The sequence below is a fragment of the Saccharothrix sp. CB00851 genome, from assembly GCF_001905065.1.
GTDB lineage: Bacteria > Actinomycetota > Actinomycetes > Mycobacteriales > Pseudonocardiaceae > Actinosynnema.
Genome location: NZ_LWLC01000016.1, coordinates 55491 through 112360 on the forward strand (window position 1 = coordinate 55491; position 56870 = coordinate 112360).

At 70.6% G+C, this 56870-nt stretch carries 52 protein-coding genes and 1 riboswitch (2 of these 53 cut by a window edge); of the genes, 26 read left to right on the forward strand and 26 right to left on the reverse strand.

The window, feature by feature from the left end:
* The 7 genes in view from hutH to hutI are tightly spaced (at most 51 nt apart) and all read left to right on the forward strand, a layout consistent with a single transcriptional unit that may run on beyond the window.
* Positions 1-1122, forward strand: partial view of a histidine ammonia-lyase gene (hutH, locus tag A6A25_RS17610; RefSeq protein ID WP_073891411.1) — the 3' portion only. 384 nt of this gene lie to the left of the window's left edge; only the last 1122 of its 1506 coding nucleotides appear in the window; its start codon lies off the left edge, out of view; the stop codon is at positions 1120-1122.
* Positions 1122-2765, forward strand: coding sequence for a urocanate hydratase (hutU, locus tag A6A25_RS17615; RefSeq protein ID WP_073891413.1), 1644 nt, complete (start codon positions 1122-1124; stop codon positions 2763-2765). The genes hutH and hutU overlap by 1 nt, the downstream gene beginning before the upstream one ends.
* Complete coding sequence (locus A6A25_RS17620) at positions 2758-3936, forward strand: allantoate amidohydrolase (RefSeq protein ID WP_073891415.1); 1179 nt, start codon at positions 2758-2760, stop codon at positions 3934-3936. Before hutU ends, A6A25_RS17620 begins: the two co-directional genes overlap by 8 nt.
* Positions 3933-5201, forward strand: a complete 1269-nt coding sequence (locus A6A25_RS17625) for a formimidoylglutamate deiminase (RefSeq protein WP_073891417.1) — start codon at positions 3933-3935, stop codon at positions 5199-5201. Before A6A25_RS17620 ends, A6A25_RS17625 begins: the two co-directional genes overlap by 4 nt.
* 51 nt (positions 5202-5252) lie before the next feature.
* Complete coding sequence (locus tag A6A25_RS17630; protein WP_073891420.1) at positions 5253-6086, forward strand: helix-turn-helix domain-containing protein; 834 nt, start codon at positions 5253-5255, stop codon at positions 6084-6086.
* Positions 6083-6283, forward strand: coding sequence for a DUF397 domain-containing protein (locus A6A25_RS17635; protein ID WP_073891546.1), 201 nt, complete (start codon positions 6083-6085; stop codon positions 6281-6283). Before A6A25_RS17630 ends, A6A25_RS17635 begins: the two co-directional genes overlap by 4 nt.
* Positions 6280-7422: an imidazolonepropionase gene (gene hutI / locus A6A25_RS17640; RefSeq protein ID WP_073891422.1), complete on the forward strand. Its 1143-nt coding sequence runs from the start codon at positions 6280-6282 to the stop codon at positions 7420-7422. The genes A6A25_RS17635 and hutI overlap by 4 nt, the downstream gene beginning before the upstream one ends.
* A gap of 135 nt (positions 7423-7557) precedes the next feature.
* Here hutI and A6A25_RS17645 read toward each other — a convergent pair whose 3' ends face one another.
* On the reverse strand, positions 7558-8436 hold the full coding sequence (locus A6A25_RS17645) for a dihydrodipicolinate synthase family protein (protein WP_073891548.1): 879 nt from the start codon (positions 8434-8436) through the stop codon (positions 7558-7560).
* Positions 8437-8507: 71 nt separating this feature from the next.
* Here A6A25_RS17645 and A6A25_RS17650 point away from each other — a divergent pair, with 71 nt between their 5' ends.
* Positions 8508-9398 (forward strand): LysR family transcriptional regulator, encoded by an 891-nt coding sequence (locus A6A25_RS17650; RefSeq protein WP_073891424.1) that lies wholly within the window; start codon positions 8508-8510, stop codon positions 9396-9398.
* A 16-nt stretch (positions 9399-9414) separates the two neighbouring features.
* Here the strand turns inward: A6A25_RS17650 and A6A25_RS17655 are convergent, their stop codons facing one another.
* Together A6A25_RS17655 and A6A25_RS17660 are read right to left on the reverse strand one after the other, a co-directional pair.
* Positions 9415-9858: a hypothetical protein gene (locus A6A25_RS17655; RefSeq protein ID WP_073891426.1), complete on the reverse strand. Its 444-nt coding sequence runs from the start codon at positions 9856-9858 to the stop codon at positions 9415-9417.
* On the reverse strand, positions 9855-11204 hold the full coding sequence (locus A6A25_RS17660) for an O-antigen ligase family protein (protein ID WP_143193230.1): 1350 nt from the start codon (positions 11202-11204) through the stop codon (positions 9855-9857). Before A6A25_RS17660 ends, A6A25_RS17655 begins: the two co-directional genes overlap by 4 nt.
* 139 nt (positions 11205-11343) lie before the next feature.
* Here A6A25_RS17660 and A6A25_RS17665 point away from each other — a divergent pair, with 139 nt between their 5' ends.
* Entirely contained in the window at positions 11344-12336 is a 993-nt protein-coding gene (locus A6A25_RS17665) for an aldo/keto reductase (protein ID WP_073891550.1), read from the forward strand.
* Between the two features lie 96 nt (positions 12337-12432).
* On the forward strand, positions 12433-12897 hold the full coding sequence (locus A6A25_RS17670) for an excisionase family DNA-binding protein (protein WP_073891430.1): 465 nt from the start codon (positions 12433-12435) through the stop codon (positions 12895-12897).
* A 74-nt stretch (positions 12898-12971) separates the two neighbouring features.
* On the opposite strand, the gene A6A25_RS17675 is transcribed toward A6A25_RS17670, so the two are convergent.
* Both A6A25_RS17675 and A6A25_RS17680 read right to left on the reverse strand, forming a co-directional pair.
* Entirely contained in the window at positions 12972-13151 is a 180-nt protein-coding gene (locus tag A6A25_RS17675; protein ID WP_073891432.1) for a DUF6104 family protein, read from the reverse strand.
* Positions 13152-13228: 77 nt separating this feature from the next.
* Positions 13229-16942, reverse strand: a complete 3714-nt coding sequence (locus tag A6A25_RS17680) for a multifunctional oxoglutarate decarboxylase/oxoglutarate dehydrogenase thiamine pyrophosphate-binding subunit/dihydrolipoyllysine-residue succinyltransferase subunit (RefSeq protein ID WP_073891434.1) — start codon at positions 16940-16942, stop codon at positions 13229-13231.
* Positions 16943-17307: 365 nt separating this feature from the next.
* Between A6A25_RS17680 and A6A25_RS17685 the strand changes: the two genes are divergently transcribed.
* Together A6A25_RS17685 and A6A25_RS17690 are read left to right on the forward strand one after the other, a co-directional pair.
* Entirely contained in the window at positions 17308-17670 is a 363-nt protein-coding gene (locus A6A25_RS17685) for an ArsR/SmtB family transcription factor (RefSeq protein ID WP_198932751.1), read from the forward strand.
* Positions 17667-18152, forward strand: a complete 486-nt coding sequence (locus A6A25_RS17690) for an SRPBCC family protein (protein WP_073891437.1) — start codon at positions 17667-17669, stop codon at positions 18150-18152. Before A6A25_RS17685 ends, A6A25_RS17690 begins: the two co-directional genes overlap by 4 nt.
* A gap of 93 nt (positions 18153-18245) precedes the next feature.
* Here A6A25_RS17690 and A6A25_RS17695 read toward each other — a convergent pair whose 3' ends face one another.
* From A6A25_RS17695 to ald, 6 genes are all read right to left on the reverse strand, one after another.
* Complete coding sequence (locus tag A6A25_RS17695) at positions 18246-22004, reverse strand: ABC transporter ATP-binding protein (RefSeq protein WP_073891439.1); 3759 nt, start codon at positions 22002-22004, stop codon at positions 18246-18248.
* 94 nt (positions 22005-22098) lie between these two features.
* Positions 22099-22971: an ABC transporter permease subunit gene (locus A6A25_RS17700; RefSeq protein WP_073891442.1), complete on the reverse strand. Its 873-nt coding sequence runs from the start codon at positions 22969-22971 to the stop codon at positions 22099-22101.
* Entirely contained in the window at positions 22971-24182 is a 1212-nt protein-coding gene (locus tag A6A25_RS17705; RefSeq protein WP_073891444.1) for an ABC transporter ATP-binding protein, read from the reverse strand. Before A6A25_RS17705 ends, A6A25_RS17700 begins: the two co-directional genes overlap by 1 nt.
* Positions 24183-24230: 48 nt before the next feature.
* Positions 24231-24605: a hypothetical protein gene (locus A6A25_RS17710; RefSeq protein ID WP_073891554.1), complete on the reverse strand. Its 375-nt coding sequence runs from the start codon at positions 24603-24605 to the stop codon at positions 24231-24233.
* A gap of 5 nt (positions 24606-24610) precedes the next feature.
* A complete protein-coding gene (locus tag A6A25_RS17715) occupies positions 24611-24793 on the reverse strand; it encodes a hypothetical protein (RefSeq protein ID WP_053719587.1) in 183 nt (60 codons plus the stop codon).
* A 342-nt stretch (positions 24794-25135) separates the two neighbouring features.
* Positions 25136-26242, reverse strand: a complete 1107-nt coding sequence (gene ald / locus A6A25_RS17720) for an alanine dehydrogenase (protein ID WP_073891448.1) — start codon at positions 26240-26242, stop codon at positions 25136-25138.
* Positions 26243-26437: 195 nt separating this feature from the next.
* Positions 26438-26532: riboswitch (glycine riboswitch) on the forward strand.
* 118 nt (positions 26533-26650) lie between these two features.
* On the opposite strand from ald, the gene gcvH reads away from it, so the two are divergent.
* The 5 genes from gcvH (at position 26651) to A6A25_RS44760 (ending at position 30650) form a co-directional block, all read left to right on the forward strand.
* Complete coding sequence (gcvH, locus tag A6A25_RS17725; protein ID WP_073891450.1) at positions 26651-27031, forward strand: glycine cleavage system protein GcvH; 381 nt, start codon at positions 26651-26653, stop codon at positions 27029-27031.
* Positions 27032-27035: 4 nt separating this feature from the next.
* Complete coding sequence (locus A6A25_RS17730; protein WP_073891452.1) at positions 27036-28400, forward strand: L-serine ammonia-lyase; 1365 nt, start codon at positions 27036-27038, stop codon at positions 28398-28400.
* A 198-nt stretch (positions 28401-28598) separates the two neighbouring features.
* A complete protein-coding gene (locus A6A25_RS17735; RefSeq protein WP_143193231.1) occupies positions 28599-29750 on the forward strand; it encodes a hypothetical protein in 1152 nt (383 codons plus the stop codon).
* A 51-nt stretch (positions 29751-29801) separates the two neighbouring features.
* A complete protein-coding gene (locus tag A6A25_RS44755) occupies positions 29802-30089 on the forward strand; it encodes a hypothetical protein (RefSeq protein ID WP_198932752.1) in 288 nt (95 codons plus the stop codon).
* Between the two features lie 12 nt (positions 30090-30101).
* Positions 30102-30650 carry a hypothetical protein gene (locus A6A25_RS44760; RefSeq protein WP_198932753.1) on the forward strand — a complete coding sequence of 183 codons (549 nt, stop codon included), beginning with the start codon at positions 30102-30104 and terminating at the stop codon, positions 30648-30650.
* 49 nt (positions 30651-30699) lie between these two features.
* On the opposite strand, the gene A6A25_RS17745 is transcribed toward A6A25_RS44760, so the two are convergent.
* The 5 genes from A6A25_RS17745 to A6A25_RS17765 all read right to left on the reverse strand — a co-directional run bounded on the left by A6A25_RS17745 (position 30700) and on the right by A6A25_RS17765 (position 34661).
* A complete protein-coding gene (locus tag A6A25_RS17745) occupies positions 30700-31185 on the reverse strand; it encodes a glutathione peroxidase (RefSeq protein WP_073891454.1) in 486 nt (161 codons plus the stop codon).
* Complete coding sequence (locus tag A6A25_RS17750; protein ID WP_073891456.1) at positions 31182-31496, reverse strand: winged helix-turn-helix domain-containing protein; 315 nt, start codon at positions 31494-31496, stop codon at positions 31182-31184. The genes A6A25_RS17745 and A6A25_RS17750 overlap by 4 nt, the downstream gene beginning before the upstream one ends.
* Positions 31489-32199 (reverse strand): hypothetical protein, encoded by a 711-nt coding sequence (locus A6A25_RS17755; protein WP_073891458.1) that lies wholly within the window; start codon positions 32197-32199, stop codon positions 31489-31491. Before A6A25_RS17755 ends, A6A25_RS17750 begins: the two co-directional genes overlap by 8 nt.
* A 44-nt stretch (positions 32200-32243) precedes the next feature.
* On the reverse strand, positions 32244-34157 hold the full coding sequence (locus A6A25_RS17760; protein ID WP_073891460.1) for an ABC1 kinase family protein: 1914 nt from the start codon (positions 34155-34157) through the stop codon (positions 32244-32246).
* A gap of 150 nt (positions 34158-34307) precedes the next feature.
* Positions 34308-34661, reverse strand: a complete 354-nt coding sequence (locus A6A25_RS17765) for an SSI family serine proteinase inhibitor (protein WP_158073755.1) — start codon at positions 34659-34661, stop codon at positions 34308-34310.
* A gap of 174 nt (positions 34662-34835) precedes the next feature.
* Between A6A25_RS17765 and A6A25_RS17770 the strand changes: the two genes are divergently transcribed.
* Both A6A25_RS17770 and A6A25_RS45550 read left to right on the forward strand, forming a co-directional pair.
* Entirely contained in the window at positions 34836-35993 is a 1158-nt protein-coding gene (locus A6A25_RS17770; protein WP_241828768.1) for an MFS transporter, read from the forward strand.
* Positions 35972-36112, forward strand: coding sequence for a hypothetical protein (locus tag A6A25_RS45550; RefSeq protein ID WP_241828769.1), 141 nt, complete (start codon positions 35972-35974; stop codon positions 36110-36112). The genes A6A25_RS17770 and A6A25_RS45550 overlap by 22 nt, the downstream gene beginning before the upstream one ends.
* A 193-nt stretch (positions 36113-36305) precedes the next feature.
* On the opposite strand, the gene rdmE is transcribed toward A6A25_RS45550, so the two are convergent.
* From rdmE to A6A25_RS17800, 6 genes are all read right to left on the reverse strand, one after another.
* Positions 36306-37832: an aklavinone 12-hydroxylase RdmE gene (gene rdmE / locus A6A25_RS17775; protein ID WP_073891464.1), complete on the reverse strand. Its 1527-nt coding sequence runs from the start codon at positions 37830-37832 to the stop codon at positions 36306-36308.
* Positions 37833-37873: 41 nt separating this feature from the next.
* Positions 37874-38890 (reverse strand): Gfo/Idh/MocA family oxidoreductase, encoded by a 1017-nt coding sequence (locus A6A25_RS17780; RefSeq protein ID WP_073891466.1) that lies wholly within the window; start codon positions 38888-38890, stop codon positions 37874-37876.
* Between the two features lie 233 nt (positions 38891-39123).
* The gene (locus A6A25_RS17785; protein WP_073891468.1) at positions 39124-40683 is read right to left on the reverse strand and encodes a cellulose binding domain-containing protein; all 1560 of its coding nucleotides are present in this window, start codon (positions 40681-40683) and stop codon (positions 39124-39126) included.
* Between the two features lie 130 nt (positions 40684-40813).
* Positions 40814-41314, reverse strand: a complete 501-nt coding sequence (locus A6A25_RS17790) for a hypothetical protein (protein ID WP_073891469.1) — start codon at positions 41312-41314, stop codon at positions 40814-40816.
* 346 nt (positions 41315-41660) lie between these two features.
* Positions 41661-43814, reverse strand: coding sequence for a phospholipase A2 (locus tag A6A25_RS17795; RefSeq protein WP_073891471.1), 2154 nt, complete (start codon positions 43812-43814; stop codon positions 41661-41663).
* A gap of 59 nt (positions 43815-43873) precedes the next feature.
* Entirely contained in the window at positions 43874-44458 is a 585-nt protein-coding gene (locus tag A6A25_RS17800) for an SACE_7040 family transcriptional regulator (protein WP_073891473.1), read from the reverse strand.
* A gap of 182 nt (positions 44459-44640) precedes the next feature.
* On the opposite strand from A6A25_RS17800, the gene A6A25_RS17805 reads away from it, so the two are divergent.
* The 4 genes from A6A25_RS17805 to A6A25_RS17820 all read left to right on the forward strand — a co-directional run bounded on the left by A6A25_RS17805 (position 44641) and on the right by A6A25_RS17820 (position 50239).
* Positions 44641-45429: an SGNH/GDSL hydrolase family protein gene (locus tag A6A25_RS17805; protein WP_073891474.1), complete on the forward strand. Its 789-nt coding sequence runs from the start codon at positions 44641-44643 to the stop codon at positions 45427-45429.
* Positions 45430-45545: 116 nt separating this feature from the next.
* A complete protein-coding gene (locus A6A25_RS17810) occupies positions 45546-47150 on the forward strand; it encodes a carboxyl transferase domain-containing protein (protein WP_073891476.1) in 1605 nt (534 codons plus the stop codon).
* Positions 47151-47155: 5 nt separating this feature from the next.
* On the forward strand, positions 47156-49075 hold the full coding sequence (locus tag A6A25_RS17815; protein WP_073891558.1) for an acetyl-CoA carboxylase biotin carboxylase subunit: 1920 nt from the start codon (positions 47156-47158) through the stop codon (positions 49073-49075).
* 3 nt (positions 49076-49078) lie between these two features.
* Entirely contained in the window at positions 49079-50239 is a 1161-nt protein-coding gene (locus A6A25_RS17820) for an acyl-CoA dehydrogenase family protein (RefSeq protein WP_073891478.1), read from the forward strand.
* A 173-nt stretch (positions 50240-50412) separates the two neighbouring features.
* On the opposite strand, the gene A6A25_RS17825 is transcribed toward A6A25_RS17820, so the two are convergent.
* Positions 50413-51168: a crotonase/enoyl-CoA hydratase family protein gene (locus tag A6A25_RS17825; RefSeq protein WP_073891480.1), complete on the reverse strand. Its 756-nt coding sequence runs from the start codon at positions 51166-51168 to the stop codon at positions 50413-50415.
* Positions 51165-52757: an acyl-CoA dehydrogenase family protein gene (locus tag A6A25_RS17830; RefSeq protein ID WP_073891482.1), complete on the reverse strand. Its 1593-nt coding sequence runs from the start codon at positions 52755-52757 to the stop codon at positions 51165-51167. Before A6A25_RS17830 ends, A6A25_RS17825 begins: the two co-directional genes overlap by 4 nt.
* Before the next feature lie 89 nt (positions 52758-52846).
* On the opposite strand from A6A25_RS17830, the gene A6A25_RS17835 reads away from it, so the two are divergent.
* The gene (locus A6A25_RS17835; protein WP_073891560.1) at positions 52847-54211 is read left to right on the forward strand and encodes an FAD-binding oxidoreductase; all 1365 of its coding nucleotides are present in this window, start codon (positions 52847-52849) and stop codon (positions 54209-54211) included.
* Positions 54212-54225: 14 nt separating this feature from the next.
* On the forward strand, positions 54226-55461 hold the full coding sequence (locus tag A6A25_RS17840; protein WP_073891484.1) for a class I SAM-dependent methyltransferase: 1236 nt from the start codon (positions 54226-54228) through the stop codon (positions 55459-55461).
* 66 nt (positions 55462-55527) lie between these two features.
* On the opposite strand, the gene A6A25_RS46345 is transcribed toward A6A25_RS17840, so the two are convergent.
* The gene (locus A6A25_RS46345) at positions 55528-55656 is read right to left on the reverse strand and encodes a hypothetical protein (RefSeq protein WP_274534323.1); all 129 of its coding nucleotides are present in this window, start codon (positions 55654-55656) and stop codon (positions 55528-55530) included.
* Positions 55657-55669: 13 nt separating this feature from the next.
* On the opposite strand from A6A25_RS46345, the gene A6A25_RS17845 reads away from it, so the two are divergent.
* On the forward strand, positions 55670-56068 hold the full coding sequence (locus A6A25_RS17845; protein ID WP_073891486.1) for a hypothetical protein: 399 nt from the start codon (positions 55670-55672) through the stop codon (positions 56066-56068).
* 22 nt (positions 56069-56090) lie between these two features.
* On the opposite strand, the gene A6A25_RS17850 is transcribed toward A6A25_RS17845, so the two are convergent.
* Positions 56091-56870, reverse strand: the 3' end of a protein-coding gene (locus A6A25_RS17850) for a putative bifunctional diguanylate cyclase/phosphodiesterase (protein ID WP_143193232.1). 1326 nt of this gene lie beyond the right edge of the window; 780 of the gene's 2106 nt are visible here — the last part of the coding sequence; its start codon lies off the right edge, out of view; its stop codon occupies positions 56091-56093.

The window sequence follows — 56870 nt, forward strand, 5'->3', positions numbered from 1 at the left end:
AACGCCGGCATCACGCCGGTCGTGCACGAGTTCGGCTCGCTGGGCTGCTCCGGCGACCTCGCGCCGCTGTCCGCCGCCGCCCTGGCCCTCACCGGCGAGGGTGACGTCCGTGACGCCGAGGACAACCTGGTCCCGGCCGCCGAAGCCCTCGCCGCCGCGGGCATCGAGCCCGTCCGGCTGGCCGAGAAGGAGGGCCTGGCGCTGATCAACGGCACGGACGGCATGCTCGGCATGTTGATCCTGGCGATCAAGGACCTGACCTACCTGCTCGACGTGGCCGACCTGACCGCCGCGATGAGCGTGGAAGCCCTCCTCGGCACGGACCGCGTGTTCGCCGCCGACCTCCAGGCCCTGCGCCCGCACCCGGGCCAGGGGCGTTCCGCGCGGCGCATGGCGGAGATCCTGCGCGACTCCGAGATCATGGACAGCCACCGCGGCCCGGACTGCACGCGCGTCCAGGACGCCTACTCGCTGCGCTGCTCACCGCAGGTGCACGGCGCGGCCCGGGACACCGTCGCCTACGCCGAGACCGTCGCCGACCGCGAGCTGGTGTCGTCCATCGACAACCCGGTGGTGCTGGCCGACGGCCGGGTCGAGTCCAACGGCAACTTTCACGGCGCCCCGATCGCCTACGTGCTGGACTTCCTCGCCATCCCGACCGCGGACGTGGCGAGCATCGCCGAACGCCGCACGGACCGGATGCTCGACGTGAACCGGTCGCACGGCCTGCCGCCGTTCCTGGCGCACGACCCGGGCGTCGACTCCGGCCACATGATCGCCCAGTACACCCAGGCGGCGATCGTCAGCGAGCTCAAGCGCCTGGCCGTGCCCGCGTCGGTCGACTCGATCCCGAGCAGCGCGATGCAGGAGGACCACGTCTCCATGGGCTGGTCGGCCGCGCGCAAGCTGCGCCAGGCCGTGGACGGGCTGCGGCGCGTGCTCGCGATCGAGTTCCTGACCGCCGCACGCGCTTTGGACCTGCGCAAACCGCTCAACCCCGCCCCCGCGACCGCGGCGGCCGTCGCGAAGCTGCGCGAGCACGTCCCCGGCCCCGGCCCGGACCGCCACCTCGCGCCCGAGATCGCCGCCGCCGAAGACCTGATCCGGAAGGGAGCACTCTGATGGTGCGCGCCGCCCGAGGAACCGAACTGACCGCCCGCAGCTGGCCGACCGAGGCCGCCCTGCGGATGTTCCACAACAACCTCGACCCGGACGTGGCCGAACGCCCCGAAGACCTCGTCGTCTACGGCGGCACGGGCAAGGCCGCGCGCGACTGGCCCAGTTTCCACGCCATCAGCCGCGAGCTGGCGCAGTTGAAGGATGACGAGACGCTGCTCGTGCAGTCCGGCCGCCCGGTCGGCGTCATGCGCACGCACGAGTGGGCGCCGCGCGTGCTCATCGCGAACTCCAACCTGGTGCCGGACTGGGCGAACTGGCCCGAGTTCCGCCGGCTGGAGGCCGAGGGCCTGACCATGTACGGCCAGATGACGGCCGGTTCGTGGATCTACATCGGCACCCAGGGCATCCTGCAGGGCACGTACGAGACGTTCGCCGCCGTGGCCGACAAGCGGTTCAACGGCACCCTGCGCGGCACGCTCACCGTCACCGCGGGTCTGGGCGGGATGGGCGGCGCGCAACCGCTTGCGGTCACCATGAACGAGGGCGTGGCGCTCTGCGTCGAGGTCGACCCGCAGCGCGCCCGCCGCCGCGTGGAGACCCGCTACCTGGACGAGATCGCGGACGACCTCGACGACGCCATCGCCCGCGTGCTGGCCGCGAAGTCCGAGGGCCGGGCGCTGTCGGTGGGCCTGATCGGCAACGCCGCCGAGGTGCTGCCCGAGCTGCTGCGCCGCGACGTGCCGGTGGACATCGTCACCGACCAGACCTCCGCGCACGACCCGCTGGCGTACTGCCCGAAGGGCGTCGCGGTCGAGGACTGGCCGGACTACGCCGCCGCGAAGCCAGACGAGTTCACCGACCGGGCCCGCGAGTCGATGGCCGACCACGTCGAGGCCATGGTGGGCTTCCTGGACCGTGGCGCCGAGGTGTTCGACTACGGCAACTCGATCCGCGGCGAGGCCAAGCTCGGCGGCTTCGAGCGGGCCTTCGACTTCCCCGGTTTCGTCCCCGCCTACATCCGGCCGCTGTTCTGCGAGGGCAAGGGCCCGTTCCGCTGGGCCGCCCTGTCCGGCGACCCCGAGGACATCGCCAAGACCGACCGGGCGATCCTGGAGCTGTTCCCGGAGAACCAGCAGCTCGCGCGCTGGATCAAGATGGCCGGTGAACGGGTCGAGTTCCAGGGCCTGCCCGCCCGGATCTGCTGGCTCGGCTACGGCGAACGCCACCTCGCCGGCCTGAAGTTCAACGAGATGGTGGCCTCGGGCGAGCTGTCCGCGCCGATCGTCATCGGCCGTGACCACCTCGACTGCGGCTCGGTCGCGTCGCCGTACCGGGAGACCGAGGCGATGGCCGACGGCTCCGACGCGATCGCCGACTGGCCGTTGCTGAACGCCCTGGTCAACACCGCTTCGGGCGCCACGTGGGTGTCCCTGCACCACGGCGGTGGCGTCGGCATCGGCCGGTCCATCCACGCCGGTCAGGTGACGGTCGCGGACGGCACGCCGCTCGCCGCGCAGAAGATCGAACGGGTGCTGACCAACGACCCCGCCATGGGCGTGATCCGGCACGTCGACGCCGGGTACCAGCGGGCGGTCGACGTGGCGGCCTCGAAGGACGTCCACATCCCGATGAGCACCGATGACTGACCTCGCGGACATCGCCGACGTCGGCCGTGACGCCCGGCGTGGTGGGTACTCGCGGCACGGGTTCGACGAGGTCGAGCGGGAGTTGCGCGCGTGGTTCGTGGAGGAGGCCGAGCGGCGGGGGCTGGACGTGCGGCCCGACCGGAACGGCAACCTCTGGGCGTGGTGGGGCAAACCGGGACCCGATGCGGTGATCACCGGCAGCCACCTCGATTCGGTGCCGGGTGGTGGGGCGTTCGACGGGCCGTTGGGGGTCGTGTCGGCGTTGCAGGCCGTCGACCTGCTGCGTTCTCGCGGGTTCACGCCCTCGAAGCCGTTGGCGATCGTGGTGTTCGTGGAGGAGGAGGGCGGAAGGTTCGGTGTCGCCTGCCTCGGGTCGCGGCTGATGACCGGTGCGATCACGGCCGAGGCCGCGTGCCGGCTGACCGACGCGGACGGCATCACGTTCGGCGAGGCCGCCCACGCGGCCGGGTTCGACCCGTTGCGGATGGGACGGGACGACCGCGCGCTGTCGTCCATCGGGGCTTTCGTGGAGCTGCACGTCGAGCAGGGGCGTGGACTGGACGTGCCGGTGGGGCTGGCCAGTTCGATCCTGGCGCACGGGCGGTGGCGGTACACGTTCACGGGCGAGGGCAACCACGCCGGTGCGACGCTGATCGAGGACCGGCGCGACCCGATGGTGCCCGCCGCCGCGCTCGTGCTGGCCGCTCGCCGTGCGGCCACGTCCGGTGCGCGGGCCACGGTGGGGCGGATCGTGCCGAACCCCGGCGGTACCAACGTGATCGCGTCGTCGGTGGACGTGTGGCTGGACGCGCGGGCCGACGACGAGCCGCGCACCCGTGAGGTGGTCTCGGAGATCACTTCGGCGGCGCGTGAGGCGGCGGCGTCGGAGGGCTGCGAGGTGCGCGTGGCCGAGGAGAGCTGGGGCGGGACGGTGCACTTCGACCCAGGTCTGATGTCCCGCGTCCGGGAGGCCCTCGGCGACGACACGCCGGCGCTGCCGACCGGTGCCGGGCACGACGCCGGGATCTTGGCCTCGCACGTGCCGACCGCCATGCTGTTCGTGCGCAACCCGACCGGGATCAGCCACGCGCCGGAGGAGTTCGCCGAGGTGGACGACTGCGCGGCGGGCGTGGTGGCGTTGGCGACGACGTTGGAGCACTTGACGCGATGAAGAGCTTCTGGTGCGAGCGGGCGTGGTTGCCGGACGGGATCGCGTCGCGGGTGCTGGTGCGGGTGGAGCACGGGGTCATCTCGGCCGTGTCTACTGTGGACACGATTCCGCTCGGCGTGGAACGGCTCTACGGCTTGGTGTTCCCCGGGTTCGCCAACGCGCACTCGCACGCGTTCCACCGGGCGTTGCGCGGGCGCACGCACGACGATGGCGGCACGTTCTGGACGTGGCGCGACCGGATGTACGACGTGGCGGAGCGGTTGACGCCTGACTCGTACCTGCGCCTGGCGCGGGCCGTGTACGCGGAGATGGCCGTGGCCGGGGTGACGGCCGTGGGGGAGTTCCACTACCTGCACCACGGTGGGAACGAGATGGCGGAGGCGTTGCGACAGGCCGCGCTCGATGCCGGGATCAGGCTCACCCTGTTGGACGCTTGCTATCTGGCGGGTGGGATCGGGCAGCCCGTGCGCGGAGTGCAGGAGCGGTTCTCCGACGGGACGGGGGACCGGTGGCTGGACAGGGTCGCTGAGCTGCGCGGTGACGCCAACACCAAGATCGGCGCGGCCATCCACTCGGTCCGCGCTGTGCCACGTGAAACATTGTCGCTGGTAGCGGGCGCATTCCCCGATCGGCCGCTGCACGTACACCTGTCGGAGCAACCGGCCGAGAACGAAGCGTGCTTGGCCGCCTACGGCCTCACGCCGACCGAGTTGTTGGCCGAAGCGGGCGCCCTGACACCCCGCACCACGGCCGTCCACGGCACCCATTTGTCTACAAAGGACATCGGCCTGCTGGGCTCGACCCGCACCGGCGTGTGCTTCTGCCCGACGACGGAGGCGGACCTGGCGGACGGCATCGGCCCGGCGCGGGAGCTGGCGGAGGCCGGTTCGCCGCTGTCGTTGGGCAGCGACCAACACGCCGTGATCGATCCACTGTTGGAGGCAAGGGCTCTGGAGCACAACGAACGCCTGCGCACCGGCGAACGCGGCCGTTTCACCCCGCCGGAACTCGTCGCCGCCCTGACGAACCACGCCTCCATCGGCTGGCCCGAAGCCGGCCGGATCGAGGTCGGTGCCCCGGCCGACCTCGTCGCCGTTCGAGTGAATTCAATCCGAACCGCCGGCACTTCTCCCGACCAACTGATCCTCGCCGCAACCGCCTCTGACGTCGCTGTCGTAGTAGTAGGGGGGAAGGTCGTAGCCCGCGATGGGGTGCACGAACAGCTGGGAGACGTCGCCCGGCTCCTGCTGGAGTCGATCCCCTGATCGGGTGTTGGGAATCCCGAATTTGTCAGTCCATCTCGCCATCATGACCGCATGTCAGCACGCCCACCCTTTCGCCGCAGGAGACTGGCCCGCCGTATCCGCCGCATGCGAGAAGCGGCGGGCATGACGATCGAGGACGCCGCTGCCGCCCTCGACAAGCACCGCAACAGCCTCTACCGGTTGGAGGCGGGCGAGACGAGGCTCGACGTCCACCTCGCCCGCTCGATGATGGACGTCTACGACCACTACGACCCGGACCTCATCGACCAGGTGCGGGAGGCTTTGCGGCCGGGGTGGTGGACGACTTTCGGCTTGCGGGACATGGGATACGTCGATGTCGAAACCGAGGCATCGACGGTGTGGGAACTGGCGCTCGTCCTGGTCCCCGGTCTCCTGCAAACCGAGTCGTATGCGCGCGCCATCCTGGAGGCGAATTCACTCAAGCGGACCAAGCCCGAACTGGCCGCTCAGGTCAAGGTCCGCATGATCCGCCAACAGCGCCTGACCTCGGAGGAGAATCCGCTCCGGCTGGTCGCCCTCCTCGATGAGACCGCCTTGTGGCAGCGGATCGGTGGTGCGGAGGTCATGCGCGACCAGTTGGACCACCTGGTGATGGTCGCCGAGTTGGAGACGGTGACCCTCCGCGTACTGCCGAGGGACCTCGGAGGTCACGCCGGCCAAGAGGGTGCCTTCACCCTGCTCGACTTCTCCGATGCCGAAGACCCGTCTCTGCTCTACATCTCGCACGTGGCAGGCTCGCTCCACATCGAAGATCCGGACCAGGTCCGGCGGGCTAGAATGCGGTTCGACCACCTGCTCGGGCAGGCGCTCGGTCCGGAGGATTCGATCGCCGTGATCGAGCGGGTACTTGCCGAGTGGGAATGAGGGGCGATCCTGTGTCCACTGTAGACCGGGCGGGTCTGGTGTGGCGGAAGAGCAGCCGCAGCGGCGGCGGGAACAACGACAACTGTGTCGAGGTCGCCTTCTTTGCTCCTGAGGTGGTGGTTCGGGACTCAAAGAATCCCAGGGCGGGCGTGGTGGCGTTCTCGGCTTCTGCGTGGCAGAGGTTCTTGCGGCGGTGAGCACCCTCATCACCGGCATCGGGGAGTTGACGACCAACGACCCGGAGCTCGGCCGCCTCACCGACGCCGCCCTCGTCTTCACCGATCGGGTGGAGTGGGTCGGGTCCGCAGCGTCCGCACCGGCGGCCGACACGCGGGTCGACGTGGAGGGGCGGGCGGTCCTCCCCGGTTGGGTGGACAGCCACACGCACTTGGTGTTCGCCGGTGACCGGACCGCCGAGTTCGAAGCCCGCATGGCCGGCCAGGCGTACGCGGCCGGTGGGATCGCGGTGACGGTGGAGGCGACTCGGGCGGCGTCCGATCAGGCCCTGGTCGACAACGTGCGACGGTTGGTCCGCGAGGCCGTCTTGCAGGGGACGACCACGATCGAGACCAAGACCGGCTACGGGCTGAACGTCGCGGACGAAGTGCGGTCGGCGCGGATCGCAGCCCAAGAGGTCGATGAAGTCACCTTCCTGGGTGCACATCTCATCCCACCGGGTGCTGACGCTGACGACTACGTGTCACTGGTGATCGGCGAGATGCTCGACGCCGTCGCGCCGCACGTGCGGTGGGCGGACGTGTTCTGCGAGCGGGGTGCGTTCGACGCCGACCAGTCGCGCGCCGTGCTGGAAGCCGCTGCCGCGAAGGGCCTCGGCCTGCGGGTGCACGGGAACCAGCTCGGCGAAGGCCCCGGCGTCCGACTGGCGGTGGAGCTGGGTGCGGCCAGCGTCGACCACTGCACGTACCTGTCTGACGCCGACATCGACGCGTTGGCGAACTCGTCCACCGTCGCCACCCTGCTCCCGGCCTGCGACCTGTCGACCCGCCAAGCGCTGCCGCCCGCACGCGAGCTCCTCGACGCCGGCGCGACCGTCGCCCTCGCCAGCAACTGCAACCCGGGCAGCTCGTACACCACCTCGATGGCGTACTGCATCACCACGGCGGTCCTCCAGATGCACATGACCATCGAGGAAGCCGTCACCGCCGCCACCCTGAACGGCGCCAAGGCGCTGCGAACTGACAAAGTCGGTCATCTGTCACCCGGCGCCCGCCCCGACATCCACGTACTCGACGCACCCTCCACCACCCACCTCGCCTACCGACCAGGCGTCCCGCTCACGTACGCGGTGTGGCGGGCGGGGGTTCGCCAGCGCTGACGGCGGCGGACCTGAGGCGGACGTCGCGTCCCGGCCGGGCGTTCCGTTCATGTGTGCGGCGTGGCGAGCAGGTGTTCGGTGGCGGTGGGGGCGGTCCGGGTGAGCGGCCGGCGGTGAGGGGCGGAGGCGTTTCGTTCACGCACGCGGAGCGGCGAGCAGGAGTTCGGCGGCGGTGAGGGCTGCGGATGTGCTGTCCGGGTGGGCGGGCAGTAGGGGGAGGCGGACGTCCGGGGTCGGGATGCGGCCCTGTGCGTGCAGCACGGCCTTGATCACGGTCGGGTTGGGCTCGGCGAACAGCGCCGCTGACAACCGGCCGATTCGGCCGCCCAGAGCGCGCGCTACGGTCACGTCACCGGCATGCCAGGCGTCGATCAACCGGACGAACTCGGCGGTGGCGATGTGCGCTGAAGCCAGGATGCCGCCGTGCGCGCCGAGTGCCAGCAGCGGTGAGATGAACGCGTCGTCGCCGCCGAGGATCGCCAGGTCGGGCAGGTCGGCGAACAGGTCCACCGTGTCGGCGTTGATCCCACCCGCCGCGTACTTCAGGCCCACGATCCCGGGCACGTCCGCGAGTCGCCGCAACGCCGCCGCGGACAGGTACTGGCCCGTGCGGTACGGGATATCGTAGACAATCAGCGGGACCGGGCTCTCCGTCGCCAACCGGGTCAGGTAGGCCACCGCGCCGTCCTCGCCCGGGCGGACGAACGGCGGTACTACGGTCAAGGCTGCGGTTACTTCTGCGTGGTTGCGCAGGTTCTGCAGGTTTGCAGATGTATTTGCACCGACCACCAACGGGGCGTGCCGCGCACGGCAAACCCGGGCCGCCACGTCGAGCACCGCCTGTTGTTCGGCCGGGGTGAGGGACGAGGGCTCCGCGGTCGTGCCCAGCGCGACCAGGCCGCGTGCGCCGTCGTCCAGCGCCTGATTGGCGAGGGCGTCCAGGGCGTCGAAGGCCACAGCCCCCGACCGGTCGAACGGGGTGATCAGCGGTACGTACAGGCCGGTGAGGGTCATGCGCACCACGGTGCCCGGCCGAACCGTGAAGGACCAGCTCACGTTCCTCAACACAACCGTAAGCTGAACTGATGCTCGACGTCCGCCGCCTCCGGCTCCTGCGTGACCTGGCCCACCTGGGCACGATCGCCGCCGTCGCCCAAGCACACGCCTACACACCGTCGGCCGTGTCACAGCAACTCGCCGCCCTGCAACGCGAAGCGGGCGTCCCGCTGCTGGAGCACACCGGCCGCAGCGTCCGCCTCACCCCCGCCGCCACCGCGCTCGTCGGACACACCGAGACGATCCTCGCCGCACTGGAAGCCGCGTCCGCCACCCTCGCCGCCGCACGCACCGGCCTCTCCGGCACGGTGCGCATCGGCGCGTTCCCCAGCGCCGTCCCGACCCTGCTCCCGGCCGCCCTCGTCGCACTGGGCCGCGACCACCCGGCGCTGGACCTCCTGGTCACCGAGCTGGACCCGGTCGACATGCCGGACGCGCTGCGCGACGGCCGCCTCGACGTGGCGCTCTGGCACGACTACGACATCGCGCCGGTCGCACCCGACCCCGGCGTGGACTCCGTGCCGTTGCTGGACGAGAAGGTGTTCCTGGCCGTGCCCGCCGACGGTCCTCACACGACGATCGCGGGCACGCGTGACGCGGCGTGGATCGTCGGCACACCCGGCACGCTCTGCCACACCGTGGCGATGAGGGTCTGCCAGGCGGCCGGTTTCACCGCTCGGGTGCGCCACCACGCCGACGACTTCACCGCCGTGCTCGCGCTCGTCGCCGCGGGTCAGGGCGTCGCACTGGTGCCGGAACTCGGTGCGACGCACCCGCCGGAGGACGTCCGCCTGGTCCCGCTCGACGTCCGCCGCCGCACGTGCATCACCTACCGCCGTGGCGCGGCCGACCACCCCGTGATCGCCGCGTGCGTCACCGCGCTGGAGTCCGGGCGGAAGGGGTGGGGCGCACCCGGGTGAGCCCCACCCCGTCACGTCACGGGTTGACGACCTCGATCTCGCGGTCGTCGCGCACCTGTCCCGGGCCGCTGCTGATGACGGCGGTGGCGAAGGCCGTGCCCGTCCGGAACGCGTGCTGGTTCGCGTGCACCGTGAGGTCGAGCGTCTGGAGCCCGCCGGTGCAGGTGAACTGCGTGTACCCGCTGCCGGAGGCGATGCCCGGACCGACCCGCTGGGTGATCTGGACGTTGACGTAGTTGGACCAGCCGGCCGGGCAGGCGACCAGGACCTCGACGTCGAGGGCCGCACCGCGGGCGAGCCGCTCAGCCGGTGACTGCACGCGGACGCCCGACTGGGACGGGGACTGGGCGCTCACGTCGGCGCTGGACGGCAGCACGGACGCGAAGATCGCGCCCGCGACCACGGCCAGCACCGCGGCGGCCTTGGCCGGGCGCACGTTCCGGATCGATGGGATCTTCATGTGTTCTCCTCTGCGGTGGGGACTGACTCCGCGACCGTGGCGGCGGCGGGTTCGGGTGTCGACGCGAGGCCGACGAGCAGCCCGGCGGTCACCACGATCACGGGCAGGTGCCACAGGAAGTCGAACCCGCTGTGCACGAGCAGCACGACCAGTGCGGCGGCGGCACCTGCCCACACCGATCCGGCGCGGCCACGCCACACCGTCACCGCGACGGACACCAGCACCACCAGCGTCAGGCCGAGGCCTATCGCGCCGAGTTCGACCAGGACCTGCAAGTACTCGTTGTGCACGTACCGCATCACGCGTGACCCGAGGTCGGGCTGGGTGAACGTGAACCAGCCGTTGCCGGGTCCGACACCGGTCCACGGGTGCGCGGCGACGATGTCCAGCGCCGCACCCGTCGCGCCAGCGCGGTCCGGTGAACTGGTCGAGATCCGACCTTCGAGCAGCTTGCCGAGGTCGAGGACCAGGAGCGGGGCGAGCACGGTGACGGCGAACGCGACCAGCCGGAACACCGGCTTCACCCGGTTCAGCACGAGCGTGACCGCGAGGCCGACCACGAGCCCGGCGACCGCGAGCACCGGCTGCGCCGGCTCGGCGGTCGGGAACGACGGCGCCAGCGCGGCCGAGGCGATCAGCGCGCCGACCACGGGCGGACCGGCGTTCCGCAGGGTGCGGCGGACGCCGTTGAACACGGCCAACGCCACCAGGCCCACGGCCAGCGCCAGCAGACCGGCCCGGCTCAGCGTCGCGCCCAGCCCGACCAGCAGCGCGTACACCGCACCGGCGTGCGGCAGCGAATCCCGGTTCAGGGCCAGGGCCAGCACGGCGAGCGCGGCGAGCAGCGCGGCGGCGGCGTTCGGGTAGGTGAGGGTGGAGGCGGCCCGGGTCAGACCGTCGGCGACCACCGACCACGACGGGATCCGCCACACGACGGCCACCCAGCCGGTCAGCGCGACCAGGACACCGACGCCGACCAGCACCGACGCGCACAGTTCGCGTTGCCGGACGTCGGCGCGTGCGGCCACGAACGCCGTTGCGGCCAGGCAGCCGACGGCCGCGACCGTGGGCAGCGACTTGGCGACCGTGCCGTCCAGGACGGCGCGCAGGACCGCCCACGCGGCGAGCCCGGCGCACGCCACCGGCAGGAACCCGAAGCCCACCGGTCGCCGCAGGGCCGATACCAGCGCCGCGGCCACGAGCACGCCGGCCAGGAGGCGTCCGGGCAGGTAGTAGCCGCCCTGGGCGACGACGGCGGCGGCGATCGCGGCGAGCAGGAGCAGCACGGCGTGCGGAAGTGCGACCCCGTCCCGTGGCACGACGCGGTCCAGCGAAGTTCCCCCCATGCAGGCCTCCCCAAGCCTCCCCCCGCCGAGCAGGGGTGCGCGGAGCCTAACCGTGGAAGTCACCGTGACGGGCGGAATTCGTGATGTTGCCGATCAGGTACGGGTGGTCGTGACGATCCGGTTGGGGCAGGCTGGCCGCATGGAGTACACCCAGTTGGGCCGTTCCGGCCTGTCCGTGTCCCGCCTCTGCCTCGGCACGATGAACTTCGGCCCGGAGACGTCGGAAGCCGACAGCCACGCGATCATGGACCGCGCCCACGAGCACGGCGTCAACTTCTTCGACACCGCCGACGTCTACGGGTGGCAGCGGGGCGAGGGCATCACCGAGAACATCATCGGCCGGTGGTTCGCCCAGGGCGGTGGGCGGCGGGAGAAGACCGTGCTCGCCACCAAGCTGTACGGCGACATGGGCGACTGGCCGAATGAGAAGCGGCTGTCCGCCCTGCACATCCGGCGGGCGGCGGACGCGTCGCTGCGGCGGTTGCAGACCGACTACATCGACCTCTACCAGATGCACCACGTGGACCGGGCCACGCCGTGGGACGAGATCTGGGAAGCCTTCACCGTGCTGCGGCAGCAGGGGAAGGTGATCTACTTCGGGTCGTCCAACTTCGCCGGGTGGCACCTCGCGCAGGCGCAGGAGGCGGCCCGCCAACGCCACTTCCTCGGGCTGGTCAGCGAGCAGTCGATCTACAACCTGGTGAACCGGTTCGTGGAGCTGGAGGTGCTGCCCGCGGCGCGGCACTACGGCATCGGCGTGATCCCGTGGTCACCGCTGGGCGGTGGGTTGCTGGGCGGTGTGCTGCGCAAGCAACGCGAGGGCGGCGGGTCGCGCGGCACGAACGAGCGCAGCCTGGCGGCGCTGGAACGGCACCGTGAGGCGATCGAGGCCTACGAGAAGCTGTCGGCCGACCTGGGCGAGGACCCGGCCAACCTCGGCCTGGCCTGGCTGCTGCACCAGGAGGGCGTCACGGCCCCGATCATCGGCCCCCGCACCGCCGAGCAGCTGGACGGTTCACTGCGGGCCACCGAGATCAAGCTGGACACCGACACCCTGGCCAAACTGGACGACCTCTTCCCAGCCCCCGGCCCGAACGGCGCCAAACCCGCACCCGAGGCGTACGCCTGGTAGCGGGTTCGGCGGAAGTCGCTGTTGCGCTTGCTTCGCTTGCTTCGCTTGCTTCGCTTGCTTCGAATGTTGCGGATACTTCGGATAGAGGTGATGCGCATGGCGACGAAAGCCGCAGGGGCGAAGGTGGCGCCCGGCGTGGTCGACGCCGATGTCGCGGCGCGTGCACTGCGCCGGGTGAAGGACTACTTGGCGTCCGCCGGGGCGCGGGCCGACGAGCTGGAGATCCTCGTCGAAGGAGGACCCGGCGAGGCGCTGGTCCTGCCCAGGCAGGCGGTCGAGCTGTTCGCGCACATCCTGGCCGCGATGGCGAACGGCCAAGGCGTCCAGATCATGCCGGTCAACGCCGAGCTGACCACTCAGCAGGCCGCAGAGCTGTTGAACGTCTCACGCCCGTACCTGATCGGTCTCCTCGACCGCGGCGAGATCGAACACCGGCTCGTGGGCAGGCACCGGCGCGTTCGTTTCGACGCGCTGATGGACTACATGCGCCGCGACGACCTCGCCCGCAAGCAGGTGGTGGACGAGCTGACGCGGCTGGACCAGGAGTTGGGAACGGACTGAATGGCCTTCGTCGTGAGCCGTGGACGCCGGACCGGGTCGAGAACCAGGCCCGGTCCGAGCCCCGCGCGTCAGCGTCAGTCCTCGAAGTCCTCGTCGTCACGTGCCAGGTAGGTGGCCAGGCGTTCGACGGCGGTCTCGAAGTCCGGGTTGAGGTCCACGAACGCCCGGAGCTTGTCGGCCAGCCAGGCGAACGTCACCTCCTCCTCACCCCGCCGGCTCTCCAGCTCCTCGATGCCACGATCGGTGAAGTACACGGGTCTTTCCTCCAACGAAACGGCCGAGCCGCCGAAACCCCGGGAGGTCTCGACGGCTCGGCGCGAACCAACGGGTGTTACTCGAACGCCTTCGCGATCAGCTCGCGCTGCTCGACCTCGTGCACCTTGGACGAACCCGCCGACGGCGCGGCCATCGGGCGGCGCGACACGCGCTTGACCGAGAACCGCTCGGGCAGCAGCTCGGGCAGCGCCAGCCCGAAGAACGGCCACGCACCCTGGTTCGCGGGCTCCTCCTGGACCCAGCGGACCTCGGTGGCGTTCGGGTAGCGGTCCAGGGCGGCGGTCAGCTTGCGCGCCGGCACGGGGTATAGCTGCTCGATGCGGACGAGCGCGACGTCCTTGACGCCCCGCTTCTCCTGCTCGGCCAGCAGCTCGTAGTAGATCTTGCCGCTGCACAGCAGGACCTTGCGCACCGCGCTCGGGTCGACGCCGCTCGGGTCGTCGATCACCGACTGGAACTTGTCCTCCACGAACGCCTCGACCGGGCTGACCGCGGCCTTCAGGCGGAGCATGGACTTCGGCGTGAACACCACCAGCGGCCGGTTCACGCCGTCCAGCGCGTGCCGCCGCAGCAGGTGGAAGTAGTTCGCCGGCGTGGACGGCACCGCGATCGTCATCGAGCCCTCCGCGCACAGCTGGAGGAACCGCTCGATCCGGCCGGACGTGTGGTCCGGGCCCTGGCCCTCGTGGCCGTGCGGCAGCAGCAGCACGACGTCGGACACCTGGCCCCACTTCGCCTCACCGGACGAGATGAACTCGTCGATGATCGGCTGCGCGCCGTTGACGAAGTCGCCGAACTGCGCCTCCCACAGCACCAGCGCGTCGGGGTTGGCCACCGAGTAGCCGTACTCGAAGCCCAGCGCCGCGAACTCCGACAGCACCGAGTCGTACACCATGAACTTGCCCTGGTTCTCGGCCAGGTTCTGCAGCGGGGTGTACTCCTCGGACTTCTTGCGGTCCACCAGCGTGGCGTGCCGCTGCACGAACGTGCCGCGCCGCGAGTCCTGGCCGGCCAGGCGGACCGTGCGGCCCTCCAGCACCAGCGACCCGAACGCCAGCAGCTCGGCGAACGCCCAGTCGATGCCGCCCTCGCGGGCCATCTTGGCGCGCCGCTCCAGCACCGGCTTGACCCGCGGGTGCGGGGTGAAGCCCTCGGGCAGGTTCACGTGCGCGTCGGCGATCTGCTCGATCACCGACCGGTCGATGCCGGTGGGCAGCTTGGCCGGGACCTGCTGCTCCTGCTCGATCGACGGCGAGGTCTTGATCGGGTGCTTCTCCAGCTCCCTGACCTCGTTGAACACGTGCTCCAGCTGCGAGGAGAAGTCCTGCAGCGCCTTCTCGGCCTCTTCGACGGAGATGTCGCCGCGACCGATCAGGGACTCGGTGTAGGTCTTGCGCACCGAGCGCTTGGTGTCGATGACGTCGTACATCGCCGGCTGCGTCATCGAGGGGTCGTCGCCCTCGTTGTGGCCGCGGCGGCGGTAGCAGACCATGTCGATCACGACGTCCTTGTTGAACGCCTGCCGGTAGTCTACCGCGAGCTTGGCGACCCAGTAGCACGCCTCCGGGTCGTCGCCGTTGACGTGGAACACCGGCGCGCCGATCATCTTCGCCACGTCGGTCGAGTACTTCGACGAGCGCGAGTGCTCGGGCGCGGTGGTGAAGCCGACCTGGTTGTTCACGACCACGTGGACCGTGCCGCCGGTGCGGTAGCCGCGCACGAGCGCCAGGTTCAGCGTCTCGGCGACCACGCCCTGGCCCGCGAACGCCGCGTCACCGTGCAGCGCGACCGGCAGCACGGTGAAGCCCTCGCCGCCCTTGTCCAGCATGTCCTGCTTGGCCCGGACGATGCCCTCCAGCACCGGGTCCACGGCCTCCAGGTGCGACGGGTTCGCGGTCAGCGACACCTTGGTCTCGCCGTCGCCGAACATCCGGAAGTACTTGCCCTCGGCACCCAGGTGGTACTTCACGTCACCGGAGCCGTGCGCCTGACCGGGGTCGAGGTTGCCCTCGAACTCGCGGAAGATCTGCGAGATCGGCTTGCCGACGATGTTCGCCAGCACGTTCAGCCGGCCGCGGTGCGGCATGCCGATGACGACCTCGTCGATCTCGTGCTCGGCGGCCTTGTCCAGCACGGCGTCCAGCAGCGGGATGACCGTCTCGCCGCCTTCGAGCGAGAACCGCTTCTGGCCGACGTACTTGGTCTGCAGGAACGTCTCGAACGCCTCGGCGGCGTTGAGCTTGGACAGGATGTACTTCTGCACGGTGGCCGGCGGCTTCTCGTGCGGCACCTCGACGCGCTCCTGGATCCAGAGGCGCTCCTCCGGGTCGAGGATGTGCATGTACTCGACGCCGACGGTGCGGCAGTACGAGTTGCGCAGCACGCCCAGGATGTCGCGCAGCTTCATCCGCTCCTGGCCCGCGAACCCGCCGACCGGGAACTCCCGGTCCAGGTCCCACAGGGTCAGGCCGTGCGACAGGACGTCGAGGTCCTGGTGGCTGCGCTGCCGGTAGTTCAGCGGGTCCGTGTCGGCCATCAGGTGGCCGCGGGTGCGGAACGCGTCGATCAGCTCGATCACCCGGGCGGTCTTGTCGACCGCGCCCTCGGGGATGTCGGCGACCCAGCGGATCGGCTCGTACGGCAGCCGCAGCGACGTGAAGACGTCGTCGTAGAAGCCGTCCTCGCCCAGCAGCAGCTGGTGGATCCGCTTGAGGAACTCGCCCGACTCCGCGCCCTGGATGACGCGGTGGTCGTAGGTCGAGGTCAGCGTGATGATCTTGCTGACGCCCATGTCGGTCAGGGCCTGCTCGCTGGTGCCCTGGAAGTGCGCCGGGTACTCCATGGCGCCGACGCCGACGATCGTGCCCTGGCCCGCCTGCAGGCGCGGCACCGAGTGGTTGGTGCCGATCGTGCCCGGGTTGGTCAGCGAGATGGTGGTGCCGGAGAAGTCCTCGGTGGTCAGCGAGCCCGTCCGGGCCTTGCGGATCAGGTCCTCGTAGGCCTGCCAGAACTGCGTGAACGTCATGTTCTCGCAGCCCTTGATCGAGGCGACGACCAGCGAGCGGGAGCCGTCCTTGCCGGGCAGGTCGATCGCCAGGCCGAAGTTCACGTGCTCCGGCGTGACCACGAACGGCTTGCCGTCGACCTCGGCGAAGTGCCGGTTCATGTTCGGGAACGACTTGAGCGCGCGGACCACCGCGTACCCGATGAGGTGGGTGAAGGAGACCTTCCCACCGCGGGTGCGCTTGAGGTGGTTGTTGATCACGATGCGGTTGTCGGCCAGCAGCTTGGCGGGCACGGCGCGCACGCTCGTCGCGGTCGGAACGGTGAGCGAGAGCTCCATGTTCTTCGCGATGGCGGCGGCGGCGCCGCGCAGCTGCTTCTGCTCCTCGCCCTGGGCGGGCTTCACCGGCGCCGCCTTGGCGGCCTGGGCGGGCGCGGGCTTGGCTGCGGGCTTCTGTGCCGGTGCCGGCTGGCTCTTGGGCTGCTGCGTCGGCGCCGGCGTCGTCGGCGCGGCCTGCGTGGCCTGCGCGGACGAGGGTGTGGCGGTCGGCGCGGACTGGGCCGGAGCGGTCTTGGTGGCGGTCGTGGTGCCGTTCTCCGCGGCCGTCGCTGCCCCGTTGCCCGACCGCTGCGTCGACTTGTAGTCGGCGAAGAAGTCGTGCCAGGCCGGGTCTACCGACGACGGGTCGGCGAGGAACTGCTCGTACATCTCTTCGACCAGCCACTCATTGGGGCCGAACTGAGAAGCAGGACTGCTGCTGGACACGGCTGGCGCTCGCCTCTATCCATCTCGCTCTTGGTAATGACTCACTCATGGTCAGGCTAGTCCCCCGTCTGGTGCAGTTCACACACAGGAGGGGCAGCGCACCGAGTGTTCTCTCACAGAATCGGTCAGGGGATCGGGTCGTGTTATGGGTGCTTGAGCATCACTTGAGGTTAAGCCCGTCACACGTCCGGTGGTGCTTCGACTCGGAGTAGTTGTGCGCACGGTGGTGGTCGGCGGGCTGTGAGGTGTTCAGCAGGCTGAACTGTGCCGCGTGGTGGGTACCTGACCTGCGTGTTCAACTTTCTGGTTGACATCGCGGGTCGGGCTTCGTAAGGTTGTGTTCAACCGAGAGGTTGAGTAAGGAGATGGCGGTGGACGACCAGTTGTCGCGGGTCTTCTCGGCCCTGGCCGACCCGATCCGGCGCGACATGGTGGCGCGGCTCGCGGTGGGCGACGCGACGGTGAACGAGTTGGCCGAGCCGTACTCCGTGACCGTGCAGGCCGTGTCGAAGCACCTCAAGGTGTTGGAGGACGCCGGGCTCGTCAGCCGCAGCAAGCAGGCGCAGCGGCGGCCCGTCCACCTCGAGGCGGAGGTGTTCGACCTGATGACGAAGTGGATCGAGCGCTACCGGCAGGAGGCGGAGCAGCGCTACCAGCGGCTGGACGCCGTGCTCGCCGAGATGACCGAGCAGCCCGAACAGACCCGAGTCGAAGGAGAAGCATCATGACCACGACCACGCACCCCGAGACCAAGATCAGCGCCGACCCGGCGGTGCCGACCATCCACATCACCCGCGAGTTCAACGCCCCGGTGGACGCCGTGTACCGCGCGCACGTCGACCCGGACCTGGTGGTGAAGTGGCAGGGCCCGCGCTACCTGACCATGCGCGTGGAGCGGTGGGACGCCTCGACCGGCGGCGCCTACCGGTACGTGCACACCCACGGCGACGAGGCGTACCGGTTCTACGGCTCGTTCCACGAGGTCAGGCCGAACGAGCGGATCGTCCAGACCTTCACCTACGAGGGCTTCCCGGACAGCGTGTCGCTGGAGACCATGACGTTCGAGGACCTCGGCGACGGGCGGACGCGCCTGCACGCCACCAGCGCGTTCCAGACGACCGAAGCCCGCGACATGATGCTGGCCAGCGGCATGGAGACCGGTGTCGTCGAGGGCTACGAGCAGCTCGACGAACTGCTCGCCGAGTCCTGAGCACCACCTCCCACGCCCCGCAGACCTCCACCGGCTGCGGGGCTGCCCCCTGTCCGTGACCCACCGCTCTCGCGCGGCGGTGATCCGGGCCGGTCAGTGGGTGGGCGTCAGCTCCGTCGGGTCCGCTTCGACGTCCGTGCCGTGTGACCAGAGCCGGGCGTAGTGGCCGTTCAACGCCAGCAGCTCGGCGTGCGTGCCCTGTTCCACGATCCGCCCCTCGGACAGCACCACGATCCGGTCCGCCCGCGCCGCCGTGGCCAGCCGGTGGGCCACCACGAACGTGGTCCGCGCGCCGGCCAGGTGGTCGCTCGCCGCCAGCACCGCCGCCTCCGTCGCCGGGTCCAGCGCCGCGGTGGCCTCGTCCAGCAGCAGGATCGTCGGCTGGACCAGCTCGGCACGGGCCAGCGCGACGAGTTGCCGCTGGCCGGCGGACAGTCCCTGGCCGCGCTCGCCGACCTGCTGGTGGAACGCGTTGGGCAGCGACGCCACCACGGGCAGGGCACCGACCGCGCGGACCGCCGCCTCGATCTCGGCACGGGTGGCGTCCGGCTTGCCGTAGGCGACGTTCTCCGCGATGTCACCGCCGAAGAGGTGCGCTTCCTGCGGCACGATCCCCAGCCGTTGGCGCAGCGCCGACAGGTCGTAGTCGCGCAGGTCGACGCCGTCGACCAGGACCGCGCCGCCGGTGGCGTCGTAGAACCGCGCCACGAGCTTGACCAGCGTGGACTTGCCCGCGCCGGTCGCACCGACCAGGGCGACGGTCTCGCCGGGCGAGACGTGCAGGGAGACGCCCTCGACGGCCGGCCGCGTGGTGCCCTGGTAGGTGAAGGTCACGTCGCGCAGCTCCACCTCGCCGCGCAGCTCGGTCACCGGTACCGGGTCCTCGGCCGGCGGCACGGTGGTGGGCGTGCGCAGCAGGTCGCCGATGCGCCGCAGACCGACCCTGGCCTGCTGGTAGCCGTCGAACACGCCGGACAGCTGGTACAGCGGCGAGAAGAACAACCCCAGGTACAGGACGAACGCCAGCAGCACGCCGGGTGACAGCGAGCCGTCCGCCACCCGGTACGCGCCGACCACCAGGATCCCGGCCTGGGCCACGCCCGAGAGCAGGGACAGGAACGGGAAATAGGTGGCGATGTACCGCTGCGCCCGGATCCGGGACCGGCGGTAGGCGTCACTGCGCTCGGCGAACGCCTCGGCCGACCGCGCCTCCCGCGTGTACGCCTGCGACACGCGCAGGCCGGAGACGTTCTCCTGGAGGTCGGCGTTGACCGCGCTGACGCGTTCCCGCGCCTCCGCGTACGCCGCCGACGACAGGCGCTGGAAGATCACCGTCGCGATCAGCAGGATCGGCAGGACGCTCAACGCCACCAGGGCCAGCCCGGGGTCGGTGACGACCAGCGCCACCGCGATGCCGACCACCGTCAGCACGCTGATCACGAACGTGGTCAGGCCCGTCTGCAGGAAGCTGGACAGGGCGTCCACGTCGGTGGTCATCCGGGTCATGATCCGGCCGGCCATCTCGCGCTCGAAGTAGTCCAACCCCAGTCGTTGCAGGTGGGCGTAGCTGCGCACGCGCAGCAGGTAGAGCAGGCGCTCGCCGACCCGGGACGTCACCACCGTGCCCACCGCCGCGGACACCCAGCCCAGCAGCACCAGGGTGAAGCTGATCGCCACCGCGGCCCAGAGCCAGCCGGCCTGACCGCCCACCACGCCGCGGTCGATGCCCAGCCGCACCAGGTTCGGCGAGGTCACGGCCAGTGCCGTGTCGACCAGCAGCAGGCAGGCCACGCCCACCATCGCCCAGCGGACCGGGCGGAGCAGGGTGCGCAGGCGGAAGCCTGGGTCGGGCGCCCGCGGGTCCTCGCCGTGCAGGACCGGCACGTCCCGCGCGGGCGGCAGGGCGTGCACGCGGGCCATCAGCTCCGGGCTCGGCGGTGTGCCGCCCACCAGCGCGGACGTGCTCCCGCCGCCGCGGGACGGCTTGGTCGCGCCCACCGCCCGGTTCGCCGCGCGCACGGCCAGGTCGTCGGCGTCCTCGGGCTCGGGCCACAGGTCGGGGGTCGTGCCGTCCGGGCCCGGTTCCAGCCGCGCGTCGGCACGGGGGTCGACCTGTTCGATCGCCTCGCCGGGGCCCGCGAGCAGCTCGCGGTAGAGGCGGCAGCGCCCTTGCAGCTCGGCGTGGGTGCCGATGTCGACCACCCGGCCCGCGTCCAGCACGGCGATGCGGTCGGCCAGCGCCAGCGACGACCGCCGGTGCGCGATCAGCAGGGTGGTGCGCTCGGCGGTCACGGCGGCCAGCGTGCGGTGGATCGCGGCCTCGGTCGCGTTGTCCACGGCCGACGTCGCGTCGTCCAGGACCAGGACGCGCGGGTCGGAGAGCAGGGCGCGGGCGAGGGCCACGCGCTGGCGCTGACCGCCGGACAGCGTCAGGCCGCGCTCGCCCACGACGGTGTCGTAGCCGTTGGGCAGCGCCTCGATGAACTCGTGCGCCTCGGCCGCCCGTGCCGCGGCCCGGACCTGCTCGTCGGAGGCGTCCGGCAGGCCGTAGGCGATGTTCGCGCGGACCGTGTCGGAGAAGAGGAAAGCCTCCTCGAACACGGTGCCGACGGTCTGCCGCAGGGACGACAGGCGCAGGTCGCGGACGTCCACGCCGCCGACCGCCACCGCGCCCTCGTGCACGTCGTAGAACCGGGGCAGCAGGAGCGACACGGTCGACTTGCCCGAGCCCGCCGTGCCGACGATCGCCAGCGTCTCGCCCGGCTCGACGCGCAGCGACACCCCGGACAGCACCGGCTCGCTGCGGGTGTACCCGAACGTCACGTCCCGCAGCTCCACCGCGACCGGACCGGCGGGCACGTCCCGCTCGCCGTCCACGACCGTCGGCTGCGAGTCGATCAGCTCGTACACCCGCTCCACGCCCGCGCGCGCCAGCTGGGCGGTCACCATCAGGTTCGCCAGCAGGCGGGTCGGGCCGACCAGGGTGGCCACGTAGGTCGCGAACGCCAGGAACGTGCCCAGCGTCACCTCGCCGCGCAGCGCGAGCCAGCCGCCCAGCGCCAGCACCGCCACCTGGCCCAGGTACGGCAGCGAGTTCAACGTCGCCGACGGGCGGGCGGTCAGCCGGGCCGCGCGCATCCGTTCGGCGAACAACAGCGCGGCCCGCGACTCCAGCCGGGACACCTCGCGCGCCTCCTGGCCGAAGCCCTTGACCACGCGCACGCCGGTCACGGTCTCCTCGACCTGCTGAGCCACGTCCGCCGCGCGCTGCTGCGCCGACCACGTGGCCGGGAACAGCGTCAGCCTGCTGCGGGCCGCGACCACGCCGACGGCGGGCACGATCACCAGCGCGATCACGGTCAGCAGCGGCGAGAGCCAGAACATCGCCACGATCGCCGCCACCGCGAACACGACCGTGCCGAACGCCAGCGGCGTCATCGACAGCAGGCTGTTGACCAGCTGCAGGTCGGTGATCGAGCGGGACACGACCTGGCCGGTGCGCAGCGCGTCCTGCTTCGGGCCGTCCAGCCGCTGCACCGCGCCGAACACGGCTTGGCGCAGGTCGTGCTGCACGTCGACGGCCAGCCGCCCGCCGAGGAACCGGCGCACGAACGCGGTGCCGAAGGTCAGCAGCTCCAGGCCGGCCAGGACGATCGCCAGCCAAGCCAGGCGGTCCGTGCGGCCGACCATCGCGTCGTCCACCGCGACCTTGATCAGCAACGGGCCGACGGCCTGCAACCCGACGCCCACGACGGCGGCGAGCACCGACAGCACCACGAGCGCGCGGTGCCGCCAGCACGCCCTGGCGAGCCTGCGGATCCAGCCGTCGGAAACAGTCACGAGGTCCAACATAGGTCCGACCACCGACAGCGCAGGCCGGGTCGGTGTGACGAAGGCCGCCCCGAACCTTCGGGGCGGCCTCCGTCAGGCGTTCAAGATCACGCGATCAGGTGATGTCCTTGCGCTGCGTGGTGGCCCAGCCGCCGAGGAAGAACAACGCCGTCCAGACCAGGAAGATCAACCCGCTCAGCCACCAGTCGAACGCGCCCAGCGCGCCCGCGATGGCCCGCAGCACCTCGACCATCTCGTCCGGCACGACGCCCGCGTTCGCCAGGAACAGCGACGACGCCACCGAGCCGGTCAGCCCGTTCACCGCGCCGTTGGGCAGGAAGCCGATGATCTCCGGCAGGCCCTGCGACGACAGCACCAGGTGCAGGCCGTTCTCCACGATCAGCATGTAGAGCAGCAGCACCACGGTGGTGCCGACGACGCTGGTCATCAGCGCGCCGACACCGACGCCGAACATGGTCATCAGGATCGACGACAGGATGCCGACGCCGGCCATCGCGAGCCACCCGCCCGCGTCCGGCAGCGAGCCGGAGTTCGAGGTCAGCGCGATGCCGATGCTCACCGACGCCACGATCGCGACGCCGAAGATCGCGCCCCACAGGACGTAGACGACCATCTTCGCGCCCAGCGCGGAGACCCGGTTCGGGGCGGTCAGGAACGTGGTGGTGATCGTCTTGCGGTTGATCTCGTTCGCGATCGCCAGGCCGCCGAAGATCATCGGGAAGATCGTGGCCACGTTGATGCTGCGGGCGATGCCGAACACCGACATCTGCCACTGCGACGGGTCCACGTTGAGCAGCGTGGCCAGCTCCTCGGCGTCGCTGCTGCCCATGAAGTCGGAGACGGTCTTGAAGATCGCGCCGGTGCCCAGCGCCCAGCCGAACGCGAGCAGCACGGTCGGGATCATCAGGCCCCACCACAGGCCCGTGGTGGTGGTCTTGCGGAACTCGGCCTTGATCAGGTTGCCCATCACGCACCGCCCCCGAGGCCGCCCTGGCCGTGTTGCTGACCGTATGGATTGTCCTGCTGCTGCGGCGGACCGTAGGGGTTGTCCTGCGGCGGCTGCGGTGCTCCCGGGTAACCCTGCGGCTGCTGGTAGCCCTGCGCTGGTTGTTGGTACTGCTCGTAGCCCGATGGCGGCTGCTGGTAGCCGGACGGGGGAGTCTGGTACTGCTGCGGCGACTGCTGGTAGCCCGGCGGCGCCTGGAACTGCTGGTAGCCGGGCTGCGGCTGCTGGTACCCGACCGGTGCCGCGTACTGGCTCTGTCCCGGCGCCGCGTACTGGCCGTTGGTGAGCTGGAAGAACAGCCGCTCCAGGTCGACCTTCTCCTCCTGCAGGCCGTAGATCGACACGCCCGCCTTCAGCGCGGTGTCGGCGACCTCCTTGGCCGCCACGCCGCTGACCGCGATGCGGCCGTCCGGCACCTGCTCGATCCCGGTGATCCCGTCCTCGCGCAGCGCCGCGACCAGCGCGCCGACGTCCGACGGCTGCACCAGCACGCGGGCCTGCTGCTGGTCGCGCAGCTGGTCGAGCGACCCGTAGTACATGGTCTGGCCGCGGCTGATGATGACCACCTGGTCGACCGTCTGCTCCACCTCGGCGAGCAGGTGGCTGGAGATCAGCACGGTCCGCCCGCTGCGCGCGTAGGACTGCAGGAACGTCCGCAGCCACGCGATGCCCTCCGGGTCCAGCCCGTTGGCCGGCTCGTCGAGCACCAGGATCTGCGGGTCGCCCAGCAGCGCGGTGGCCAGGGCCAGCCGCTGCTTCATGCCCAGCGAGAACCCGCCCGCCTTGCGGTCGCCCGCCGCCCCGAGCCCGACGAGCTGGAGCACCTGGTCGGCCCGCGAGTCCGGCACGCCGATCGCCGCGGCGTAGACCCGCAGGTGGTTGCGTGCCGTGCGCTTGGGGTGGAAGCCCTGCGCCTCCAGCACCGCGCCGACCACCCGCGCGGGGTTGCCGAGCTGGCTGAACGGCCTGCCGTTGATCAGTCCGATGCCCGCCGTGGGGGTCACCAGGCCGAGCAGCATGCGCAGCGTCGTCGTCTTGCCGGCCCCGTTGGGGCCGAGGAAGCCGGTCACCGAACCGGGTTCCACTGTGAAGCTGAGGTTCTGCACCGCTGCGACCGGACCGAACTGCTTGGTCAAGTTCTGCACCACGATGCGGCCTGTGCCGTCGTGCACGCGTCCCTCCCGAGTACTCCTACCGGGCGTCATCCTGCCTTAGGAGGGTCACTCGGGGAGGGCGTGCCGTGGTTTCGACGCGACCCTCGGTATCTCGGTGGTCGTCTCGACGTCCTTCGAATGGCGCAGCGTCCGCAGCGGACGGCGGCGTTGCCGGTGCGGCAGGCCGTCGCCGATGAGGTGCTGGTGCGCCATCGTCCACACCTGGCACGGCCACTTCTTGTGCCGCAGGATGCCGGGGCACGCGCCGCAGCGGCCGTCCGGATCGGGCTGGTGCACGGTCAGCAGCAGCCGCCACCCGTCGGCCAGGCGGTGGATCTCGGACCGGGCGAGCGGCACGAGGGCCTCCGCCTCGCCGGTCTCCGCGGCTTCGTCCAGCAACGCCAGGCGGCGCAGCACGGCGGCGCGCAGTGCCTCGTCCACGCCGCTCACATCCTGTCGGCGACTTGGTCGAGCAGGCGGTGCAACCTGCGCGTCTGCGTGACGGACATCACAGCGGACTCGCCCGGCGGCGCGACCAGCAGAACTCGGTCGTTCTCGACGAGAACGGTCATCGACCGGTCCCGCCCGAAGGGGTCGTGGCAGTCGATCCAGCCCTCAGGTTCAGCCATCTGCACTCCGATCGGAGGTGGCGCGGCAGAACGCCGCGCGAGCGGACGACCCCGCTGCGTAGCTGCGGAGTTCCCGTCCTGTGCATCGGTCGCGAGGCCGTCGTGACTTACCCGTTATCACCCAGGTTCATTCGATTGCTTGAACGTGTACACAGCGTGTTGCCACCGCAGGGGTGACACTTCGGCCGGATCGGTGGGGCCGCTGGGCACGGAGCCCTGTTCCCGGCTAAGATTGGTCACGCGGCCCGCTCCCAGTGACCCCCAGGCTGGTTGAGCGGGCCGTCTTACGTAGGCAAGGGCCCCGCTCACGTGCTGTGAGCGGGGCCCTTCGCGGTTCGCGCCTCAGAGGTCGATCGGCGTGTGGGTCATCCCGTGCGCCTGCGCGACCGGCAGGTTGGTCAGCAGGCCCTCGTGCGCGTTCAGGCCGGGCGCCAGGGACGCGTCCGCGCGCAGCGCCGCTTCCCAGCCCTGGTCGGCCAAGGCGACGGCGTAGGGCAGCGTCACGTTGGTCAGCGCGTAGGTCGACGTGCGCGGCACGGCGCCGGGCATGTTCGCCACGCAGTAGAAGACCGTGTCGTGCACCTGGTAGGTCGGCTCGGCGTGCGTGGTCGGCCGCGAGTCGGCGAAGCAGCCGCCCTGGTCGATCGCGATGTCCACCAGCACCGCGCCGGGCTTCATGTCGGCCACCAGCTCGTTGCTCACCAGCTTCGGCGCCTTCGCGCCGGGCACCAGCACCGCGCCGATGACCAGGTCGGCCTCGCGCACGGCCTGCTCCACGGCGTACCGGTTGGACGTCACGGTGCGCAGGCGGCCCTGGTAGAGCGCGTCGATGTGGCGCAGCCGGTCCACGTTGGTGTCCAGGACCTGCACGTCCGCGCCCATGCCGACGGCGATCGCGGCCGCGTTCAGGCCCGCCACGCCGCCGCCGATCACGACGACCCGCGCCGGGTGCACGCCGGGCACGCCGCCGGGCAGCACGCCGCGACCGCCGGACGGCTTCATCAGCGAGAACGCGCCCACCTGCGGCGCCAGCCTGCCCGCCACCTCGGACATCGGCGCCAGCAGCGGCAGCGCGCCGTTCGCGGTCTGCACGGTCTCGTAGGCGATGGCGGTGGTGCCGGAGTCCAGCAGCGCCCGCGTCAGCGGCCGGTCGGCGGCCAGGTGCAGGTAGGTGAACAGGACCTGGCCCTTGCGCAGCCGCGGGTACTCCTCGGCGATCGGCTCCTTGACCTTGAGCACCAGGTCGCCCTCGGCCCACACGTCGTCCGCGGTGGCGAGCACCTTCGCGCCGGCGGCCAGGTACTCCTCGTCGGTGATGGCCGAACCGAGGCCCGCGCCGGTCTCGACGACCACGTCGTGACCGCGCTGCGTCAGCTCGTGCGCGCCCGCCGGGGTCAGCGCGACGCGGTACTCGTGGTTCTTGATCTCGCGGGGAACTGCGATCCGCACGGTGGGCTCCTTCGGCCGTTGTTACACCAAAGGTCCGTTAACGGGTTTTCGGTGTCATCGTGCCGGTAGCACCAACGCGATGGTGTGGCGTTGTGCTTGTCGAACAAGCCTTCGGCCGCGTTGACACCCGTCGGCACGGGCACCTAGCGTTCGGGCCAACCAACTGAACATCGGCCGCGGCGCGTCATGAGCGCCGGAACCCGCGCGGGAGAGACCTCGGTGAACAGGCCGGGGCGCCGAAGGAGCAAGTACCCCGCACACTCTCAGGCAGCGAGAACCGCTCGGGTGAGGCGACTCTGGAAAGCGTGCTCACGCGCGCACCCACGGTGCAAGCCGTCGTTGACGGCGAAGCTCTCAGGTCCCAGGACAGAGTGGGGCTGGAGGACCTTGCCGTGAGGGAGCGCTGTCGTGACTTTTCCGGACAACCTGCTGTACACGCCCGAGCACGAGTGGGTGGACTGGGCGCCGGGTACCCAGGAGCCCGTGGCGATCGGCATCACGTCGTACGCGGCGGAGTCGCTGGGTGACATCGTGTTCGTGGAGCTGCCCGAGGTCGGCGCCGCGGTGACGTCCGGTGAGGTGTGCGGCGAGCTGGAGTCGACCAAGTCGGTCAGCGATCTGTACGCGCCGGTCAGCGGCGAGGTCGTGGAGGTCAACACCGAGGTCGTGGACGACCCGTCGTTGATCAACAACGACCCGTACGGCGGTGGTTGGCTGTTCAAGGTGGCGGTGACCGACGCGACGGGGTTGCTGACCGCGGCGAAGTACGCGGAACTGACCGGGGACTGACGCCATGGCGATCAGCGTGTTCGACCTGTTCTCGGTGGGGATCGGGCCGTCGAGCTCGCACACCGTGGGCCCGATGCGCGCGGCGATGATGTTCTCCGACCGGCTGCGGCCCGCGCTGGACTCGGTCGACCGGGTGCACGTCGAGCTGTTCGGGTCCCTCGGCGCGACCGGGCACGGGCACGGCAGCCCGAAAGCGGTCCTGCTCGGGCTGGAGGGCCACCGGCCGGAGGAGGTCGACCCGGAGGACGCCGAACGGCGGCTGGCGGAGATCCGTGCCACCGGGCGGCTGCGGCTGGCCGGCGTGCGGGACATCGTGTTCACCGAGGCCACCGACCTGGTGATGCACCGGCGGAAGTCGTTGCCGTTGCACCCCAACGGCATGAGCTTCACCGCCCACTCGGGTGACGACGTGGTCGACTCGGCGGTGTACTACTCGGTCGGCGGCGGGTTCGTGGTGGACGAGACGGCCACCGGCACGGACCGCATCAAGGCCGACGAGACGTCGGTCGCGCACCCGTTCCGCACGGGTGACGAGCTGCTGGCGCGGTGCCGGGAGACCGGGCTGTCGATCAGCGAGGTCATGCTGGCCAACGAGCTGTCGTGGCGGGACGAGGCGGCGGTGCGGTCGGGGCTGCTGCACATCTGGGACGTGATGCAGGCGTGCGTCGAGCGCGGCTGCACGATCGACGGCGTGCTGCCCGGTGGGCTGAAGGTACGTCGTCGCGCGGCCGAGATGCGCCGCCGGATGGAGGCCGAGCACTACGCCACCGACCCGCTGAGGGTGATGGACTGGGTGACGCTGTTCGCGCTCGCGGTGAACGAGGAGAACGCCGCGGGCGGTCGCGTGGTGACCGCGCCGACCAACGGTGCGGCCGGCATCGTGCCCGCCGTGCTGCACTACTACACCCGCTTCGTGCCGGGCGCGTCCGACGACGGCGTGGTGCGGTTCCTGCTGACGGCGGGCGCGGTCGGCGTGCTGTTCAAGGAGAACGCGTCGATCTCGGGCGCCGAGGTCGGGTGCCAGGGCGAGGTCGGCTCGGCCTGCTCGATGGCGGCCGGGGGGCTGGCCGAGGTGCTGGGCGGCACGCCGGAGCAGGTCGAGAACGCGGCCGAGATCGCCATGGAGCACAACCTGGGGCTGACGTGCGACCCGATCGGCGGGCTGGTGCAGATCCCGTGCATCGAGCGCAACGCCCTGGCGTCGATCAAGGCCATCACCGCGGCGCGGATGGCGTTGCGCGGCGACGGCTCGCACTTCGTGTCCCTGGACAAGGTCATCAAGACCATGCGTGAGACGGGCAAGGACATGAAGGTCAAGTACAAGGAGACGGCACGCGGCGGCCTCGCCGTCAACGTCATCGAGTGCTGACCCCGGCGGCGGCTTCATCTCGGTGGTGAACTCTGGTAGCCCTTCGGCGTGGTGAACGATGCCGGCCGAAGGGCTGCCAGAGGGTTCGATGGATGGCGACTTGCCTCTTCCTCTCAGTTGCCTCGGTGAGGCAAGTCGCCGTACGAGGCAAGTTTGTCTAGGCTTCGCCCTACGTGTCGCAGGGTGAGGAGCGCGGCGGTGAGCGAACTCGAACCACGATCGGAAGGCCTGCTGGAGCAGGCGCTCGGTTCGTTGCGCGAAGTCCTGGGTGCCGGCTGGACGGTCGCGAGGCTCCCCCTGCCCGACGACGCCCGTGACGGCGATGCCATGGTCGATGCGCGGATCCGTGTGAACCCACCCTACGAGCGTGGCACCCCGGCTGAATTGCTCGTGATCGTGCAGTCCGAACTCACACCTCTCGAGGTCGAGACGCGAATCCGGCAGATCGACAACATCTTGCGCCTGGTCCATGCCAAGTCGATTCTCTTGTTGGTGGCGGCGCCTTGGCTGAGTCCTCGCACTCGGCAGAAGTTGCGTGAGCAGGACATCGCCTATCTGGACCTGACGGGGAACGCCTCCATCTCGATCGCCTACCCCTCGATTCGAATCCAGACGCAAGGTGCGTCGAAGGATCCGAATCCTCCGGCGGGGAACGCGGGTTCGAGGAACATCACGCTGGCCGGACCCCGGGCTGGTCGCGTCGTGCGCTTCCTGGCCGATTTCACTCCTCCCTACCAGCCGAAGGAAATCGCGGTCGCCACCGACGTGAGCCTGCCTTGGGTATCCCGCTTGCTCGGCAGGCTGGAAGATCAGCTCCTGATACGCCGCAAGGGACGCACGATCATCGGAGTCGACTGGCCCGAGTTGCTGCGCGCACGTGCGCAGACCTACGACCTCCTTCGTGCCAACTCATACGTCGGTGCTGTTTCGCTCAACGGTCCCCGCGCGGTCCTGGCCGGGTTGCGGGAAGTGGGAGCTTCCTACCGTGGGTCCTCCCGCGTTGCTGTCACCGGCTCGTACGCCGTAGATCAGGTCGCACCGACAACCGTGGGCGGCCAATTGATGCTCTACGTCGACAATGGGTCGGATGTATCGGACGACTGGCTTGAGGAACTCGGATTGCTCCGGGTCGATGAAGGCGCGGACGTCCTGCTGCTGAGCGCCCACGACCAGGTCGTGTTCGAGCGCACCAGAACCGACGACGGTCTGACCTACGTTGCTTTGACGCAACTGGTGCTCGATGGACTGGCCGGGCCGGGCCGGTTGCCCGCCGGAGCCGAACGGGTATTGGCGCACATGATGGACCGCGAACCCGAATGGCGGCGCACGTGGTCGCCCAATCGTGGCTGACTGATCGTGGTTAAGCTCATCGGCCCGTCGGCCGACTGAAAGCGAGGCCAGGTGTCCAAAATTCCCGAAGGTGTCGATGTCGCGGATTTGACAATCGTCGCGCGCGACGTCCTGCTCGACGGACTGGAGGCGCTGCGAGATCACCTGCCATCGATTACCGTCGTCGGCGCCCAGGCGGTGTACCTGCGCACCCAGGATGCTCGAATCGCGGTCGCCGCTCACACCTCGGACGGCGATCTGGCGATCGACCCGCGGACCCTGGACAGCGAACCGCTGATCCCTGAGCGGCTGAGGGCCGCAGGTCTCACGCTGTTGCACGAGAACCAGCCAGGGCTCTGAAGGCGTCGGGAGATGGTGGGCGGTGTCGAGGTCCCGGTCGAGCTGGATCTCCTGGTCGGCGAGAAGATGGCTGGCCGTGGTCGTCGCAGTGCTGATATCGCGCCGCACGCCCGGATGACCGCGCGGAGGGTCGAGGGATTGGAACCCAGCGTCGTGGACCGATCGCCCATGACGATCTCGGCGTTGAAAGGTGCTCCGCGTTCGGTACGCGTCAACGTCGCGGGGCCGGCCGCTCTCCTGGTGGCCAAGGCGCACAAGATCCATGATCGCCTGGTGGCCGCCGGTCAGGACAGGTTGACCGACAAGGACGCTGGTGACGTGTACCGACTCATGGTGGGTGGGAAGCGCTCGGAGGTCGTCGCGTCGTTCGGTTCCCTGCTGGCCGACCCCCTCGTCGGAGAAGTCACGTCCATCGGGCTCGAGTACTTGCGGGAGCAGTTCGGTCGCGCTGAGGCGCCCGGTGTCGGGATGGCTGTGGATGCTCTCGCGGGTGACATTCCCGCTGATCGCATCCGGGGTGTCGCTCCCGCCTACATCCGTGCGCTGGACCGGCTCGCGTGATGCCGGTCGGCGCGGGAGGTGGCTTGGTGGCTGCCTCCCGCGCCTCGGACTAGGGCAGCACCGACTCGATCGCCTTCACCACGGCCTCGTCCTCCGGCTCGGTGGCCGGGCGGAAGCGGGCGACGACCTCGCCGGACGGGGCGACCAGGAACTTCTCGAAGTTCCACTGGACGTCACCCGCCGCGCCGTCGGCGTCCGCGAACGCGGTCAGCTCGGCGTACAGCGGGTGGCGGGACGGGCCGTTCACCTCGATCTTCTCGAACAGCGGGAACGTCACGCCGTACGTGGTGGAGCAGAAGGTCGCGATCTCCTCCGCCGTGCCCGGCTCCTGGCCGGCGAACTGGTTGCACGGGAACCCGACCACCGAGAACCCCTGCGCCGCGTACCGCTCCTGCAGGCGCTCCAAACCCTTGTACTGCGGCGTGAGGCCGCACTTCGAGGCGACGTTCACCACCAGCAACGCCTTGCCCCCCAACGCGCCCAGGCTCGACGGCTCACCGGACAGCGTGCGCAGCGGGATGTCGTGGATGCTCATGGCTGCGAGGCTACGTGCCGCTCGACCAGCGCGCGCAGCGCCGTCATCTCCGCCGCCAACGCGGCCAGCCCGGCCGGCGTCACGCTGACCCACGTCCGCGGCCGCCTGGCCTCGTACCCCTTCTCCACCGCCACCAACCCGGCCTGCTCCAGCACCGCGATGTGCCGCGACAGGTTGCCCGCCGTCAACTCCAAAGTGGACCGCAGGTAGCCGAACTCGACCCGCTTCGCCTCGGCCGCCACGGTGAGGATGCCCAGCCGGTGCTTCTGGTGCACCACGTCGTCCAGCGACGCGGTCGGGTGCTCACCCACGCCGCAACCCCACCAGGCCGCCGACGACGAGCACCGACGCGGGCAGCAGGACCACGCTGCCCATCGACCAGGTGGTGGGCGGTGAGACCTCCAGCGGTGTGAAGCCGGCCGACACGCACAGCACCACGAGGTAGGCCGCGGTGATGGTGGTGAACCGGGTGCTGCGCTCCAGCGCCGCCAGCACCACCAGGCCGAGGCCGATGGCGATGAACTGCGCGATCACCGGCTGGTCGTGCTGGAGCACCACCGTGCCGAGCACCGCCGCCGTCAACGTCACCACCCGCGGCGCGCGCCGCCGCCACAGCACGGTCGCCGCCGCCAGCACGATCAACCCGGCTGCTGTGCCCGAGTGGAACCGGAGCGGCAGGTTGTCCAGCGCCAACCCCACGACCGGACCGCTCAGGCCGATCGCCAGCGCGCCGAGGTAGCCCCGCGTGGACGTCTCGATGCCCACCCGCGCCCCCCGCCTGCGGTACCACCACACCGTCGCCAGGCCACCCGCCACCAGCACGACCAGCCAGTACAGGCCGAGCAGCACGGGATAGCGCACGTCCAGTCCTCGTGACGGCGTCTCGGCGGGCGCGTACAGCGGCAGCGCCAGGAACGACGCGACGCCGAAGAACAGCAGCGGGAACGGGTAGGCGTGCCGGTCCGCGCGCGCCCGACGGCGCAGGTCGGCGAGGTCGCCCAGCAGGTCTGCCACCCAATCAGGTTTGCACCGCAAACCAAGCACGTCAACCAAGTGCGTCAACCGCGTGGCCGGAAGATGGTCACCACCACCCGCAACCCGAGCAGCACGCTGATGACCAGCAGGTTGTAGCCGAACACCTGGAACAGCGACACGTCCGGCCCCACCTCCGGACCGCCCTCCGCGCCCAGCAGCAGCACGGCCATCACGCCCGCCGTCGCGCCCAGCACGGTCAGCATCACCTGGTGCAGCAGCGAGACGATGAACTGCCGGTCCCGTTCGTCCGCGAACAGCCGCATGCTCAACCCCAGCCGCCCCTGCTCCAGCGCGCTGGAGATCCGGTCCGCCCGCCGGGGCAGGCGCCGCAGCATCGGCAGCATCGCGTGCAACTCCTCGGTCACCGTGCGCCGCAGCGACTCGGGCGTGAGGTGCGCGCTGAACTGCTTGTCCGCGAACGACCGCGACTCGACCACGATGTTGAACCCCGGCGACAGCGCACCCAGCGTGCCCTCCACCGTGGCCAGCGCCCGGAACACCGCCGCGATCTCCGGCGGGATGCTCAACCCGTACCGGTAGACCAGCTTGAACAGGTCCCCGAACATCTCCACGTCCGGCCGCATGCCGGTGCTCAGGTGCCGTGCCATGAACTGCCCGAGCGCGCGCTCCAACTGCTGCTCGTCGATCTCGTCGGGCCTGGCCACCAGCTCCAGCAACGCGTCGCGCAGACCCGCCGGGTCACCGTGGTCGATGGACAGCAGCAGCTTGCCCAGCGCGGACCGCAGCTGCGCGTCGATCCGGCCCACCGAGCCGAAGTCGAGCATGCCGAGCCTGCCGTCACCCAGCAGCATGATGTTGCCGGGGTGCGGGTCGGCGTGGAAGACGCCGTTGACCATCACCTGGCGCAGCAGCACGTCCAGCAACGTGCGGGCCAGCGCGTCCCGGTCCACCGACTCCAACGACGCCGACCGCACGGGCACGCCGTCCAGCCGCTGCATCACCAGAACGCGTGACGTGCAGAGGTCCTCGTGCACGACGGGCAGCACCACGTCGGTCCCGTCGGACGCCGCCCGCACGGCCGCCAGGTTGCGCGCCTCCACCCGGAAGTCGAGCTCCTCGCGCAACGCGGCGGAGAACCCGGCGGCCAGGTCGCGCACGCCGATGGCCTTGCCCCAGCGCGTCTTGTCGTGCAACGTCGACGCCAGCCGGTTCACGATGTCCAGGTCGCCGTCCGCGACCCGCCGCACGCCCGGCCGCTGCACCTTCACCACCACGTCCTCGCCGGACCTCAGCCGCGCCCGGTGCACCTGGGCGACGGACGCGGCGGCGATCGGCCGCTCGTCGAACTCGGCGAACACGTCCTCCGGCGGCCGGCCCAGCTCGTCCACCAGCACCTGGCGCACCTGCGGCCACGGCGCGGCGGGCACCTTGTCCTGCAGCAGCGTCAGCTCGTCCACCACGTCCGGCGGCAGCAGGTCCGGCCGGGTCGACAGCACCTGGCCGAGCTTGACGAACGTGACGCCGCCCTCCTCCAGCGCCAGCCGCAGCGACCGCGCCAAGCGGGTGTCGGTGCGCTCCCGTCCGCGCAGGTACGGGCCGAGGCCGTGGCGGAACGCGATCGCGGTGATGCGGGAGTAGCGGCGGGCGCGCGAGATCCGCCCGCGCAGGGCGCGCCACCACTCGGTGGGCGGCGGGATCGAGCCGGTCGGCACGACGATCTCGGCGAACGTCAGCAGGCCGATCATCAGCAGCAGCGCGACCCCGATCTGCACCGTCGCCAGCGCCGGCGTCGTGTCCGGGCCCGGCATGGCGCTCAGCGCGGCCTCGCTGGACGACAGGCCGACCATGCACGCGAGCGTGGTGCGGATGAGCCCGACGTGCAGGCCGAGGATGCGTCGTGCGGCCAGCGCCATGCCGAGCACCAGGGACAGGAAGGTCAGCGGAACGCCGACCGTGTACAGCAGGACATCACCCATGCGTTTCCCCCAAGCGGTTCGCGCGGAGGATAGAACGGTCTACCTGAGACGGTGCGTGTCCTGAGCAGAGATCCGATCACTCGGACGGATTAGACCGGGTGGTGCACCCGGTGATGGTCTCGGTGGAGGCGTCGGTTGCCCCGATTCAGGTCAGAAGTCGAAGACCGGCCCGGTTTCGGCCCGCATCACGCACGGGTTCGGGAACTCGGCCTCGAACGCGCGGGTCTCGCCGCGCCACGTGCCCGACGCCGTGACCCGCACCGGGTCGTACTCCAGCGTGCACAGGGCCTCGCCGGTCGACAGCCCGCCGATCTGTCCGTCCACACCGGACAACGCCAGGCAGGCCTGTTGGGCTCTCGGGTGCAGGCCGCCGGCGGGTTCGCAGGTCAGGTTGGAGAACTGGACCGATTCGCCGCGCTGCACGCTGAGCACGAAGCTCGACTCGGGAGCGGCGAAGCTGGGAATCAGGGCGGCGATCGCCGCGAAGAAGGGGAGTGGTGCCATGCTCCCCAGACTGACCGCCGGTTGCCGCTCAACTCCAGGCATCTCACCGGATCGTGTGGTTTCGACAAGATCAGCCGCGGTGTTGCGCTACTCGTCGGTAGCCGTGCGGTGATGTGATGTGATGTGGATCACTGTCGAGGTCGGTGGCGTGCCCGCGCGGGCCAGGGTGGGTGAATGGCTTCCGAGGTGCGCAGGGTGGCGCTGGCCAGCAGCGCGGGCAACGCCGTGGAGTTGTACGACTTCCTGCTCTACGGCACCGCGGCGGCGCTGGTGTTCGACAAGCTGTTCTTCCCGGCCTTCGACCCGCGCATCGGCACGCTGCTGGCGTTCGCCACGTTCGGCGCGGGTTTCCTGGCCCGGCCGCTGGGCGGGGTGGTGATCGGCCACTTCGGCGACCGGATCGGGCGGCGGCCGATGCTGGTGCTGACGCTGACCGCGACCGGCTTGTGCACGGCGGCGATCGGGCTGCTGCCGACGTACTCCTCGATCGGGTTGGCCGCGCCGGTGCTGCTCGTGCTGTTGCGGGTCGTGCAGGGGTTCTTCCTGGGCGGTGAGCAGGGTGGCGCGACGTTGATGGCGGTCGAGCACGCGCCGGTCGGGCGGACCGGGTGGTACGGCAGCTGGACGTTCCTCGGGTCACCTCTCGGGCTGCTGCTGGCCAACGGTGCGATGGCGGCGTCGACCGCGGTGTCCGGCGACGCGTTCCTGACCTGGGGCTGGCGGGTGCCGTTCCTGTTCAGCCTGGTGCTGGTGGGTGTCGGGCTGTACGTGCGGCTGTCGGTGGAGGAGAGCCCGGCGTTCCGCGAGGCGCGGTCGGCCGTCGGCGCGGTGCGGCTGCCGGTGGCGGTCGTGCTGCGGCAGTCGTGGCGGAAGGTGGTGCTGGGCGCGGGCGTGAACCTCGGGTTCAACATGTTCATCTTCGTGGTGGCGACGTTCGCGGTGTCGTACGGGACGCGTGAGCTCGGGATGGCGCGGGGCACGTTGTTGAACGCCGGGTTGATCGGGGCGTTCGCGCAGGCGGTGGCGATCCTGGTGTTCGCGCGGCTGTCCGACCGGGTGGGCAGGCTGCCGGTGATGCTCGGCGGTGCGGCGTTCCTCGGCGTGTTCGCGTTCCCGTTGTTCTGGCTGCTGGAGACGCGGTCGCCGGGGTTGGTGGTGCTGGCGATGGTGCTGGCGTTCGCCGGGTCGGCGGCGGTGTTCGGGCCGATGCCCGCCTACTACGCCGAGCTGTTCGGGACCCGCGTCCGCTACAGCGGCGTCTCGCTGAGCTACCAGGTCGGTGCTGTGCTGGGTGTGGCGGCCTGTCCCCGGTGGTCGCGACGTGGCTGCTGACCGCCACCCCGACCCACGACTCGTGGCCGATCTCCCTGTACCTGATCGTGGGCGCCCTGATCAGCGCCCTCTCCCTGCTCGCCGTCGGCGAAACCCTCCGCCGCCACCCCACCCCCTGACCGCGAGAGCCGTACCTCCAGGTCCCGCGTGTCCCACGTTCAGAACGGGCGTGTCCTACGTTCGCGTACCCCGAGTTGAACACTCGGGACGGCTGGCCGTGTTCTGAGTGTTCAACTCGGGGTACCGGAACGTAGGACACGCGGGACGCGAACGTGGGACACACGGGGCCTGAGTGTTCGACTCACGCGGTGGTCAGAGGGATTTCAGGGTGGGGAGGGGGATGGTGGAGGTGGGGGTAGGGGAGGTGGTGGTGCGCCAGGCGATGACGCCGTCGGGGCGGACCAGGGTGGCGCCGGTCGGGCCGATGCCGTAGCGCTTGGCCAGGGTGTCGGTCGGGTCGGAGATGGCGGGGATGTGGAGACCGGGCGTGGGGATGCGCCACGCGGGGTTCGGGGTCAGCAGGGTCCAGGTGGTGAACAGGTCCAAAGTGGACATCTGACGGCCGTTGTGGTCCACCATCACGTGTGGCGCGCGGAAGCCCGGGCGGCCGGTCGGGTCGGCCGGGTTCTCCATCGGCGCCGGGTCGGCGTCCTCGATCAGCACGGCGTTCGAACGGCAGCGGTAGCCCAGGGTCAGGTGCAGGTGGTCGACCTCGTCGGGCACGTCGGGGCCCGCCAGGTGCGGTGCGAACCGCTGCACGTAGTTGGCGTACGAGCCGTCCACCACGAGCTTCGCGTACGGTCGGCGTTCGGCCTCGTAGCTGTTCAGCAGCCCCTCGCCTGCCTCACCCCTCAGCACCTCGGCCAGCTTCCACGCCAGGTCGAACCCGTCCCCGATCGCCGTGTTGCCGCCGAGGCCCCCGGTCGGCGGCGTCACCTTCGCCGCGTCACCGGCCAGGAAAACCCGCCCGGCCCGGAACCGGTCGCTCAGCCACGCGCCCATCTCCCACGCCGTGATCTCCACGATGTCCGGCTCCAGGTCCGGCGCGTCCGTCGCGATCCGCACCAACTCCGCGCACCGCCGCGGCGGGTAGTCCGCCACCGACTCGCGCGCCGGGTCGTACTCGATCGTGAGCACGTTGCGCCGCTCGGTGTTCGTCGCCACGAAAGCGCCCGTGAACGCCGGGTTCCGCAAGTAGAACAACGTCAGCTTGTCGGACGCGATGCGTGCCGACAGGTCCGCGTCGAACACCACCCCGACGTGGTGCGACAACGGCCCGTGGCCCCGCCGCTCGATCCCCGCGAACGAACGCACCACGCCCCGGTGCCCGTCCGCCCCGATCACGTACTCCGCCCGAACGGTCCGCTCACCGCCCGCCGACCGGAGCCGTGCCGTGACCCCGTCGTCGTCCTGCGCCAACGACACGAGTTCGGTCTCGAACACCACCTCCGCGCCCAGTTCACGCGCCCGCCGCAGCAGCACCGGCTCGACGTGGTCCTGGCTCGCCATCCCGGGCCGCTCGGGGCTCAGCGACGCGTCCCACTCGTGGTCCTCTTGCACGATCGTGTGAAACACCCGACCGCGCAGGCTCTCCGCGACTTTGATCACCAGGCCGCCGTCGAGCCCCGCGCCTCCCGCCAGCACCTCGTCCGCGACCCCGGCGCGGCGCAGCAGTTCCATCGTCCGGTGCGTCTGCCCGGTCGCCTTCGGGTGCGGCGACGTCCCCCGGTGCTTCGAGACGCCCAGCACCTCGATGCCCTGCTGCGCCAGGAACAACGCCGCGAACAAGCCGGCGAGTCCCGCCCCCACCACCAGTACCTGCACGTGTTTGCCTGCCATGGCAAGTATCTTAGACAGTAAGAGATACGGCTGACAAGAAATTAGTCCAGCGAGACAACCGTGCCGGTCCGCGCGGACGCGAAAGCCGCCTCGACCACTTCGAGCCCGGTCACCGCATCAGCCACCGGAACAGGGGCCTGACCTGCGGCGACCGCCGCGTAGAAGTCCTGGTACGCCCCCGGCGACGTGCGCACCGTCTCGGTGCCCAGCACGCCCCACTGCTCGGGCGGCTCCTCGCCCCAACCGGGGCCACCCGGCACCGCGCCCGCCTTCAACGCCTCCTCCTGCGGGTCCATCCCGTGCTTCACGTACGCCGCCCGGTCGCCCAGCACCCGGAACCGCGGCCCCAGCGACGCCGCCAGCGCCGACGCCCACAGGTGCGACACCGCGCCGGACGGGTGGGTCAGCGCGAGGAACGCGTCGTCGTGCGCCCGGGCACCCGGCCGCAACGTCCGCACCTCCGCGTACACGCCCGTCGGCCGCCCGAACAACGCCACCGCCTGGTCGACCAGGTGCGTGCCCAGGTCGAACACGATGCTGCCCAGGTCGGCCGGGTCGCCGGACTCCTTCCACCCCTCCTTCACCTCCGGCCGCCACCGCTCGAACCGCGACTCGAACCGGTGCACCCGCCCCAACGCGCCCTCGCCGACCAGCCTGGCCACGGTGCGGAAGTCGCCGTCCCAGCGCCGGTTGTGGAACGGCGCCAGCAGCAGCCCGCGCGCCGCCGCCAGTTCCGCCAACTCCCGGGCCTGCGCCGCCGACGACGCGAACGGCTTGTCCACCACGGTGTTCAGCCCGTGCTCCAACGCGGTACGGGCGTGCGCGGCGTGGAACCGGTTCGGCGTGGTCACCACGACCAGGTCGAACTCGTCGGCCCGCCGCCACACCTCGTCGACCGACCCGATCAACTCCGCCGACGGGTACCGGGACGCCACCTCGGCCTGCCGCTCCGGGTTGCCGGTGACGACGGCGGCCAGCGCCAAGCCGGGCGTGGTGGACAGGGACGGTGCGTGGAAGGCGGCTCCACCGAGCCCGTAGCCGATCAGTGCGGTGCGCATGACGGGAACCCTAAGCGTCCCAGGACGTGGACGCCCTGTCGCGGACCGTCACGCAGCGCTGGCGTCGGCCGCATGATGTGAGCCGCGAGTCCACCTCCGGGAAGACCCCTCCCGCCGCCGGCGGGTGGCGGGAGGGGACCCGAACGGGCGACGCCAGTGGTTCCGCGGCGTGTGCCGGGTCTGCCGGGGCTGAGGCCGTGATCGCCGACGAAGCCGGTGACCGAGCGGCTCGGCTAGAAACCGGCGGTGATGCGGGTGAACTCCCAGTCGGCCTGCGGGATGCCGCTGCAGTTGGACGACACCTGGCCGTCGCACTCGCCGCGGTCGCGGTTGACCGCCCAGAACGAGAACCGGCCCAGCCCGTTGGACTTCGCCCAGTCGCGCAGCTGCGTCCACGTCTGGGTGGTCGTCACCTCGCGCTGGTCGGACAGGCCGTTCATGCCGGAGATGCCGACGTGCCGGAACGCCTCCGCGTCCGACCAGCCGAACGCGGCCTTCAGCTTGTTCTTCAGCGCGGTGGTGGCGTTGATCGTGTCCGTGCCGATGTTCGAGCTGCCGAAGTCGAACGGCATGATCGTGAACACGTCGATGCCCGCGCCGATCGCCGCCGCCCGCTCGATCAGCCGGTTGCCCCACGAGTTCGGGCCGGTGGTCGTGGTGCCGAAGGTGACGATGGTCTGGATGCCCGGGTTGTTCGCCTTGACGATCTTCAGGGCCTCCAGGATCCGGTCCTGCACGGCGGCGTTCTCGAACTCGTCGGTGTTCTCGATGTCGATGTCGATGGCCTTCAGCCCGTAGGCGTTGATGACCTGCTGGTAGGCGCCGGCCAGCGCTTGGGGCGTCGAGCAGTTCGGGCCGAGCTTGTTGCCGCTCCACCCGCCGAACGACGGCACCACGTCACCGCCGGCCGCCCGGATCTGCTGGATGGCCTGCGCGTCGATGCCACCGGTCAGCGGCCGGATGCCGTCCCACGCGGGGTTGCAGCCGCCGGACGACAGCACGAACGCCATGGTGAACCACTTGACGCCGGTCGTGCTCATGATCGTGGCCGGCGCGGGCGGGTTGCCCCAGCCCAGGAACAGGTACGGCGCGCCGCGACCGCCGACCGGGTTCGTGCCCGGCTGGGTGGTCGCGGTGACCTGGTTCGACGAGCCCGAGGTGTTCGACGCGGCGTCCCGCGCCCGCACCGTGAACGTGTAGGCGGTGGAGGCGTTCAGGCCGGTCACGGTCGCGGACGTACCGCTGACCGTGGTGGCGACCGCGCTGCCCCGGTAGACGTCGTACGCGGTCACGCCGACGTTGTCGGTCGACGCGGTCCACGCGAGCGAGACCGTGTTGCTGGTGGTGCCGGTGACGCGCAGTGAGCCGGGCGCGCTGGGTGCCACCGTGTCACCGCCGCCGCCACCGGTGCAGGGAGCCCCGTTGACGGTGCAGTTGAGCGGCGCGCCGGGGCCGGTGCCGACGAAGCCGAAGCTCGCCGTGGCGTTGACGCCGACGGTGCCGTTGTACTCGCGGTTGGTCGCCACGTAATGATCACCCGTTCGGGTGACAAGCGCGTCCCAGTACGACCCGAGCGAGGTGCCCGCGGGCAGGTCGAACTCGATGCGCCACGAGGTGATGGCGGACGGGCCGCCGTTGGTGACGGTGAACTTGGCCTCGAAGCCGCTGCCCCAGTCCTGGGTCTTGGCGAACGTGGCGGTGACGCCCGGTGCCGCCGACGCGGCCGGGCCGATGACCAGTGAACCCAGGGCGAGTGCGCCTGCTGCGAGCAGCGCGCTCGATCGTCGTGACATGAGGAGTCCTCCTCGGCGGGATCGGCAGGGTGAATCGCGCCCATCACGGAGAATGGTCTAGACCAAATAAAAAGGCAAGGGTCTTTACGGTTCAGTGCGCGCGATGGCGTGGGGAAACGGGCGATGGGGACTATTCGTCCAGGGCGGTGGCGATCCACGGCGACACGGGCAGGTCGCGCATCGCGCACTCGACGGCCAGCTTCACCGTCCACCGCAGTGCTTGCAGCACCACCGTGGCCAGCTCCTGCGGCTGCCCGTTGGCCAGCGCGATCTCGATCTGCTCGGCGGCGGCCTCCTCGTCGCCGTGCACCTCGGCGAGCAGCGTGCGGATCGCGGTGCGCACGGGCGGATCGGCGTCGTCGATCGGCACCTCCTGCCCGTCCTCGTCGAAGACCTGCATCTTGACCGGTGTCGCACCGCCCGAGCCGAGCGCGGCGACCATGGCGCTGCACTCGGAGAACAGCAGGAGGACCAACTCCCGGATCTCCTCGTTGCCCTCGGGCGAGCCGCTGAGGTACCCGGTGACGAGGTCGACCGCGACCGCGTCCTCCCCGACCTTGGCCGCGGTCAGGGCCTCACCGGCCACGGCCTGGAGCCGCGACCAGCGATCCGGATCTTGCTGCGGGTGCATTCAGCCATCTTCCAACACGGAGTAGGGGCGCACAGCTCTGCATATTGCCTACCCGGTGGTGTTCGCCCGCCGCAACGGCTTGTCCCGGGCGTGGCCCGTCGGGTATGGGCGGGGGTTTCGCGCGCGTAGTACGGGGGTATGACAGACCTCGGGCTCATGTGCGGCGCAGGTGTCGATGGCGCAGGTGGGGCTGGTGCTGCTGGTCCGGCCGTCGTTCCGGGCCCGTGCGCTGAACGCGCGGGCGTTGCCGATCTTCCTGGTGCACCAGAGCGCGTTGCTGGTGGTGACGTTGGTCGGCGCGGTGTTCGGCCCGTTGCGGGGCCTGCACACGCCGCCGTCGGACGCGCTATGGGTGCTGGAGCGCGGGACGTGGCTGCCGGTGTTCACCGGTGTGTGCCTGGTGCTGCTTCGGCACCGCCGCGAGCAGGGCCGCGGCGATCGTCACACCGTGCAGGACGACCATCGCGACGGTCGGCTCCAGCACGAGCAGCGGCGGGACGCAGGCCAGCGCGGTGAGCAGCCAGGGACGGCGGCTGTGGCACGTGCCGGCGTGCGCGGTGTGCAGCAGGTACCAGCCGAGCAGCAGGTGGATGAGGTTCTGCAGCGGATCGACCTTGAACACGACCAGGGTGCCCGCGGCACCCGCGAACCCGGTCACCACGAACCCGAGGACGCCCAGCACGCCGTAACCGGCGCCGAGCGTGACGGCGAGCCGGGTGCGGTGGGTCTCCCGGGTGCGGCTGGGGCTGAACGCGGCAGCGCGCTCGAAGCGGTGGAACAGCAGTACGAGCGGCAGGAGCAGCAGCACCAGCACGGCCAGCCAACGCGGTTTCGTGGCGACCCAGTCGAAGGCGGCCGGTGAGTCCAGCAGGCCCAGGACGCCGACCACGGCGGCGAGCACGGTCAGGTAGCCGAGGTAGACCGTCATGGGCGCGGTGCGGGCGAACTCGACGACCCGCCACGGGTGCCCGCCCGCGAGCCAGGCCGTGACACGGGGCTTGAGAAGCAGCACCAGGCAGATCTGGGCCAGGCCGAGCACGAGCAGGCACACGGTGGGCGGGCTGAGGTTCGAGCTGCCTTCGCCGGGCAGCGGCATCATCGTGCGCGGGTAGCCGCCGAACGTGATCAGCGCGAGCAACGCGGGCACGGCGGCCAGGGCGAGGGCGCTGAGCACCTTGCGCGAGACGCGGTGCAGGCTGCCGTCGGCGTAGTAGAAGCCGAGTTGCTGCAACAGCAGCGCGCCGAGCACCAGGTTCAGGTAGCCGCCGGTGCGCCAGGCGAAGCCGAGGCGGGCCAGGTCGACCATGATCATGGCGGCGACCAGCGCCACCGGCGTGACCAGCCGGGCGTTGCGGTGCAACCAGGCCATGACCGGGGTGGCGGCGACCGCGACCACGTACAGGCCGAGGAACCACAGCGGGTGCGCGATGAGCCTGCCGAACATCTCCACCCGCGACTTGTCCACGTCGAGCAGTTCGAGCGGCAGCGGGAGGACCAGCCAGGCCAGCACGAACGCCAGCACGGGACGCAGCAGCCAGGAGATGCGCGCGGCCAGGTAGCGGCCGTAGCCGCCGTGGTCGGCCTGGACGGCGTGCCAGCCGGCGAGGTTGGCGTGGCCGCCCGCGAAGTAGAAGACGGGCACGGCCTGCAACACCCAGGTGAGCAGCCACAGCCAGTTCGCGCTCACGCCCGCCCAGTGCAGGACGGTGATCAAGGACTGTCCGATGACCACCAACGCGAGCGCGCTCAGCCGCAGGAACGTGGCGTAGCGGTCGTTCGTGGCCCGTGGTCGGGGTGCGTCGACGGGGTCGTCGTCGGGTCCTCTTCTGCGGGGCAGGCGGGCGAGCAGCAGGAACACCACGACGGCGCTGCCGAAGCCCCAGGCGAGCACGGGCTCGTGCCCCGGCGGCCCCCACCTCTGCCGCCAGGAGTTGAACTCCAGGCCGGCCGCGTAGAGCTGCGCGGTGGCGTGGCAGCGGGCGGCGTGCCCGCGGGGGTTGACGTCGCACTGGGCGTGCATGTCGCGGGCGAGCCGGGCGTCGAGGGACTTGCGGGCGTCCTGGCCGAGCGGGCGGCCCTTGTGCTCGGCGTAGCGGAGCAGGTCGTAGCCCAGGTCGTGCGCCTTGCAGCCGGTGCCGAAGTCCCACTCGGTGTCGCCCGCGGGCCCGGAACACCCGCCGTTGGGGTCGATGGCCCGCGTGGTGCCGTCCGCCGCCGTGACGACCACGGGCCGGCGGTTCGTCACCTCGTTGAAGTCCGCCGGGAACTCGACCAGGGGGTTCGCCGTCGACGGGTGGGCCATCGCCTCGACCGCCCGGGCCGCCGTGGCGATGTCACCGCTCAACGGCGAGGTGTCCGTCGCACCGGCGGGTCGTGACGCGATCACCCCGCAGACGAACACGGCGAGCGCCACCAGCACGAACCTGAACCAGGCGGGCAGGCGGGCGAACAACCGGAGCCCCGGCCACCCCCCGGTGGTCTTCACCGTCACGTCACCCATTGGCAGCCCAGCGTACGGAAGGACGCCGTGCCGCCGCCGGCGATTCGGGGGATCGGCTACTACGGCAGCGCCCCCGACAGCGATGCCAGCGCCATCTGCGACAGCAACGCCGCCATCTGGTCGCGGTCCAAGTGGGCGCTGTGCGGCGTCGAGTTGATCAGCCCGAAGACGGCGTGCGCCGCCGCACGGGCGGTCGGCTCGTCCACTTCCGGCGACGTCTTGCGGATCGTCTCCACCCACACCTCGACGTAACGCCGCTGGAGCGCTCGCACCCGCCGCCGGTCCGGGTCGGTCAGGTTCGCCAGGTTGCGGATCTGCACGGTGATCAACGCCGGGTCGTCCAACGCGAAGTCGACGTGCCAGCGGATCAATTCCCGAAGTGCCCGCGCCGGGTCGCCCAAAGCGGCCACCCGGTTGAGCCCGCCGTCCAGCAGGCGCTCGCTGATGGACGTCAGCATCTCGCCCAGCATCGCGTCCTTGCTGCGGAAGTGCCGGTACAGCGCCGGCCCGGAGATCCCCACGGCAGCACCGATGTCGTCGATGCCGACGCCGTGGAAGCCGTGCCGGGCGAACAGTTCGGCGGCGGCGGCCAGGATCTGGTCCCGGCGGGTCTGCTTCGCTGGCTCGGCTGGCACGCCGCCCATCTTAAACGGCGGGCCCAGTCCACGTAAACGGGCGTTAACCCGGCCGTCGGGAAACGATCACCGGCCGGCGGTCGAAACGCGTAGTTAACTCTTGACCCACTCTTTTTATATAGGACTACTTGCTGGTAACTCTTGGCGTGCTCCGCATCACACCCTGCGTTGTTTCCCTCCGGGAGGCTCCGATGCGCCTTGTCCGAACCCTGTCCAGCGCCGCGCTGGCGCTCGTCGCCACGCTGGCGCTCGTCGTGCCGGCCCAAGCCGCCGGCGCCAACTACGTCGCGCTCGGCGACTCCTACTCGTCCGGAACGGGCACCGGCTCGTACTACAGCGACTCCGGCAGCTGCAAGCGCAGCCCGTACAGCTACCCGGCCCTCTGGGCGGCCTCGCACGCGCCCGCGTCGTTCAAGTTCGTGGCCTGCTCCGGCGCCAGGACCGGTGACGTGCTGGCCAACCAGATCAGCGCGGTGACCTCGACGACCTCCCTGGTCAGCATCTCGATCGGTGGGAACGACGCCGGCTTCACCGACGTGATCACCACCTGCACGTTCGGCTCCGACTCGACCTGCGTCAACCGGGTCAACCAGGCCAAGGCCTACGCCACCGGCACCCTGCCCGGCCTGCTGGACAACGTCTACACGCAGATCCGCAACCGCGCGCCGTCGGCCAGGGTCGTCGTCCTCGGCTACCCGCGCCTCTACAAGGTGCCGGGCAGCTGCTCGGTCGGCCTGAGCGACACCAAGCGCGCCGCGATCAACTCCGCCGCCGACACCCTGCACCAGGTCATCTCCGCCCGGGCGGGCGCGAAGGCGTTCTCCTACCGCGACCTGCGCACGGCGTTCACCGGGCACGAGATCTGCTCGTCGGACTGGTGGCTGAACAGCCTGTCCTGGCCGGTGGAGGAGTCCTACCACCCCAACCGCAACGGCCAGCGCCTCGGCTACCTGCCGCAGCTCACCGCCGTCACGGGCTGAGTCGGACCGGTACCACCCGAAGGGGGCCGCACCCGCGGCCCCCTTCGGCTTGTGAACCGGCGTTAACAAGCGCTAACATCTCCTTAGGTTAACGACGGCTAACCGCGAGGAGCCCGATGGACGCCCCGGTGCTGCGCAGCACGGCCGACAAGTCGGCCGACGCCTTCCGGCGCTACCACGACGAACACGCGCGACTCGTGCACGACCTGCGCGCCAAGCTCCGCCAAGCCGCCCTCGGCGGTCCGGAGAAGGCCCGCACGCGGCACGTCGAGCGTGGCAAGCTGCTGCCCCGCGACCGGGTCGACGCGCTGCTCGACCCCGGTTCGCCGTTCCTCGAACTCTCACCGCTGGCCGCGAACGGGATGTACGGCGACGAAGCGCCCGCCGCGGGCGTCATCACCGGTGTCGGCCGCGTGTCCGGCCGCGAGGTCGTGGTCGTCGCCAACGACGCCACCGTCAAGGGCGGCACCTACTACCCGCTGACGGTGAAGAAGCACCTGCGCGCCCAAGAGGTGGCGTTGCAGAACAACCTGCCGTGCGTCTACCTGGTGGACTCCGGCGGCGCGTTCCTGCCCCGGCAGGACGAGGTCTTCCCGGACCGCGAGCACTTCGGCCGGATCTTCTTCAACCAGGCCACCATGTCCGCCCGCGGCATCCCGCAGATCGCCGCCGTGCTCGGCTCGTGCACGGCCGGCGGCGCGTACGTGCCCGCGATGTCGGACGAGGCGGTGATCGTGCGCGGCCAGGGCACGATCTTCCTCGGCGGCCCGCCGCTGGTGAAGGCCGCGACCGGCGAGGTCGTCACGGCCGAGGAACTGGGCGGGGGTGAGCTGCACTCGCGCACGTCCGGCGTCACCGACCACCTGGCGGAGGACGACCCGCACGCGTTGCGGATCGTGCGCTCGATCGTCAGCACGCTGGGTCCGCGCGCACCGCGGCCGTGGCAGGTGGAGCCGACCGTCGAGCCCGCGGTCGACCCCGCCGAGCTGTACGGCGTGGTGCCCACGGACAGCCGCACGCCCTACGACGTGCGCGAGGTCATCGCCCGGATCGTGGACGGCAGCCGGTTCCAGGAGTTCAAGAAGGAGTACGGCGCCACGCTGGTCACCGGGTTCGCCCGCATCCACGGCCACCCGGTCGGCATCGTGGCCAACAACGGCGTGCTGTTCGGCGAGTCGGCGTTGAAGGGCGCGCACTTCATCCAGCTGTGCGACCAGCGGTCGGTGCCACTGGTGTTCCTGCAGAACATCAGCGGGTTCATGGTGGGTCGCGAGTACGAGGCCGCGGGCATCGCCAAGCACGGTGCGAAGATGGTGACGGCGGTGGCGTGCGCGCGGGTGCCGAAGTTCACCGTGGTCATCGGCGGGTCGTTCGGGGCGGGCAACTACTCGATGTGCGGGCGGGCCTACTCGCCCCGGTTCCTGTGGATGTGGCCCAACGCGCGGATCTCCGTGATGGGCGGCGAGCAGGCGGCGTCCGTGCTGGCGACGGTGCGGCGCGACCAGCTCGGCGACGCGTGGTCGGCCGAGGAGGAAGAGGCGTTCAAGGCGCCGATCCGACAGCAGTACGAGGACCAGGGCAACCCGTACTACTCCACGGCACGGCTGTGGGACGACGGCGTGATCGACCCCCTCGACACGCGGATGGTGCTGGGCCTGGCGTTGTCCACGGCGGCCAACGCCCCGATCGAGCCGGTTTCCTACGGCGTCTTCAGGATGTGACGAGCATGTTCGACAGCGTGCTGATCGCCAACCGGGGCGAGATCGCGGTACGGGTCATCCGCGCGTTGCGGCGGTTCGGGATCCGGTCGGTGGCGGTCCACAGCGACGCGGACGCCGACGCGCTGCACGTGCGGCTGGCCGACGAGGCGGTGCGGATCGGGCCCGCGTCGGCGCGCGAGAGCTACCTGTCGGTGGAGCGGATCATCGAGGCCGCGCTCGCTTCGGGCGCGCAGGCCGTGCACCCCGGGTACGGGTTCCTCGCCGAGAACGCGGAGTTCGCGCGGGCGTGCGAGAAGGCCGGGCTGGTGTTCATCGGGCCGCCCGCCGACGCGATCGAGGCGATGGGCGACAAGATCCGCGCCAAGCTGACCGTGGCGGCGGCGGGCGTGCCGGTGGTGCCGGGGCGGACCGAGGTCGGCATGACCGACGACGACCTGGTCGCCGCGGCGGCCGAGATCGGGTTCCCGGTGCTGCTCAAGCCGTCCGCCGGTGGTGGTGGCAAGGGCATGCGGCTGGTGGGGTCCGAGAGCGGGCTGCGTGAGGCGATCGAGTCGGCGCGGCGTGAGGCGCGCGGGTCGTTCGGCGACGACGCGTTGCTGATCGAGCGGTTCATCGGCAACCCGCGGCACATCGAGATCCAGGTGCTGGCCGACGCGCACGGCGGGGTGGTGCACCTCGGCGAGCGCGAGTGCAGCCTGCAGCGGCGGCACCAGAAGATCATCGAGGAGGCGCCGTCACCGCTGGTCACGCCGGAGATGCGGGACGCCATGGGCACGGCGGCGGTGGAGGCGGCCCGGTCGGTCGGGTACGTCGGCGCGGGCACGGTCGAGTTCATCGTGGACGGCGCGTCCGGTGACTACTTCTTCATGGAGATGAACACCCGGCTCCAGGTCGAGCACCCGGTCACCGAGTTGGCGACCGGCGTCGACCTGGTGGAGTGGCAGTTGCGGGTGGCTTCGGGTGAACCGCTCGGGTTCACGTCGGTGGAGATGGTCGGGCACGCGGTCGAGGCGCGCGTCTACGCCGAGGACCCGTCGCGCGGGTTCCTGCCGACCGGTGGCACGGTGCTGGCGTTGCACGAGCCGTCGGACGTGCGGGTGGACTCGGCGTTGCGCGTCGGGCTCGTGGTGGGCAGCGACTACGACCCGATGCTGGCGAAGGTGATCGCGCACGGTGCCACGCGGGAGGAGGCGTTGCGCAGGCTGGACGCCGCGTTGGGTCGGTTCACGGTGTTGGGCGTGACGACGAACGTGCCGTTCCTGCGGGCGTTGTTGACGGATCCGGACGTGCGGGCGGGTGCGTTGGACACCGGTCTGGTGGAGCGCAAGCTCGACGCGCTCGTGGCGGTCGAACGGCCGGACGAGGTGCTGGTCGCGGCAGCGTTGGAGCGGCAGCTCTCGTTGGGCGGCGGTGACGACCCGTGGGCGCGGTCGGATGGTTGGCGGGTCGGCGAGCACGCGTGGACCCGGTGGCTGATCGACGGCGTCGAGGTGCGTGTGCGTGGCGATGAGGTGGCTATTGCAGACAATCAACCGTCGCGCCACACCGTGACGGTCGAAGGTGGGCAGTTGACTGTAGACGGTCGACTGTATGCGATGTGCCGGGACGGGGACGTGCTGTGGCTGGGCCGGGACGGTCACGCGTGGGCGCTCACCGAGACCCGGCCGTCCGAGGTCGCCGCGTCGGGCGCCGTCGCGGGCGGTGGGCCGGTGACCAGCCCCATGCCCGGCACGGTGCTGGTGGCGCGGGTCGAGCAGGGCTCGCACGTGACCGCCGGGCAGGCGTTGTTCGTGGTCGAAGCGATGAAGATGGAGCACACCGTCACGTCACCCGTGGCCGGCGTGCTCACCGAAGTGCACGTCCAGGCGGGCCAACAGGTCGCGCTGGACCAACCCCTGGCCGTCGTCGTGCCCCACGAGGAGTGAACGATGTTGGACTTCCGCCTTGATGAGGAATACGAGGCGCTGCGCAAGACCGTCGAGGAGTTCGCGCGCGACGAGGTGGCGCCGGTGATCGGCGGGTTCTACGAGCGCGAGGAGTTCCCCTACGAGATCGTCGCCAAGATGGGGCGGATGGGCCTGTTCGGGCTGCCGTTCCCGGAGCAGTTCGGCGGGATGGGCGGCGACTACTTCGCGTTGTGCCTGGCGTTGGAGGAGTTGGCGCGGGTCGACTCGTCGGTGGCGATCACGCTGGAGGCGGGCGTTTCGCTGGGCGCCATGCCGCTGTTCCGGTTCGGTTCGGCCGAGCAGAAGGCCGCTTGGCTGCCCCGGTTGTGCGCGGGTTCGGTGCTGGGTGCGTTCGGGCTGACCGAGCCGGGTGGTGGTTCGGACGCGGGCGCTTTGCGGACGACCGCGCGGATCGACGGTGACGAGTGGGTGCTCAACGGCACCAAGGCGTTCATCACCAACTCGGGCACGGACATCACGGGCCTGGTCACGGTCGCCGCCGTGACCGGTCGGCGGGAGAACGGCAAGCCGGAGATCTCGGCGATCCTGGTGCCGTCGGGCACGCCGGGGTTCACCGTGTCGCGCAAGTACTCCAAGGTCGGGTGGAACGCCTCCGACACGCGTGAGCTGTCGTTCCAGGACTGCCGCGTGCCGTTGGGCAACCTGGTCGGCGAGCGCGGGCGCGGGTACGCGCAGTTCCTGCAGACGTTGGACGAGGGTCGGGTGGCGATCGCGGCCATCGGTGTCGGGCTGGCGCAGGGGTGCGTGGACGAGTGCCTGCGGTACGTGGGCGAGCGGGAGGCGTTCGGCCACCGGATCGGCGAGTACCAGGCGATCCAGTTCAAGATCGCCGAGATGGAGGCGCGCACGCACACCTCGCGGTTGGCGTACTACCAGGCGGCGGCGAAGATGCTGCGCGGTGAGCCGTTCAAGCGTGAGGCGGCGATCGCCAAGCTGGTCTCCTCGGAGGCGGCGATGGACAACGCCCGTGACGCGACCCAGATCTTCGGCGGCTACGGCTTCATGAACGAGTACCCGGTGGGCCGCTTCTACCGTGACGCCAAGATCCTGGAGATCGGCGAGGGCACCAGCGAGGTCCAAAAAATGCTGATCGCCCGCGACCTGGGCCTCCCCACCTCCTAACCCCCGCGCGTGTCCTACGTTCAGAACGGGCGTGTCCTACCTTCGGAACACCCGAGTTGAACGCTCAGAACAGCCGCGGCGGTCGCGAGCGTTCAACTCGGGTGTTCTGAACGTAGGACACGCCCGTTCCCAACGTAGGACACGCGCGTTCCCGACGTAGGACACGCGCGGGGTTAGAAGTGGCCGTGGCGGCCTTCGCCCGAGTGGAAGCGGCGGAGGCCTTTTTCCACTTCGGCGAGGGAGGTCAGGCCGTGGTCCAGTTCGTTGGCCAGGGCGGTGTCCTCGGGCAGGTCCTCTTGTTCCAGCAGGGACAGGCGGTCGTGGCGCAGGCACAGCTGGGGGAACGCGGCCAGCTCCAAGGCCAGGGACTCCGCGGCGGAGCGTGAGGTGCCGGTGGGCACCAGGCGGTTGACCAGGCCGATGGCCAGGGCTTCGTCAGCCGCGACCGGGCGGCCGGTCAGGATCAGGTCCATGGCGCGCGACGTGCCGATCAGGCGCGGCAGCCGCACGGTGCCGCCGTCGATCAGCGGCACGCCCCACCGGCGCGAGAAGACGCCGAACACCGCGTCCGAGTCGGCCACCCGCAGGTCGCACCACAGGGCCAGTTCCAGGCCACCCGCCACCGCGTGACCGGAGACGGCGGCGATGACCGGCTTCGACAGCCGCAGTCGCGTCGGACCCATCGGCCCGGACGGCGACGACGGGTCGTTGCCGCGAGGGGAACCCAACGCCTTCAGGTCCGCACCCGAGCAGAACGTGCCGCCCTCGCCGTGCAGCACGGCCACCGCCGCCGAAGGGTCCTCGTCGAACTCCCGGAACACCTCGGTCAACGTGTGCGCGGTCGGCCCGTCCACCGCGTTGCGCACCGCGGGCCGGTTCAGCAACACGGTGAACACCGGCCCGGACCGCTCCACCCGAACGACGCTCACAGCTTCGGCAACCCCCGTTCCACGATCGCACCGAAGTCGACCCCGCGCGGCAGCGTGCCGAACGCCACGCCCCAGTCACCGGACAGCCGCGACGCGCAGAACGCGTCCGCCACCGCCGGGTGCCCGTACCGCACCAGCAACGCGCCCTGCAACGCCAACGCCATCCGCTCCACCAGCCTGCGCGCCCGCACCTCCAACTCCGAGGTGTCGGTCAGCTCATCCTTGATCCCGTCGACCGCCGCGTCCAGCCGCCGATCGGCACCGCGCGCCGCGTCCAACTCGCCGAAGAACTCCTCCACCGCCTCCGGCGAACGCCCCAGAGCACGCAACGCGTCCAGCGCCGCCACGTTCCCCGACCCCTCCCAGATGGACATCAACGGCGACTCGCGGAACAGCCGGGGCATCCCCGAGTCCTCGATGTAACCGTTGCCGCCCAAGCACTCCAACGCCTCAGCGGCGTGCGCGGGCGCCCGCTTGCACACCCAGTACTTGCTCACCGCGAGCCCCAGCCTGCTCCGGGTGCCCGCCAGCCACAACGCCACCGTGGTCGCCGCCTCCGACTCCACCGCGAGGTCGGCCAGCACGTTGCGCATCGCCGGCTGGTCGACCAGGTACGCGCCGAACGCCTTGCGGTGCGCCGCGTGGTGCGTGGCCTGGGTCAACCCCAGCCGCATCCCGGACGCCGAGCCGAGCACGCAGTCCAGCCGGGTCATGTTGACCATCTCGATGATGGTCCGCACGCCCTGCCCCTCCTCGCCGACCAGCCACCCGACCGCGCCGTCGTACTCCAGCTCGGCGGACGCGTTGGACTTGTTGCCGAGCTTGTCCTTGAGCCGCTGCAGGAACATCGCGTTGCGCGTGCCGTCGGGCAGCACGCGCGGCAGCACGAAGCACGACAGGCCGCCCGGCGCCTGCGCCAGGGTCAGGAACAGGTCCGACATCGGCGCGGACGTGAACCACTTGTGCCCGGTCAGCACGTAGTGGTCACCCACGGGCACGGCACGCGTCGTGTTCGCCCGCACGTCCGAGCCGCCCTGCTTCTCGGTCATCGACATGCCCGCGATCAACCCGCGCTTGGACGACGGCGCGCGCAGCCCGAAGTCGTACTCGCGCGAGGCGAGCAGCGGTTCGTACCGCGCGGCCAAATCGGGCGTCCGGCGCAAAGCGGGCACGGCCGCGTACGTCATCGAGATCGGGCACCCGTGGCCCGCCTCGGCCTGGCTCCACACGTAGAACTTGGCCGCGCGGGCGACGTGCGCGCCCGGCCGGTCGTCCCGCCACGGCGCCGCGTGCAGCCCGTTGGAGACGGCGGTGGTCATCAGCTCGTGCCACGCGGGGTGGAACTCGACCTCGTCGACCCGGTGCCCGTACCGGTCGTGGGTGTGCAGCGCGGGCGGGTGGGCGTTGGCGAGTCTGCCCAGGTCCTGGACGTGTGGCGTGCCCGCGAGCACGCCGAGTGCGCGTACCTCGGGCTCGGCCCACTCCGCCCCGCCGCGTCGCAGGCCGTCCAGCAACGCCGGGTCGGCGGAGACGTCGTGGCCCTCCAGCGGCGGGACCTGGTTGGTCACCTCATGAGTGGCGTGCGTCATAACCGCCTAGCGTACTACCCGTCGGTAACTTGAAGGGTTGCCGAATTTTGGGGGTGCTGATCAAGCCACGGCGGCCTAACGTCGGTGCCGTGAGGGATCACCCACGGCTGAGCCGGGAGTCTGACCACGAGCGGGCGGTGGCCGCGTTGCGCGGCCAGTACGGGGCCGTCCCGGCCGGTGCGCCGGTGCGCCTGGCCAAGTCGACGTCGAACCTCTTCCGGTTCCGCGCCGACCAGACCGGCGGGCTCGACGTGGCCCGCTTCGACCGGGTCCTGTCGGTGGACGCCGCCGCGCGGACGGCGCAGGTCCAGGGCATGACGACCTACGAGCACCTGGTCGACGCCACCCTGCCGCACGGCCTCATGCCGCTGGTCGTGCCGCAGCTCAAGACGATCACGCTGGGCGGTGCCGTGGCGGGCCTGGGCATCGAGTCCAGCTCGTTCCGCAACGGCCTGCCGCACGAGTCCGTGCGCGAGCTGGAGGTGATGACCGGCGACGGCGACGGCGAGGTCGTGGTCGTTGGTCCGGGCGACGACTTGTTCCGGGGGTTCCCGAACTCCTACGGCACGCTCGGCTACGCGCTGCGGCTGGAGATCGAACTGGAGCCGGTCAAGCCGTACGTGCGGCTGCGGCACGTGCCGTTCGCGGACGCGGCCGAGTGCGCCGAGGTGATCTCCGCCGTCTGCGCGGAGGGCTCCTACCAGGGCGAACCGGTCGACTTCATCGACGGGACGGTGTTCAGCGGCCGCGAGCAGTACCTGACGCTGGCGAACTGGACCGACACCGCGCCGTTCACCTCCGACTACACCGGCAACGGCATCTACTACCGGTCCATCCAGCGGCGCAGCGTCGACTACCTGACCGTGCGCGACTACCTGTGGCGGTGGGACACCGACTGGTTCTGGTGCTCGCGCGCGTTCGGCGTGCAGCACCCGGTCGTGCGGCGGCTCGTGCCCAAGCGGTACCTGCGGTCGGACGTGTACCGCAAGGTCGTGGCCCTGGACCGGCGGTACCGGCTGACCGCCCGGCTGAGCAAGGCGGTGCAGGAGCCGGTGATCCAGGACGTGGAGATCCCGGTGGACCGGCTCGCCGAGTTCCTCGACTTCTTCCACCGCGAGATCGGCGTCAGCCCGGTGTGGCTGTGCCCGGTGCGACTCCGGGATCGGACCGGCTGGCCGCTGTACCCGATGGACCCCGACGAGCTGTACGTCAACGTCGGCTTCTGGTCGGTGGTGTCGTTGCGGCCCGACGAGGAGCTGGGCGACCGGAACCGGCTGATCGAGGCCAAGGTCACCGAGCTGGGCGGGCACAAGTCCCTGTACTCCGACTCCTACTACGGCGAGGAGGAGTTCTGGGACAACTACAACGGTTCGACGTACCAGGATCTGAAGAAGCGGTACGACCCGGCGGGCCGGTTGCCCGATTTGTACGCCAAGTGTGTTCTCCGTAGGTGAAGGGAGCCGGGGCCATGCGGTTGGCGGAGGTGTTCCAGCGGGCGGTCGGAGGCGGCTCGTCCGTGCGGTTCAGCGCGTACGACGGCAGCCACGCGGGGCCGGCCGACGCGGGGGTGAGCATCGAGGTGCGCACCCCGGAGGCGTTGTCGTACCTGGCATCGGCGCCGGGTGAGCTGGGGTTGGCGCGCGCGTACGTGACCGGGCACCTGGAGATCATCGGTGACGTGTACGGCGCGTTGAAGCACCTGTCCGAGATCTCGTTGGCGGAACTGCCCTGGGGCGAGCGGCTGGAGCTGCTGGCCACACTCGGGCGGACGAGGCTCGGCACCAAGATCGAGGTGCCGCCGCAGGAGCGCCGGTTGCGCGGTCTGCGGCACTCCAAGGCCCGTGACCGCGAGGCGATCGCGCACCACTACGACGTGTCGAACACGTTCTACGAGTGGGTCCTCGGGCCGTCCATGGCGTACACCTGCGCCGTGTACCCGACCGCGGAGTCCAGTTTGGAGGAGGCGCAGTTCGCCAAGCACGACCTGGTGGCGCGCAAGCTCGGGCTCAAGCCGGGGATGCGGCTGCTGGACGTCGGCTGCGGCTGGGGCGGGATGGTCATGCACGCCGCGCGCGAGTACGGCGTGAAGGCGCTCGGCGTGACGTTGTCGCGCAACCAGGCGGAGTGGGCGCAGAAGGCCATCGTGGAGGCCGGGCTGTCCGACCTGGCCGAGGTGCGCTACCTCGACTACCGGGACGTGCGGGAGACCGGGTTCGACGCGGTCAGCTCGATCGGCCTGACCGAGCACATCGGCAAGGCGAAGCTGCCCGCGTACTTCCGGTCGTTGTACGGCAGGCTCAAGCCCGGCGGGCGGATGCTCAACCACTGCATCACCCGGCCGGACAACCGGCAGCCCGCGCGGACCGGCGGGTTCATCAACCGGTACGTGTTCCCCGACGGCGAGCTGGTCGGGCCGGGGCACATCGTGTCGCTGATGCACGACACCGGGTTCGAGGTGCGGCACGAGGAGAACCTGCGCGAGCACTACGCGATGACGTTGGCGGCGTGGTGCGAGAACCTGGAGGAGCACTGGGACGACGCGGTGAGCGAGGTGGGGCTGGGTCGGGCGCGGGTGTGGCGGCTGTACCTGGCCGCGTCCCGGCTGGGCTTCGAGCGCAACAACATCCAGCTGCACCAGGTGCTGGGCGTGAAGCTGGACGGGACCACGTCGCACATGCCGCTGCGGCCGGACTGGCTCGGCTGACGGGCACGCGAGAGTCCAACGTCCAGAACGCGAGTGTCCAACGTTCGGAACAGGTGAATTCAACGCTCAGGACAGCCGGTCGACCTCGGCGTCCACCGCGCGGCGGCCGAAGGTGTTGACCAGCGACAGGTAGAACAGCACGGGGGCGGCCGGCGCCCAGTAGTCGCGCCGGTCGTCGCGCAGCAGGTACTCCACGACGTCGCGCGGGGTGAAGCGGACCAGGTCGAACTCCGAACGCCCGGATCAGGCGTTCCGGCTGCGCGCCGTCGTGCACGCCGGCGAGGTGCACTACGACCGGTGGAGCAGTTACGGGGAGGCGCTCGACCTCGCGTGCCGGTTGCTCGACTCGGCGAGCTTCAAGAACGTACTGCGCCGAGTGCGTGAACCGCTCGCCGTTGTGGTGTCCGAGGACCTGCACCGCTCGTTGGTGCGTCAGGGCTATCCGGGGATCGACGTGGCGGCGTACGAGAAGGCGGTGGAGGTGCGGCTCGGCGCGGACGACCACGCGGGCTGGGTGCAGGTGCCGGGGTACGCACCCAGGCTGCTCCTGGTGGACGTGGCCGAAGTGGAACGGGGGCGGGCCGGTGTCACCGCAACCAGGCGATGACCACGAGCGGGCCGAGTGCCTATCAGGACTTGCCGAGAATCGCGCGGACCTCGTCGAACGTCAGCAGCGTCGACCCGAACAGCGGCCCCTGCGCCCCCGTGACGCCCAACTCCGCCAGCCGCCGCGCCTCGAACTCCGTGCGCACGCCCGCCGCGTACAGGGGCAGGCCCAACGTCCCCGACCAGGTGAGCAAGCCCACCGCCGCGCTCTCCACCAGCGGGTCCGCGCCCTCGGCCAACCCGTACACCGGCGATCCCTGGAACTTCACCGCCGTCAGCGGTATCCGCCGCACCCGGTCGATCGGCACGTTCCCACCGCCGACCTGGTCGAGCATCAGCCCCACGCCGTGCTCCGCCAGGTACGTCAGCTCTTCCAGCTGGTCCTCGTTGACCAACGCGGGTAACTGCTCGCTCAGCTCGAACCGCAGCAGCCGCGCCGGCAGCCCGCCGTCCCGCAACGCCTGCCGCACGGTCGCCACCAGCTCCGGCTCCTGGCACTGCCGCGCGGTCAGGTCCATGCTCAGCACGGGTGCCGCGGCGCCGAACTCCGCGTGCCACCGGCCCGCGTCCGCGCACGCCTGCGCGATGGCCCACTTGCCCAGCCGCGCCACCATCCCGGTGCACGTCGACAGCGACACCAGCTCCCGCGGGTCGAGCACGCCCTCCGTCGGGTGGTCCCACCGCAACCGCGCCTCGACGGCCACCAGCGCACCGTCGGCCAGCGCGTGCACCGGCTCGTAGTCGACCCGGAACTCGCCCTGCTCCAGCCCGCCGGAGATCGACGCCGCCAACCGCATCCGGGC

What these genes read in the sequence shown, in the direction of transcription:
- A6A25_RS17655 (WP_073891426.1), bottom strand. Translation starts at nt 9,858, where the DNA reads ATGAAGATCCCATCGATCCGGAACGTGCGCCCGGCCAAGGCCGCCGCG.
- A6A25_RS17630 (WP_073891420.1), top strand. Translation starts at nt 5,253, where the DNA reads ATGTCAGCACGCCCACCCTTTCGCCGCAGGAGACTGGCCCGCCGTATC.
- A6A25_RS17700 (WP_073891442.1), bottom strand. Translation starts at nt 22,971, where the DNA reads ATGGGCAACCTGATCAAGGCCGAGTTCCGCAAGACCACCACCACGGGC.
- A6A25_RS17645 (WP_073891548.1), bottom strand. Translation starts at nt 8,436, where the DNA reads ATGACCCTCACCGGCCTGTACGTACCGCTGATCACCCCGTTCGACCGG.
- A6A25_RS17830 (WP_073891482.1), bottom strand. Translation starts at nt 52,757, where the DNA reads ATGACGCACGCCACTCATGAGGTGACCAACCAGGTCCCGCCGCTGGAG.
- A6A25_RS17625 (WP_073891417.1), top strand. Translation starts at nt 3,933, where the DNA reads ATGAAGAGCTTCTGGTGCGAGCGGGCGTGGTTGCCGGACGGGATCGCG.
- A6A25_RS17665 (WP_073891550.1), top strand. Translation starts at nt 11,344, where the DNA reads ATGGAGTACACCCAGTTGGGCCGTTCCGGCCTGTCCGTGTCCCGCCTC.
- A6A25_RS17690 (WP_073891437.1), top strand. Translation starts at nt 17,667, where the DNA reads ATGACCACGACCACGCACCCCGAGACCAAGATCAGCGCCGACCCGGCG.
- A6A25_RS17805 (WP_073891474.1), top strand. Translation starts at nt 44,641, where the DNA reads ATGCGCCTTGTCCGAACCCTGTCCAGCGCCGCGCTGGCGCTCGTCGCC.
- A6A25_RS44760 (WP_198932753.1), top strand. Translation starts at nt 30,102, where the DNA reads ATGGTGGGCGGTGTCGAGGTCCCGGTCGAGCTGGATCTCCTGGTCGGC.
- A6A25_RS17760 (WP_073891460.1), bottom strand. Translation starts at nt 34,157, where the DNA reads ATGGGTGATGTCCTGCTGTACACGGTCGGCGTTCCGCTGACCTTCCTG.
- rdmE (WP_073891464.1), bottom strand. Translation starts at nt 37,832, where the DNA reads ATGGCAGGCAAACACGTGCAGGTACTGGTGGTGGGGGCGGGACTCGCC.
- A6A25_RS17770 (WP_241828768.1), top strand. Translation starts at nt 34,836, where the DNA reads ATGGCTTCCGAGGTGCGCAGGGTGGCGCTGGCCAGCAGCGCGGGCAAC.
- hutU (WP_073891413.1), top strand. Translation starts at nt 1,122, where the DNA reads ATGGTGCGCGCCGCCCGAGGAACCGAACTGACCGCCCGCAGCTGGCCG.
- A6A25_RS17695 (WP_073891439.1), bottom strand. Translation starts at nt 22,004, where the DNA reads ATGTTGGACCTCGTGACTGTTTCCGACGGCTGGATCCGCAGGCTCGCC.
- A6A25_RS17670 (WP_073891430.1), top strand. Translation starts at nt 12,433, where the DNA reads ATGGCGACGAAAGCCGCAGGGGCGAAGGTGGCGCCCGGCGTGGTCGAC.
- A6A25_RS17660 (WP_143193230.1), bottom strand. Translation starts at nt 11,204, where the DNA reads ATGGGGGGAACTTCGCTGGACCGCGTCGTGCCACGGGACGGGGTCGCA.
- A6A25_RS17820 (WP_073891478.1), top strand. Translation starts at nt 49,079, where the DNA reads ATGTTGGACTTCCGCCTTGATGAGGAATACGAGGCGCTGCGCAAGACC.
- A6A25_RS17730 (WP_073891452.1), top strand. Translation starts at nt 27,036, where the DNA reads ATGGCGATCAGCGTGTTCGACCTGTTCTCGGTGGGGATCGGGCCGTCG.
- A6A25_RS17800 (WP_073891473.1), bottom strand. Translation starts at nt 44,458, where the DNA reads ATGGGCGGCGTGCCAGCCGAGCCAGCGAAGCAGACCCGCCGGGACCAG.
- A6A25_RS17785 (WP_073891468.1), bottom strand. Translation starts at nt 40,683, where the DNA reads ATGTCACGACGATCGAGCGCGCTGCTCGCAGCAGGCGCACTCGCCCTG.
- A6A25_RS17765 (WP_158073755.1), bottom strand. Translation starts at nt 34,661, where the DNA reads ATGGCACCACTCCCCTTCTTCGCGGCGATCGCCGCCCTGATTCCCAGC.
- A6A25_RS17685 (WP_198932751.1), top strand. Translation starts at nt 17,308, where the DNA reads ATGGCGGTGGACGACCAGTTGTCGCGGGTCTTCTCGGCCCTGGCCGAC.
- A6A25_RS17810 (WP_073891476.1), top strand. Translation starts at nt 45,546, where the DNA reads ATGGACGCCCCGGTGCTGCGCAGCACGGCCGACAAGTCGGCCGACGCC.
- A6A25_RS17715 (WP_053719587.1), bottom strand. Translation starts at nt 24,793, where the DNA reads ATGGCTGAACCTGAGGGCTGGATCGACTGCCACGACCCCTTCGGGCGG.
- A6A25_RS17780 (WP_073891466.1), bottom strand. Translation starts at nt 38,890, where the DNA reads ATGCGCACCGCACTGATCGGCTACGGGCTCGGTGGAGCCGCCTTCCAC.
- A6A25_RS17745 (WP_073891454.1), bottom strand. Translation starts at nt 31,185, where the DNA reads ATGAGCATCCACGACATCCCGCTGCGCACGCTGTCCGGTGAGCCGTCG.
- A6A25_RS17840 (WP_073891484.1), top strand. Translation starts at nt 54,226, where the DNA reads ATGCGGTTGGCGGAGGTGTTCCAGCGGGCGGTCGGAGGCGGCTCGTCC.
- A6A25_RS17790 (WP_073891469.1), bottom strand. Translation starts at nt 41,314, where the DNA reads ATGCACCCGCAGCAAGATCCGGATCGCTGGTCGCGGCTCCAGGCCGTG.
- A6A25_RS17795 (WP_073891471.1), bottom strand. Translation starts at nt 43,814, where the DNA reads ATGGGTGACGTGACGGTGAAGACCACCGGGGGGTGGCCGGGGCTCCGG.
- A6A25_RS17620 (WP_073891415.1), top strand. Translation starts at nt 2,758, where the DNA reads ATGACTGACCTCGCGGACATCGCCGACGTCGGCCGTGACGCCCGGCGT.
- A6A25_RS17815 (WP_073891558.1), top strand. Translation starts at nt 47,156, where the DNA reads ATGTTCGACAGCGTGCTGATCGCCAACCGGGGCGAGATCGCGGTACGG.
- A6A25_RS17635 (WP_073891546.1), top strand. Translation starts at nt 6,083, where the DNA reads ATGAGGGGCGATCCTGTGTCCACTGTAGACCGGGCGGGTCTGGTGTGG.
- A6A25_RS17650 (WP_073891424.1), top strand. Translation starts at nt 8,508, where the DNA reads ATGCTCGACGTCCGCCGCCTCCGGCTCCTGCGTGACCTGGCCCACCTG.